This is a genomic window from Aquisalimonas lutea, from assembly GCF_030409225.1.
Taxonomy (GTDB): domain Bacteria; phylum Pseudomonadota; class Gammaproteobacteria; order Nitrococcales; family Aquisalimonadaceae; genus Aquisalimonas; species Aquisalimonas lutea.
Genome location: NZ_JAUFPK010000004.1, coordinates 284,562 through 325,766, shown reverse-complemented (window position 1 = coordinate 325,766; position 41,205 = coordinate 284,562). Strand labels below are relative to the sequence as shown.

Sequence of the window (41,205 nt, the reverse complement as noted above, 5' to 3'; positions counted from 1 at the left end):
CGGGGCGGGCGCTCGCTAGTCTTCCTCGGGGACGGTGGCGATGGAGACACTCTCGATGCCGGCCCGGCCGGCGGCATCCAGGGCCGTCACCACGGACTGGTGAGGCGTGCGGCCGTCCGCCCGGATCACCAGGGGCGTCCCGGGCGCGTTCGCCATGGCCTGCTCCAGCGCACGCTCCACCGTATTGGTCTGCTGATTGGCCAGCGCGGTACCGTCGACGTAGTAATCGCCCTCGGCGTTGATGACCAGCTCCACCGGCGTTCCCGGACGCTGGGCCGGCTCGCGGGAAGCCTCCGGCAGGCTCAGCTCCATGTCCGCCTCGTTGAGGAACGTGGCGCTGACCATGAAGAAGATCAGCATCAGGAATACCACGTCGATCAGCGGCGTCAGCGTGATCTCCGGCTCTTCCCGGCGCCGCGGGCGCAGGTTCACGACGACCCTCCCCCGGCACCTTCGATACTGCCGCGCTCGCGCTGCCCCTGGATGACCTCCACCAGCTTCATGGCTTCCTGTTCCATGCTGACCATGTGGTTGTCGACCAGGCCACGGAAATACCGGTAGGCCATCAGCGCCGGAATGGCCACGATCAGGCCGGCCGCCGTGGTCAGCAGCGCCTCGGAGATCCCGCCGGCCAGCGCCGCGGCATTGCCGACGCCCTCCTCGGTGATCGTGGTGAAGACCCGGATCATGCCGATGACCGTGCCCAGCAGTCCCAGCAAGGGCGTAATCGAGGCGATGGTCCCCAGGGTGTTGAGGAAGCGCTCCAGGCGGTGGGCCTCGTGGCGGCCGGCGTCCTCGATGGCTTCCATCATGATGTCGCGGCTGTTGCGCATGTTGGTCAGGCCCGCGGCCAGCACGCGGCCCAGGGACGAGCCCTCGCGCAACTGCCGCAGCTGCTGCGCGTCCAGCGTTCCGTTCTTGACCTGATGCCAGACGTGGGCCACCAGGTGCGGGGGCAGCACACGCCGGGGCTGCAGGGCCCAGACGCGTTCACCGATGATGGCCAGGGCCAGTACCGAGCAGAGAATGATGGGAACCATCACCCAGCCGCCCGCTGCGATCATTTCCAGCACGCTGATCCTCTCCCTCGTCTCTGTGCTCCACCGCACGGGCGTCCGGGCCGCCGCGCGAAGGCTGCATGATAAACGATTCGCCCCCGGGACCGAAGGGCCGGCCCGGCGGGCGGCGGTTCCACCAGCCGGCGCGATCGCGGGCCCGGACGACTTCCAGCTTGCTGCCGAGCACGGCGGTGACGGCCCCCGCCGTTCCCGTGACAGCCACCGCGGCGCCGTAGCCCCGCAGCCGCGCCAGGGTCTCCGGATGCGGCAACCCGTAGCGGTTGTCGGCGTCCACGGACACTACGGCGATGCGCGGCTGCAAGGCCGACAGCATGGCGCGGGTCACCGCCTCGCCGTGTCCGCCGGCGGGCAGCACGACCCCGTCCACCGCGGGGGCGTGGTGCCATGCCGGCCGGTCGTCGGGTTCCACGCCGGTGGCGAAGAGCCAGCGGTGCCGCTCCGTGGTCACCAGAAGGACACAGCCCGCGACACCGAGGTCCGGGTCGAGAAACCGGAAACGTACCCCGCCGGCGGCCCAGGCCGCCCCGCGGGCGCAGGTCCCCTGCGGATCCAGGGCGTCGTGCACCTGCGTCGGAGGCGGCCGCGGCAGGGCCGTGGCACCGCCACGATGCCCCGCGCGGTCCCGGGTCAGGACCAGGTGATCTTCCGCGCCGGGCCCGTCGGGAGCGAGGAGGCCCTCGACGGCCCGGCCGGTCGGCCCGGTATCCACCAGGACCCGCCCCGAGGCGGTTTCCACGACACTGGCGTGACCGTAGCCGACGTCCAGCACCGTGATCCGCGCCTGCCCGCGTGCCACGGGAGCGGACGGCGCCGCGAGCGCCGCTGCCAGCAAGGGCAGCGCCAGCAGTCGTCCCGGCAGCGCTCCGGGTGCGAGCACCAGCGCGACCGCGACCAGGACCAGCCCCCACGCCGCCGGCCCTGACGGAGCCGCGGGCAGCTCGACGGCACTCCCCAGTGAGGCGAGTCCGCGGACAGCCTCCAGGAACAGCCACAGGATCCACGCGCACCACCCCGCAAGGAACCCGACGACCCCGGGCGCGACGGCGCAGGCAGCCGTCGCCGCCAGGGCCAGCGGCACCGCGAAGAAGCCCACCAGTGGGATGGCGAACAGGTTGGCCAGGGGCGCCAGCGGGGCCATGTGGTTGAACAGCAGCAGCGTCATCGGCGCGATCACTGCCGCCAGCTGTACCTGCACCAGCGGCCAGCGCCACCAGGGCGAAGCACCCCCGCGACCGGTGACCAGCGCCCCGAGTACGGCTACCGCGGCGAAGGAAAGCCAGAATCCGGGATCCAGCGGGGCGAACGGGTCCAGAACCAGCACCCCCGCCGCGGCGAACACCAGTACGGCGACGGGGCGTACCGGCCGGCGCGCCATCATCGCCACCAGGGGCACGGCGAGCATGAGCAGGGCCCGCTGGGTGGGAATCGTGAATCCGGCGAGCGCTGCATAGGACGCCGCCGTCGCCAGCCCGGCGACCGCGCCTGCCACCGGGGCCGGCACCCGCTCGGCGCACGCGCCGATCCGGCGCCAGGCCGCGGTCGCCAACAGCAGGCCGAGGCCGCCGGCGAGGCCGACATGCAGGCCGGAAATGGCCACCAGGTGGTTGGTGCCGGTCGCCAGGAGCGCATCCCAGGTCCCGGCATCCAGGAAGCGTCGGTCGCCCACCGCAAGAGCGGCCAGCATGGCTCCGGGCTCGCGGGCATTGACCGCAGCCCGGAGGCGGGTGGAGATCGCGGAACGCAACGGATCCATCCCGTAGCCGGATGCGGCGAGCCGCTGCCCCCGGTGTACTGTCCCGGTGGCATCCACCCGCCGCGTTACCAGCCAGCGCTCCTCGTCGAACCCCCCGGGGTTGAGCCGCCCCCGGGGTGGCCGCAGGGTGACTGTGAGCCGCCAGCGCTCGCCCGTGCGCGGCCGTGCCGAGGCGCCGTACCAGCGCAGCTCGGCACGGCGTACGCCGGCGGCGCCGTTGCCCCCGCGGATGCGCACGGTGAACCGGGCATGGTTGCCGGCATCCTGCGGCAATCCCACCACGGAGGCGGTGATGCGCGCATCCGTCGCCTCGTCCAGCCGGTGCTGCAGGGCGTCGGTCGCGTGCCCGGCGGACCAGGCGAGGCCGAGGCACAGCGCGCCCGCGACGGCCCAACGGCGGCTGAGGATCAGCAGCGACCCGGCGAGGGCCAGGCTCCAGAAAGGCGCCGGGGGCGGTGCACCCCCCAGATGGAAAATCAGGCTGCCGACAGCGAACCCGGCGGCAACGCGAGCTGCATGGCTCATCCCTGAGCGCACTCCCTTCTACCGTCCGACCCCGGGGGTTTCCGTGCCCGGGCGGTGCATGCGTATCATTCTCCCGCATCGCCGGGACGCTGCACCGTTTCATTCCGGGGCGCGGCACTACTTCCTGAAAGGTTGGCAATGAAACGCTTCTTCCGGGGGTACCTCCCCGATGCGCACGCAATCCGCCACCATCACCGCATGCGCGTGTTCGGCCGGCGCCTGCAGGATCCCAACCTGTGGCACCTCAATCGCCGCTCCCTGGCCGGCGGTGTCGCCGTCGGCCTGTTCCTGGCGTTCATCCCCATCCCCTTGCAGATGCTCCTGGCGGCTGCCGCGGCGATCTTCCTGCGCGTGAACCTGCCGATCGCCGTCGTCGCGGTATGGATCTCCAATCCGCTGACCATGGCGCCCATGCTGTACTTCCAGTACCAGCTCGGCAGCCTGTTCCTCGGCGAGCGCATCCGGACCTGGGTCTTCGAGCCGACACTGGCATGGTTCTGGCGCGAGGTCGGCCACATCTGGCTGCCCGTGCTTCTCGGCGGCGTGGTATGCGGCCTGGTGTCCGCCGCCGCGGGATACGGGCTGATTCACCTGCTCTGGCGCATCAACGTCCGGCAGCGGCTGCGGGCCCGCCGGCAACGCCGCTCCCCTCAGCCATAGGCCGTCGGTAGACCCGAGTCCGAACCGCCGTTCAGCCGCCCGTCGTCGATGGTGAGGATGCGGTCCATCCGTCCCGCGAGATCCATGTCGTGGGTGACCATGATCAGGCTGGTCTTCAGGTCCCGGTTGAGCTCGCGCAGCAGGGCGAACACCTCGTCGGCGGTCTGCCGGTCCAGGTTGCCCGTGGGCTCGTCCGCCAGGACGCATGCCGGCTCCGTGACCAGGGCGCGGGCGATGGCGGTGCGCTGGCGCTCGCCGCCGGAGAGCTCGCCCGGCTTGTGCTCCGTGCGCGCGCCGAGGCCGACCCGCTCGAGCACCCGCGCCGCTGCCGCCCGGGCATCCGCCCGGCTCGCCTTGCGGATCAGCAGGGGCATGGCGACGTTCTCCAGCGCCGTGAACTCCGGCAGCAGGTGATGGAACTGATAGATGAACCCCACCGCGTGATTGCGTAGCCGGCCGCGCTCACGCGCTCCCAGCTCGTAGACCGGCTGCCCCTGGATGTGCACCTGGCCTTCCGTCGGTTGGTCGAGCCCCCCGAGGATCTGCAGCAGCGTGCTCTTGCCCGAGCCCGAACGGCCGACGATGGCGAGCTGCTCGCCGCGCCCCAGGGCAAGGCTCACGTCGTCGAGCACACGCAGATCCCGCGGGCCTTCGTGGAACACCTTGCCGACGCCGGCGCAGGTGATGACATCGTCGTGGTGAACCGGATCATTCATGCCGCAGTGCCTCCGCAGGTTCCGTGCGCGCGCCCCGCCACGCGGGGTAGATCGTCGCCAGCAGGGACAGGATCAGGGCCACCAGGGCGATGTGGACGACGTCCGTCGCCCGCAGCTGCGACGGCAGGTCGCTGAGCCAGTAGATATCCGGTGCCAGGAAGGCGATCCCGAGCAGGCTCTCGATGGCCGGGACAATGGTCTCGACGTTCAGGGCAAGGGCCACGCCGCCGGCGACGCCGAGCACGGTCCCGACCACCCCGATCACCGCGCCCTGCACCATGAATATGCCCATGATGGTCGCCGGGCTCGCGCCCAGCGTGCGCAGGATGGCGATGTCGCTGCGCTTGTCGTTGACCACCATGACCAGCGTCGAGACGATATTGAATGCGGCCACGGCGATGATCAGCGTCAGGATGACGAACATCACCGTCTTCTCGGTCTGCACGGCGCGGAAAAAGCTGGCGTGCTCCTGGGTCCAGTCGCTGACCCGGTAGCCCCCTGCACCCAGGCTCTGCCCCACTTCCCGGGCCAGCCAGGGGGCATCCATCAGCTCCTCGAACTGCAGGCGCACCCCCGATACGCTGTCGCCCAGGCGCATGATCGTGGCGGCATCCCGCATGTGGACCAGGGCGACGCCGCGGTCGTACTCGTACATGCCCACGTCGAACGTGCCGACCACCCGGAAGCGCTTGAGGCGCGGCACGATCCCCGCCACCGTCGCCCGGGCCTCGGGGGTGACCACCGTCACCCGGTCGCCGCGCCGGACACCGAGCTCCCGGGCCAGGGCCCAGCCGAGGATGATGTTGTACTCGCCCTCCTGCAGAGCGGCTGCGGCGTCGCCCTCGATGTGGTCCATCACCCGCGAGACGTCGCCTTCCTCACCGGGGAGCACGCCCCGCAGCATGGTGCCGCTCACCTGGCCGCCGCGGGTGATCATGACCTGCCCGCTGACGTACGGCGCTGCCCCCTGCACCTGGGGGTGCCGCCGGGCCTCCTCCACCACGCTCCGCCAGTCGTCCATGCCGCCGCTGCGGGCCTCGACGGTGGCATGGGCGACCATGCCCAGGATTTTCTCGCGCAGATCCCGCTCGAAGCCGTTCATGACCGACAGGACGGTGATCAGCGCGGTCACCCCCAGGGCGATGCCGAGGATGGAGCTCAGCGATATGAAGGAGACGAACTGGTTGCGCCGCTTGGCCCGGGTGTACCGGAGCCCGATGAACAATTCCAGAGGACGAAACATGCGAGCGTTATCCTTGCGTCAAAGACCGCCTTCATGGCGGCACCGTTGTATCTCAGGGGCAGACCACATCCAGGGTGCGCTCCAGGGCAATCTCCCGCTCGCCCACCCGGGCGCCGAGCGCGTGCACTTCCACGCCGGACGCCATGGCCGCACGCAGGGCCTGCCCGTACACCGGGTCGATGTCGTCCGCCGGGCGCACCTCGCGGGCGTCGTCGCGCTGCACGCAGAACACCAGGGCAGCCCGCTGCCCCTCGCCGACGAGCCGCCGGAGGTGCTCCAGATGCCGCGTACCGCGTGCGCTCACCGCATCGGGGAACAGCGCGATCCCCTGGTCCACGGCCGCCGTGACATTCTTGACTTCCACGTAGCAGTCCGGGGCCGCCGCGTGTCCGGACAGCAGGAAATCAATCCGCGTCCCCTCGCCCGGCAGATGCACCTCGGGCCGGATCTCCGGATACCCGGCCAGCTGCGGAATGCGCCCCGCTTCCAGGGCCTCCCGGACCAGTGCATTGGCGCGGCCGGTGTGAATACCGACCAGAACGGGGCCCGCGAGTTCGACCAGCTCCCAGGTGAGCGGATACTTGCGGCCCGGGTTTCCGGACCGGCTCAACCAGACACGCGACCCGGGCTCCTGGCAGCCCATCATCGAGCCGGTATTCGGGCAGTGGCAGGTGACGCGCTCGCCGTCGCCGAGCACGACGTCCGCCAGGAAGCGCTTGTAGCGCCGCTCCAGTACACCCGCCACCAGCGGTTGCGGTAGTTCCATGACCCCCGGGCCTGCACCGTTGCTCCGACACGAAGGCGGCAGTGTACTCACCCTGCCGTCGTCATTGCCAGAAGCGGGCGTGCCACCGCGCATCGGTTTGTTCGCCCTCACGGGGATGCTATTCTCCGGTTCAGGATTCCGACTGAGCCAAGGGAGAGAAGGATGTCCCGCTTTTGCGGCAGTGTGGTGCTTGCACTCGTCCTGGCAGGCGCCGGTACCGGTGTGGCGGGCGCGGATACGCTCCTCATCGACACCATGCGCCAGGACGACGCACGAAACGCCGACGTGCCCCGGCCGGGTGCAACCATGGAACGGGTGCGGAGCCGCTACGGCGACCCCGAGGAACGCCGCGAGCCGGTGGGCGAGCCGCCCATCACGCGCTGGGATTACGAAAACTACACGGTGTACTTCGAGCACGACCGCGTACTGCGTGCCGTCCGGCAGCGGTGAACCGCCCGGTCTCCAGGGAGCTGCGCTGGCCCGCGGAGTGGGAGCCCCAGTCCGCCACCATGCTCACGTGGCCGCGGGCGGACGGCGATTGGGGGGACGCGCTGCCTGCCGCCGAGACCGCGGTGGCCAAGCTGGCCGCCGTGATCACCCGCTACCAGCCGGTCGTCATCGCTGCACCTGATGACACCGGATCCAGCCCCATCCCCGCCGCCGTCGCGCATCACGGCGGGCAACCCGAGCGGGCATTCATCCATCCGGCGCCGGCGGACGACATCTGGGCACGGGATCATGGCCCCCTGACCGTCGTCGATGCCGGGGGGGCGTGCTGCCTGGACTTCCGCTTCAACGGCTGGGGCGGCAAGCACGCCTGCCGCCGGGATGACGCGCTCACTGCCCGGCTCCATCGCGCCGGCGCCTTCGGCGACGCCCGCCTGCGGGCCGTCGACGCCGTCCTGGAGGGCGGCGCCGTGGATACCGACGGCGACGGCACCATCCTGACCACCCGGCGCTGCCTCCTCCATCCCGGGCGCAACCCCGGTGCGGACACGGCCTGGTACGAGGACCTGTTCCGCCGCGAGCTGGGCGCGTCACGTACATTGTGGCTGGAGCACGGGGCCCTGGAAGGTGACGACACGGACGGACACGTGGACATGCTGGCCCGTTTCGTCGGCCCGGGTACCATCGCCTACACCGCCTGTGACGATCCCGCCGACAGCCACTATCCGGAGCTCGCCGCCCTGGCCCGCGAGCTCGCGGGGCTGCGCGACCGTGCAGGCGCTCCCTATCGGCTGATGCCCCTGCCCTGGCCGTCTCCCGTGCACGACGCGCAGGGACGCCGCCTGCCGGCGACGTACGCCAATTTCCTGGTCCTCAACGGTGCCGTCCTGGTGCCCGCCTATGGCGTTCCCGAGGACGACACCGCCCGGGACGTCATCGCGCGCGCGTTCCCGGACCGCGACGTGTTCTCCCTGGATGCGACGACGCTGATCACACAGGGCGGCGCGCTCCATTGCGCGGCCATGCAGCTGCCGGCCGCCTAATGTCCCGTCCCAGAAGTTCGTGCGATTGATGCGCCCCAAGGGGCCGGGATTGCACGAACTTCTGGGACGGGACACTAGCGGTAGCGATCTGGTCCTGCCGCCGGCATAGCGCGTACAATACGGGCCCTTCCCGCATCCGGAGAGCGCATGGTCACCGGCACCCAACGGACGGTCGCGCTGGTTCAGCACGCCTGCGGCGACAACCCGGACGACAACCTGGCACGCACCGAGTCCGGCATCCGCGAAGCCGGCAGCCGGGGTGCCGACCTGGTTCTGCTGCAGGAGCTGCATCGCACGCCCTATCCGTGCCAGCAGGAGGACCCGGCCGTGTTCGACTGGGCGGAGCCCGTGCCCGGCCCGACCACGGACCGCCTGGCCGCCCTGGCCCGGGAGCTGGAGACGGTGATCGTCGGCTCCGTGTTCGAGCGCCGCGCGGCCGGCCTCTATCACAACACGGCCGTGGTGCTGGATGCCGACGGCAGCCTGGCGGGCCGCTACCGCAAGATGCACATCCCGGACGATCCCGGCTACTACGAGAAGTTCTACTTCACGCCCGGCGATACCGGCTTCGAGCCGGTGGACACCGCCGCGGGGCGGCTGGGCGTGCTGGTGTGCTGGGATCAGTGGTTCCCGGAAGCCGCGCGCCTCATGGCCCTGGCCGGGGCCGACATGCTGCTCTACCCCACCGCCATCGGCTGGGCCGCCGAGGACGACGCCGACGAGCGGGCGCGCCAGCACGACGCCTGGGTAACGGTACAGCGAGCACACGCGGTGACCAACGGCCTGCCGGTGCTGGTCTGCAACCGCTGCGGGCACGAGCCGGATCCCGCGGGCCGCGGCACCGGAACGACATTCTGGGGGAGCAGCTTCGTCGCCGGCCCCCAGGGGGAGATACTGGCCCGGGCGGGTACCGATGCAGGCGAGATTGCGACGGTCACGGTGGATACCGGGCGCACCGACACTGTGCGCCGGATGTGGCCCTTCCTGCGCGATCGCCGCATTGACGCTTACGGCGATCTTCTGCGGCGGTTCCGTGACGAATGATCAGTGGGTTACATGAGTTTTATTACTGTTCACGTGAAAGTTTCGCGGCCGTGATGCTGCCGATGCCGGGCGCCGGCGGGAACGTCCGATCGTCACGGCCCCCGCAGTGCGGCAAGCAAGCAACAGGCTGTCGACGTACGCCATGAACGATCAGCGTCACAATCCCCTGCAGCCCGGCCTGCCCCGGGCCGGTCGCCAGGTGAGCTGGACCGGCCTTCCCGGGAGTGCCGGCGCGCTGGCGCTCAGCCGGCTGCTCGAGCGCCGCCCCGGTGTCATCCTGGCGGTGACGGCCACGTCCCAGGACGCCTATCGCCTGGAAACCGAGCTGCGCTTCTACACCAGCCGCGACACGCCGATTCTGCCGTTTCCGGACTGGGAGACGCTGCCCTACGACGTCTTCTCGCCCCACCAGGATATCGTCTCCCAGCGCCTGGCGACGCTCTACAACCTGCCGCAGACCGACCACGGCGTGCTCATCGTGCCGGTGCCCACGCTGATGCAGCGTCTGCCGCCCCGCAGCTTCCTGGACGCCGAGGGCCTCCTGGTCCGCCAGGGGGACCGGATGGACCTCGACGCCATGCGGCATCGCCTGGAACAGGCGGGCTACCACAACGTCCCGGAGGTCATGGAGCACGGCGAGTTCGCCGTCCGCGGGGCATTGCTCGACCTCTTCCCCATGGGCAGCTCGCAGCCCTACCGCATCGACCTGTTCGACAACGAGGTGGATACGGTGCGCACGTTCGACCCGGAGACCCAGCTCACGGTCGACCGGGTCAGCGAGGTACGCCTGCTCCCGGGCCGCGAGTTCCCGGTGGACGACGAGGCCGTCACGCGCTTCCGCAAGGCCTTCCGCGCGGCCTTCGCCGGCGACCCGACCCGCAGCCGGATCTACTGCGACGTCAGCGACGGGGTCATGCCCAACGGCATCGAGTACTACCTGCCGCTGTTCTTCCAGGAAACGGCAACGCTGTTCGACTATCTGCCCGCCTCGAGCCTGCTCTACATCGAGGCCGACGCCGACCGCGGCATGGACGACTACTGGCAGGAGATCACGACGCGTTTCGAGCAGCGCGGGCACGACCGGGACCGCCCCCTGCTGCCGCCGGAGCAGCTGTTCCTTGAGCCCGGAGGGCTGCGCACCCGGCTCCACGAGCTGACCGGGGTGCGGGTCGAGAGCGAGACGGACGAGGAGCTCGCCCGCGGCCCGGCGCCCGGCCGCATCCGCCACGCCGCGCGGCCCCTGCCGGGCCTGACCCTGCACGCGCGCAACGACGAGCCCGATCGTCAGCCCCTGGAGCAGTTCCTGGAAGCGTTCTCCGGGCGCTGCCTGTTCGTCGCCGAGACCGCCGGGCACCGGGAGGCGCTCATCGAGACGCTGCAGCGCCACGGCATCCGCCCGCAGCAGGTCGATCACTGGCAGGATTTCCTGGCCGGCGACGCGCCGCTGGCCATGACCGTGGCGGCACTGGAGCACGGGCTGGTCCTGGACGACCCGGCCATCGCGGTGGTGCCCGAAGCGGCCCTGCTCGGCGACCGCGCCCAGCAGCGCCGCCGTCGGCGTCAGCAGGACCGCGACCCGGCGTTGATCATCAAGGATCTCAACGACCTCCACATCGGCGCCCCCGTGGTCCACGAGGACCACGGCGTGGGCCGCTACCAGGGCCTGCAGCGCCTCGCCGTGGGCGAGTATCCCACCGAGTTCCTGACCCTGGAGTACGCCGGCGGCGACAAGCTCTACGTACCGGTGTCATCGCTGCACCTGATCAGCCGTTACACCGGCGCCGAGGAAGGCCAGGCACCGCTCCACCGCCTGGGCAGCGACCAGTGGGAGAAGGCGCGGCGCAAGGCCGCCGAGAAGGCGCGGGACGTGGCCGCGGAGCTCCTGGATGTCTATGCCCGCCGGGCATCCCGCACGGGGCAGGCCCTGCAGTGCGACGCGGACGAGTACGAGCGCTTCGCGGAGGCGTTCCCCTTCGAGGAGACGCCCGACCAGCAGGATGCCATCGACGCCGTCCTCGCCGACCTCGCCTCCGATCAGCCCATGGACCGCGTCGTCTGCGGCGACGTCGGCTTCGGCAAGACCGAGGTGGCCATGCGGGCCGCCTTCGTCGCCGTGCAGAGCGGCCAGCAGGTGGCGATGCTGGTGCCCACCACCCTGCTGGCCCAGCAGCACTACCAGACCTTCCGCGACCGCTTCGCCGACTGGCCCGTGCGCATCGGCGTGCTGTCGCGGTTCAACAGCGCCCGCGAGACCCGGGAGACCCAGGCGGCGCTAGCGGACGGCACGCTGGATATCATCATCGGCACGCACCGCATGCTGCAGGGCAAGATGGATGCCAAGCAGCTCGGCCTGGTGATCGTCGACGAGGAGCACCGCTTCGGCGTGCAGCAGAAGGAAAAGCTCAAGCAGCTGCGCGCCGAGGTGGATCTGCTCACCCTGACGGCCACGCCCATCCCGCGGACCCTGAACATGTCCCTGGCCGGGCTGCGGGACCTGTCCATCATCGCCACGCCGCCGGCACGGCGGCTCGCCGTGAAGACCTTCGTCAACGAGTGGAACGACACGCTCATCCAGGAGGCCTGCCTGCGCGAGATCAAGCGCGGCGGGCAGGTCTATTTCCTGCACAACGACGTCGACACCATTGCGCGCACCGCCGAGTACCTGGAGGACCTGGTGCCGCAGGCGCGCGTCGGGGTCGCCCACGGCCAGATGCCCGAGCGCGAGCTCGAGCACGTCATGCTGGATTTCTACCATCAGCGCTACAATGTGCTCGTGTGCACGACCATCATCGAGTCCGGCATCGACATTCCCAACGCCAACACCATCATCATGAACCGCGCGGACCGCTTCGGGCTGGCCCAGCTGCACCAGCTGCGGGGGCGTGTGGGCCGGTCGCACCACCGCGCCTACGCGTACCTGATCGCGCCGCCGCAGAAGGCCATGACCGCCGACGCGGTCAAGCGGCTCGACGCCATCGCCGCCCACGAGGATCTCGGCGTCGGCTTCACCCTGGCCAGCCACGACCTGGAGATCCGCGGCGCCGGCGAGCTGCTCGGCAGCGGCCAGAGCGGCCAGATGGCGGAAGTCGGCTTCAGCATGTACAACGAGCTGCTGGAGCGCGCCGTGAACGCGCTCAAGAGCGGGCGCGAGCCGGCCCTGGAGCAGCCCATGCACCACGGCGCGGAAGTGGACCTGCGCCTGCCGGCCATCATCCCCGAGGACTACCTGCCGGATGTCCATACGCGCCTGGTGCTCTACAAACGGATTGCCAGCGCCCGGTCCGAGGACGAGCTGAAGGATCTGCAGGTGGAGATGATCGACCGCTTCGGGCTGCTGCCGGAGCCGACCCGGAATCTCTTCCGGGTGACGGCGCTGAAGCTCCGGGCCGAGGCCTTCGGCATCGTCCGGGTGGAAGCGGGGGCGGACGGCGGCACGCTTGTCTTCGGCGACGAGGCCCTGGTGGATCCGGCCACGCTGGTCGAGCTGATTCAGAGCAACCCGCAGCACTACCGCCTGGAGGGGCAGCACCGGCTGCGCGTCCACCGCGAGATGCCGGAGCACGAGGACCGGTTCACGGTCATGGAGGACCTCCTCGACCGCTTGCGGGTTCGTGACGCCGCCTGAAGACAGCTGGCAAGCAGGCCGCGTCCGGGGCACACTGCGGCAAATCTTCTGGAGACCTGCCCATGAACAACCAGCGCACACCCCGGCTCGCCGGACTGGGCCTGGCCACGCTCCTGCTGGGGAGCCTGCTGCCGGCGCCCGCCCAGGCCCAGCAGGAGCTCTACCGGGTGGAGGTGGTCATATTCACCCAGTCCGGCATCGCCACGGACAATACGCCGGAGCAGTGGCCGCGCTATCCGGATCCCGCCGTGTTCGAGCGCTATGCCGTGCTCGACGGCGCCGTCGAGGAACCGGACAGCGAGCACTTCCGGCTCCTGCGCGGCGAGGAGCTCGTCCTCGGGGGGATTGCGCGGCGGCTGGACAATGCCGCCGGCTACCGGGTCCTGGAACACGTCGGCTGGGTCCAGCCCGCCAACGACCGCGGCGAAGCCGCCGCCGTTCCCATGCCTCCGGGGAGCGAGCCACCGGAACGTGACACCGCCGCCGGCGACGACAACGGCGACGCCGGCGCCCTGCCCGACCGCCTGACGCTCACGCCGCGCCCTCCCGAAGGCCTGTCCGGCTGGCTGCGGGTCTGGCGCGGGCGCTACCTGCACGTGGAAACGGATCTGCGCTGGCTGGACCCCGAAGGTGATTCGGCCTCCGGGGACCAGGGCGCCCGCGAGGCCTCGCTGGGCGGCGTCCAGCCGGTACCGGTCATGCGGCAGGAGCGGCGCATGCGCAGCGGCGAGCTGCACTACCTGGATCACCCGGAGATGGGGCTGCTGATCCGTGCCGCGCCTGCGGGCGAGTAGCAGCGGCTCGCGGAGCGCTTTGCGGATCCGCCTCAGAAGTGCCAGCGGAGACTGGCCGTGCCCTCGTGCAGGAGATCTTCGGGGAAGTCCCAGAACTGGGTCTGGGCCCGGGCGAGGACTTCCAGGCGCTCGGTCACCCGGGCACCGAGCCCGAGGCCGAACACCAGGCGACCGCTGACGTCGTCGCCGCCCGGCCCGCGCTGCTCCCGCAGCACGGCGCCGAAGCGCACGTGGTGGAAGACCCGGTCGCTCACGTAGGTGTTCAGCGCCAGATAGCCGCCGGCGTGCCGCATGTCCGCCCGCTGCCGCGCGCCGTCGCGACGGCGCGCGAGTGCATTGGTGGTATCCGCGAGTTCCGCCTCCAGGGCGACGGACGACCTCGGCCGGTCATCGTGGCGATACGGCAGCTTCCAGCCCACGGTCAAGGAGCGGCCGTAGCCTTCCTGCCAGCCTTCGAGCTTGACCACGCGCGCCCCCGGGGCGACATACCAGGTGCCCGTCTGCGCCGCGGCCGCCTCCGGCGGCAGCGCGACAGCGAGGAGGATCAGCACGGCGGTCAGGGAGCGTATCGGGCTCATGGCTCGGTCATTCCTCCTTGTTTCTGCGCTTGGCGCGGCCCCACGCCGCCTCCAGCACAGTCATGTCGGCATCGTGGAGATCGACGCCCTGCGCGGCCAGCTCGTTCTCCATGGACCGGAAGCGCGCCTCGAACTTTCTGTTGGCGGTGCGTAACGCGCGTTCCGGATCCAGGCCCAGGTGGCGGCCCAGGTTGGCGCAGGCGAACAGCAGGTCACCGTACTCTTCCTCCTGCTCCCGCTCGCCGCCGGTCGCCCGGGCCTCCTCCAGCTCCGCCAGCTCTTCGCGGATCTTGGCGAGCACCCCGTCCGCCGCCGGCCAGTCGAAGCCGAGCCGCGCCGCCCGGCGGGTGAGCTTCGTCGCCCGGGTCAGCCCCGGCAGGGTTACCGACACGCCGGCGAGCACGGACCGGTCGGCATCCGCCTGTCCATCCTGTCGCGCCCGGCGCTCTTCCGCCTTGATCGCCTCCCAGGCGGCCGGACCGTGGGTGCGCTCGCCCGCGTCCGAGAACACGTGGGGATGGCGGCGCACCATCTTGTCGTGGATCGTGCGGGCGACGTCGTCAAAGTCGAACCAGCCCGCCTCCCGCGCCATCTGCGCATGGAAGACCACCTGGAACAGGAGATCGCCGAGCTCATCGCGGAGGTCCTCCGCGCTCTCCCGCTGGATGGCGTCCGCCACCTCATAGGCCTCCTCCACCGTATACGGGGCGATGGAGGCGAAATCCTGGCGCAGATCCCACGGGCAGCCGCGCTCCGGATCACGCAGCGTCGCCATGAGGGTCAGCAGGTCCTGCATCGCATTCAAGGGCGGCCTCCTCGGGTACGGCGGCGATGATACCGCCGTACCCTACCACAGGCGACGGCCGCAGCCGCTCGTCACCATGCACGGCGTGCATCTGACCATTGAGTCATGTATCACACCTCTTTACCCTTTGACGCACGATTCACAGCAGGGGACGACCCAGTGGCAAGGACATCACGCAAACCCGTTACCGCCCGGGGCGAACAGACCCGCCAGAAGCTTCTCGCTGCCGCGGAATTCGAGTTCGGGGAGAAAGGGTTCCACACCGCCTCGGTCAGCAGCATCACGCGGCGGGCCGGCGTTGCCCAGGGGACGTTCTACATCTACTACGAATCCAAGGAGGAGATCCTCCGGGAGCTGGTGCGCTTCATGAACCGCAAGCTCCGCCACACCCTGACCCGGGCCACGCACGGCATCACTGACCGCGTCGAGATCGAGCGCGTGGGCCTGGAGGCGTTCCTGCGCTTCGCCATGGAGGACAAGAATCTCTATCGCGTCGTGCTGGAGTCGCAGTTCATCGACGAGTCCATCTATCGCGAGTACTACGAGCAGATGGCGCGGGTCTACACTGTCCGCCTGGAGAAGGCGCAGAAGGAGGGTCAGATCCGTACCGGCTCGGCGTACGGCCAGGCCTGGGCCCTCATGGGCATGGCCTCGTTCCTGGGCCTGCGCTACCCCGTCTGGGAGGGCACCATGCCGCCGGACGACGTCATGGACGCGGCTGTCGCCTTCATCCGCGGCGGGCTCGCCCCCGGGGAGGCCGCCGCCGCAACCCTGCAACCGGCCTCCGACTAGAGTGTGCGCTCACGGAAGCTCCGGGCACGGGATTTCCAGCTCCGGATGGCGCACCGTGCGGGCCAGCAGGCAGCTCAGGTAGACGTCCGTGGTCCGGGTCGAGGCGTCCTCCGGCATGCTGTCCCGCGCCTCGCGCAACAGGTCGGAGCCTAGTCGCATGTGCACGAGCCCGAGATTGTAGCGGGCCTTGTGGAACTGCGGATCGTACTCCAGCGCCCGCGCGAACGCCTCGCGCGCCTGCTGCAGGTCGCCCGCGGCGGCCGCCAGCTTGCCGAGCTCGAACCATGCCTGCGGGCGCTCGGGGTCGCGATCCAGAAGCTGCCGATAGGCGGCCCGCGCCGCGGCGTCATCGCCTCGTTCGCGGGCTTCCAGGGCCTGCTGGTTGAGCTCCAGCAGCTCCATCTCCGGCTCGCCGCCGGGTGCCGCGCAGCCCGTCGCAAGCGCGGCAAAGACGACCGCAGCCAGCGCGATGCGCGTGCATGTCATTGTCCTGTCCATGGCAAACCCCTCCTTCTGCTGTATCATTGCCGCCTGCAGCCCGTGCGGCTCCGGGTCGCGGGATCGCGACCGCTGCCACTGCGGCAGAATGCCCTGTCTCCCGCAGGCGGCACCCTACCACAGTCGGGACCGCGGACGCCCGGCGGCCCGTGCGTGAACCGGAGACACCCACAGCAGGACATTTGCGACCCATGCGTGCACAACAGCAAGCCCCGCGCCACCGGACCGTCCCCGTCCCGGTCGGCGATGTCACCGTCGGCGGCGACGCGCCGGTGATCGTCCAGTCCATGACCAATACGGATACGGCCGACGAGGTGGCCACCGCGGTGCAGGTGGCGGATCTCGCCCGCGCCGGTTCCGAGATCGTGCGGATTCCCGTGAACAACGAGGAAGCCGCCGCAACCGTACCCTATATCCGCGACCGCCTGGCTTCCATGGGCGTGGACGTTCCGCTGGTGGGTGACTTCCACTTCAACGGCCACAAGCTCCTGGAGCAGTACCCCGCCTGCGCCGAGGCCCTGGCGAAATACCGTATCAACCCCGGCAACGTGGGCCGCGGCGCGCGGCGGGATACGCAGTTCGCCCGCATGATCGAGACGGCCTGCCGGTTCGACAAGCCCGTGCGCATCGGCGTCAACTGGGGCAGCCTCGACCAGGATCTGCTGGCGCGGATGATGGACGAGAACGCGGCGTTGAGCGAGCCGCGGGACGCGCGCGATGTCATGAAGGAGGCCCTGATCGTCTCCGCCCTGGACAGCGCGAGCCGGGCCGAGGCACTGGGCCTGGGCCATGACCGGATTATTATTTCCTGCAAGCTCAGTGGCGTGCAGGATCTTATCGAAGTATACGGTGAGCTCAGTCGCCGCTGCGACTACCCCCTGCACCTGGGGCTGACCGAGGCCGGCATGGGCTCGAAGGGCATCGTGGCCTCGTCCGCGGCCCTGGCGGTGCTGCTGCAACAGGGCATCGGCGACACCATCCGCATCTCGCTCACTCCGGAGCCGGGCGGCGCGCGCACGCAGGAGGTCCAGGTCGCCCAGGAGCTCCTCCAGACCATGGGCATGCGCTCGTTCACGCCCCTGGTGGCCGCCTGCCCCGGGTGCGGGCGCACCACCAGCAGCTTCTTCCAGGAGCTTGCCGGAGACGTCCAGGCCTATGTACGCGAGCGCATGCCCGAGTGGCGCCGTCACTACCCCGGCGTGGAAGACATGACGCTGGCGGTGATGGGATGCGTGGTCAACGGTCCGGGCGAGAGCAAGCACGCCAACATCGGCATCAGCCTGCCGGGCACCGGCGAGCGGCCGGTGGCGCCCGTCTACGAGGACGGCGAGAAGACCGTGACCCTCAAGGGCGAGAACCTCGGCGAGGACTTCAAGGCCGTCATCGAGCGCTATGTCGCCCGCCGATACGGCACGGGCGACACACAGGTCCGGTCGGCGGAGTCGTAATCGCTGTCCCCGGCGATGGTGTACCGGATCAGCCCTGTGCCGGTTCCTGCACCGTGTGGCAGTGGTTGACGGGGCCGCCGCCGTGGCCGAACCCCGGCGCCGTGCGGATGGCCTCCAGCAGGTAGCGGCGGGCGACCTCCACGGCGGCGTGCATCGCCAGCCCGCGGGCCAGGCCCGCCGCGATGGCCGAGGCCAGGGTGCAGCCCGTGCCGTGCGTGTGCTTCGTCGCGATGCGCTGGTGCCGGAATGAGGCGAGCTGTCCGTCGGCGTCCACGAGGACATCGCGGATCGTTCCGCCGTCCAGGTGCCCGCCCTTGAGCAGCACGGCACTGCCGGTCATGGCGTGCAGCGCGGCGGCCGCTTCCGACATCGCGCCGTCGTCCTGGATGGTGCGCCCCAGGAGCACTTCCGCTTCCGGAAGATTGGGCGTGATCAGGGCCGCCCGCGGCAGCAGGTCGTCGACCATCCGGGCCACGGCGCTCTCGTCCAGCAGGCGATCGCCGCTCTGGGCCACCATCACCGGATCCACCACCAGCGGCAGCCCACGGCCGGCCCCATCCGCGAGCTCGACGACGCACTCGATGGTGGCCGCGTCGTGGAGCATGCCCGTCTTCAGCGCATCCGCCCCGAGGTCGTCCATGACCACACCGATCTGCTGGCGCAGGAACGCCGGCGGCACCGGGTGGACCCCGTGAACGCCCCGGGTATTCTGGGCGGTGAGCGCGGTGAGTGCCGTCATCGCGTACCCGCCCAGCGCGGTGATCGCCTTGATGTCGGCCTGGATGCCGGCCCCGCCGCCGGAGTCGGAACCGGCGACGACCAGGACGCGCCCGTGGATACGCGTTGTCATGTCTGCTCCTCGATGCGGTTGCGCAGTGCGTTGCGATCCAGCTTGCCGGCCCCGGTCACGGGAATGGTCTCCACGATCTCGAACCGGACCGGCACCTTGAACGAGGCCAGCTGATCCTTGCAATGCCTGCGCAGGTCATCGGCCAGCCCGCTTTCCGCACCGGCCACGGGGACGACCGCGGCCACGGGCACCTGGCCCCAGCGCGGGTCGGCCACGCCCACCACGCAGACCTGCGACACGCGGCCGGAGTCCATCAGGACGTTCTCGATCTCTTCCGGAGAGACATTCTCGCCGCCGCTGATGAACATGTTGTCCGCCCGCCCGACGATGCGCACGTTGCCTTGCTCGTCCTCGACGGCCAGGTCGCCGCTGTCCACCCAGCCATCGTCGAGGAGCACCCGCCGCGTGCGTTCCGGCTGGCCGAGGTAGCCGCCGAAGTTGTGCAGGCTGCGCATGTACAGCACGCCGACCTGGCCCCGCGGCACCGGCTCACGGCTGTCCTGGTCGACGATCAGGAAATCGCAGTGGATCATGCTGGTGCCGATACTGCGATTGTTGGCGCGGATGGTTTCCAGGTCCTGGTCGATGCCGTTGTACATGAAGTTCGACGGTCCCGCCTCGGTGAGGCCGTACGCCTGGGCCACGGGGATGCCGCGGCGGTAGAAAGGCTCCATGACCTCCGCCGAGCAGGGTGCCCCGGCGCTGGTGATGCCCTCGACGCTGGACAGGTCGGCCTCGGCAAACCGGGGATGCTCCGCGATGAAGCGCAGCATGGCCTCGACGCCGCCGAACGTCCGGATCCGCTCGCGCTCGATGACGTCCAGCACCTGGCCGGGGTCGAACTGGCGGGTCAGAACGGAGTAGCCGCCGGCGTGGAAAACGGGGGTCAGTGAGTTCCAGCCGCCGATGTGGAACATGGGAAAGGTGATCAGCTGCCGCTGGTCCATGAGGTTGCCGCTGGTGACGATCATGTCCAGGGCGTTCCAGAGCATCTGCCGGTGCGGAACGGTACAGACCTTGGGCGTGCCCGTGGTTCCGCCGGTGTGGATGTACAGGAACGTGTCGGCCTGGGCCAGCGGCCGGTTGACCTCCCGGTCCGGATGGTCCAGGAGCGCGGCGAAGCCGCTGTCGCCGCCGTCGCTGATGCGGACCTGCCGGGCCACGGAGGCCGGGAGGGTCAGCTCGGCGACCAGATCGTCGAAGACATCCTCGTGGACGAACGCCCGCGGCTGGATGCGCTCCAGGAGCTCGTTGAGCTCCCGGGGCCGCAGGCGGTAGCTGAGCGGCGCCAGAATGGTTCCCAGCTTGCCGCACGCGAGATAGAGATCCAGCGCCTCCAGGCGGTTGCGGCTGATCACGCAGATGGGGTCGCCCTTGTCGAGCCCGGCCTCGTCCTCCAGCCAGGCCCCGACCCGCCGGGCGCGCCGGTCGAGCTCGGCGAACGTCAGCCGCTGATCCGCATCCACCTCGTACACGGCCGGGCGGTGGGGCGTGAGCGCCGCCCGCCGGCCGGCCCAGTCGCCGATCCACCCCATGGGCAGGATGTCGTAGTTCGGTTCCTGCGGCATGCCGCCTCCTCTCGCATTCATTGGCTACATTGGCTCGCTGTTCCGGACCCCCGGGGCCCGATACGCTGACACATGCCCCTGCCCGGCCCCATAATACGCGGCTCCTGACGGGAGGTGACATGCAGCTTGTCGATATCGGGGTCAATCTTACCAGTGACAGGTTCCGCGACGACCGCGAGGCGGTGCTCCAGCGCGCCCGCGAACACGGGGTGACGACCCTCGTCGTTACCGGGACGAGTGTCAGCGAGAGTGAGCAGGCCTGCACCCTCGCACGGGCGCACCCGGATCAGCTCCGGGCGACCACCGGGGTCCACCCCCACGGGGCGCGGAGCTGCAGCGCCGAAACGGTGGCCGCCATCCGCGAGCTCGCGCGCGCGAACCCATCGGTGGTCGCCATCGGGGAAACGGGCCTGGATTTCAACCGCGACTTCTCCCCGCGCGCCGACCAGGAGGCGGCGTTCGCCCGTCACCTGGAGCTGGCGGCCGAGCTGCAGCTGCCCGTGTTCATTCACCAGCGCGACGCCCACGAGCGGCTGATCGGCATCCTGGCGGAACACCGCGACCAGTTGGTGGACGCCGTGGTGCACTGCTTTACCGACACGCGCCGCGCGCTCCACGACTACCTGGACATGGGGCTGCATATCGGCGTCACCGGGTGGATCTGCGACGAGCGCCGGGGCGCGGAGCTCCAGGAGCTGGTGCGGGACATCCCCGCCGAGCGGCTCATGATCGAGACCGATGCGCCCTGGCTGCTCCCGCGGGACCTGCGCCCGAAGCCTCGCGGCGGGCGCAACGAGCCGGCCTTCCTGCCGCACATCGCCGAGGCCGTTGCCCGCCATCGCGGAGAGACGCCGGAGCAGGTCGCCGCGAGCACCACCGCAGTCGCCGAGCGCTTCTTCCAGCTCACGCAGGGCTGAGGAAGTCAGGCGCCGATGCGCCCGGAATCCGCGGCCCGGTCCGGCACCGCAGCGGACGCCGGGGACCGGGGTTGCTCGTGCACATGTGCGGCCGCCTGCTCCAGGACTTCCGGCCCCGCGCCGCGCCTGTGCGCGTTCTCGCTGATATGCCGCCGCCATGCCCGCGCCCCCGGGCATCCCTGGAACAGCCCCAGCAGGTGCCGGCTCATGGCGCTCAGCGGCGCCCCGCGCCGGAGCTGCTCCTCGACGAAGGGGAGATACGCCGCCAGCACCTGGTGCCGGCTCGGCGCCGCGCTCTGCGCCCCGAAAACCCGGGCATCGGCCTGCGCCAGGACGTACGGATTGTGATAGGCCTCACGGCCCATCATGACGCCGTCCACCGCAGACAGCTCGCGGCACACGGTGTCGAGGCGGGTGACGCCGCCGTTGAGGACGAACCGCAGGTGGGGGAACGCCTGCTTGAGGTCCCGCACGCGCTGATGATCCAGGGGCGGCACCTCCCGGTTCTGCTTCGGGCTCAATCCGTGCAGCCATGCCTTGCGCGCGTGCACGATGAACGTCCGGCAGCCCGCCTGCGCCACCGTGCCGACGAAATCCGTCAGGAACTGCCAGGAGTCGTGCTCGTCGATGCCGATCCGGGTCTTGACCGTCACCGGCAGCGTCGTCGCATCGGCCATGGCCGCCACGCACGCCGCCACCCGGTCCGGCTCCGCCATCAGGCAGGCGCCGAAGCGGCCGGACTGGACCCGGTCGCTGGGGCAGCCGACGTTGAGGTTGATCTCGTCGTAGCCGTAGCGCTCGGCCCAGCGCGCGCAGGTCGCCAGCTCCTCCGGCTCGGAGCCGCCGAACTGGACCGCCACGGGATGCTCGGCCGGATCGAACTCCAGGAACAGCCCGACCCGCCCATGTACAATGGCCGCCGCCGGCACCATCTCCGTATACAGCAGCGTGCGCCGCGTAACGAGGCGCAGGAGGCGGCGGGCGTAGCGGTCCGTGCAATCCATCATCGGCGCCACGGACAGGCGATGATCGGCCCCGGGAGCCGGCTCGCGCCGTTCGGCGCCGGCGATGGCGGTAGACGAGGTATCGTTCATGGTGAACCCGGCAACGGGAATGATGTCATGCCCGTAACAGTTTGGACCGTAACAGGCCGCACATGGTAGACGAAGCCCTGCATCCGGGCCACCCGCCCTACGACTTCTACACCACGCTGGGGTGCCATCTCTGCGAGGAGGCAGCCCGGGTCCTGCACCAGATCCTTCCTGTGGACGGCGTCACGGTTCGTGAAGTCGATATTGCCCATGATGACGCGCTCATGGCCCAATACGGCCATTGTATACCGGTGCTGAGACGTCACGAGGACGGACACGAGCTCCACTGGCCCTTCGCCGTCGGCGACGTGCTGGCATTCCTTGCAACCCGTTCCGGAAACCATTGATGGCCCGACTGCTCACCCTGCTGCTCCTGCTCGTGCTTCCGGCCGCGCTGCCTGCCGCCGAATCCTGGGTCCTGGTGGACACGCATCGCCAGGAGATGCGCGTCTACGCCGACGGCGAGCAGGTGCTGCACTTCCCGCGCATCGCCATCGGCCGCGGGGGCGCATCCCGGCACCGCCGGCAGGGCGACCAGACCACGCCCATCGGCGAATTCCGCATCGCCTGGGTCAACCCCGACAGCCGGTTCCACAAGTTCTTCGGGCTGGATTTCCCCAATTTCCGCCATGTCCGTCACGCCTACAACAACGGCACCATGAGCCTGGACGAGTTCCTGTCGGTCACGGACGCGCTCAAGGCGCGGCGGCTGCCTCCGCAGGACACCTCCGTGGGCGGCCACATCGGCATCCACGGTCTCGGCGAGGGCGACCCGGACCTCCACCGGCGCGCCAACTGGACCGAGGGCTGCATCGCCATAACCGATGAGCAGATGGACCAGCTCGCGGAGTACGTCGAGGTGGGCACGCGCGTCGTGGTCGCCGGCGAGGGTGAACGGACGGCGCAGGCGTCATCGCGCTGAAACGCCCCTTTGCCATTCTGCCTGTCGTCTTTCCGCTACACGACGCATGAACCGACAATGGCTGTTACTCTCTACAGTGAGCGTTGCGGCTGTGCCGTCACGCTGGTTCAACCAAGCCACCGACGGAACCATTGCGACCGTGGAATCGACTGAGTTTGCTTCACGCTGCAATGGTTCTAGAATGTTCAACGATTGCCGTTCATCGCTGTTCGGCAAGACAACAAACCGTAAGGAGACCCAAAACATGTCGTACAGCCTGAAATCGCTGCTGAAGCTCTCCGCGCTGGGCCTTTCCATGGGCGTTCTGGTCGGCTGTGCCGCCCAGGGACAGCAGGAAGAAATGCAGCAGATGATCGAGGACGCCCAGGCTCAGTCCTCCGAGGCCCTGGACGTGGCCAACGAGGCGCGCGAGACGGCCCAGGAAGCCCAAGGCACGGCCAAGGCCGCGGAGTACAAGGCCAACCGCAACGAAGAGCGGATCCAGGAGCTGAACGAGAAGATCGACCGCATGTTCGAAGAGTCCATGCAGAAGTAACTCGTTCTCCGCGCAAAAAACCCCGCTGCGGCGGGGTTTTTTATGCTCCCGCCGCGGCGCTGGTGCCGCGGCGAGCACTCTCACCCCGTGACAGGCGCCGTCACCGGGATGCCTCTGCCTGCGCCACACCCGAGCGGATCACGTCGCGGGTAATGGCTTCCGGCCGTCCTTTTGCCTCGGCAACGACCCGCTTGAGGCGTTCGTAATCCACCCGTGCCGGCCGATCCGTGAGGACGTCCGCCACGGCCTTCACCGCCGCGGTCCTCCGTCCGTCCTCGGAGGCGTCCTCCTCGAGCCCCGGGTAGGCCTGCAGGTACAGCTCGCCATCCTCCGACCAGCCCGCCTTGAACGGCTCGTTGACGATGCGCACCGACATGCCCCGGTCCACCCGGTGAATCAGCCCCTCGATATCCTCCGGGTACATGCGAATACAGCCGCTGGAAGCCCGCATGCCCACGCCCGCCGGCTTGTTGGTCCCGTGGATGAAATACCCGGGCAGATCCAGGCCGATGGCATACTTGCCGAGAGGATTGTCCGGCCCGGGCTCGACCCGCCTCGGCAACGTGCGCCCATTGGCTTCGGCGCGCTCGCGGACGGACTCCGGCGGGAACCAGGCGGGATTCTCGAGGCGCACCGTCACTTCCGTCTCCCCGATGGGCGTGGACCAGTCCATGCGCCCGATGCTGATGGGATACGTCTCCACGACCTGCCGGCCGTCCGGGCCCGGCCGCGGGAAATGGTACAGCCGCATTTCCGGCAGGTTGATGACGATTCCCTCGCGCGGCCCGGGAGGCAGGATGAAGCGGGTCGGGACCGTCACCTCCGTGCCTTCACCCGGCATCCACACGTCGACCTCCGGGTTCGCCCGGCGGATCTCCCTGTAGCCGAGGCCGTGCCGGCGGGCGATATCCAGCAGCGTGTCCTCCTCCCGGGCGGTAACCGTCGTCACCTCGCCGACTACGTCGACATCGGGCCCGGAGAGAGTGAAAACGTTCTGCTCGGTGCCGTAGTCCCGGCTCTCGTCGGAATCCGCCTGTCCCTCTCCGTCCAGGGCCTGCCCGTCGAGCGATTCCTCCGCGAGCCCCGGCGCTGCGGCTCCCAGGCCCAGCGCAAGCAGCAGACACCATGCATGCCAATACCGGAGCATTCGGCCTCCCTTCTCCCGTGAACACTGGCCGTCACGTAGTATACTCGTGCCTCCGCCGCAGACACCATCGGAGTCGCAAGCAATGCAGTACACGACCATCGCCGACGGGCAGGCGAGCCGCTGGGGGGTCCTTCGTGACGAATTCGTCTACCTGGCACCCGCCGACCCGGACTGGCCGGCAAGCCTGCTGGCACTGATCACTGCGGGCGGCGACGCGGCGGCCGCGTACGGCCAGCGCCTGGTGGAGGGCGCCGGCGAGCGCCGCCGCCTGGGCGAGGTCACCCTGGCGGCGCCCCTGCCGCGCCCGCCCCGCAACATCATGTGCCTGGGCCTCAATTACGCCGAGCATGCCCGTGAATCGCAGCAGACCAAGGGGCAGGCCGTGGAGCTGCCGCAGCACCCGGTGGTATTTACCAAGGCGACATCCAGCGTCAACGGCCCGTTCGCGGATATCCCCCTGGATGCGACCGTTACCGACCAGCTTGACTGGGAGGTGGAGCTGGCGGCGGTCATCGGCCGCGGCGGTCGCCACATCCCGGCAGCGCGGGCGATGGAGCATGTCTTCGGCTACACCGTGATCAACGACATCTCCGCCCGGGACCTGCAGTTCCGGCACAAGCAGTTCTTCCTCGGCAAGAGCCTGGACGGCGGCTGTCCCATGGGCCCGGTGATCGTCTCCGCGGACAGCATCCCCGACCCCCACGATCTGGCGCTGTGGTGCGATGTCAACGGAGAGCGCCAGCAGAGCGGCCACACGTCCGACCAGATCTTCCGCATCCCGGAGACCATTGCTCGGCTGTCCGCCGTCATGACCCTGGAGCCGGGCGACATCATCGCCACGGGCACGCCCGCCGGCGTGGGCTTCGCCCAGGATCCCCCGCGGTTCCTGCAGCCCGGGGATGTGGTGGAATGCGGGGTGGACGGTATCGGCAGTCTGCGCAACCGGATCGTGTCATCCCCGGCTCTGCGGGGCTAGCGCTCGTCGCACGGCACCGATGCGGGCAACAGCTCGGGGGCGCCCGCGCGCAGCCGGTCGTAGAATGCCCGGAAGATCGCTGCCGTGGCGCCCCAGATGAAGTACTCGCCGTACGGCATGGAATCCACGTGGTACGTCCTGCCCTGGTGCTCCACCTGGTGAGGCCGATGGTTGGCGGGGTCGAGCAGGAATCCCAGCGGCACCTCGAAGATCTCCGCGACCTCTTCCGGCTGCGGTACCAGCAGCCCCGACTCGCGCACGAAGCCGACGTAGGGGTGGATCATGAACCCGGTAATCGTCGGGTACCGGGGAAGCCCGCCGAGCACCTGGATCTGGGGGGCCGCCAGCCCGATCTCTTCCTCGGTTTCGCGGAGCGCCGCGGCCAGCGGCGTGGCGTCCGACGGCTCGATACGTCCGCCCGGGAAGCTGATCTGGCCGGCGTGCTTGTTCAGGAACTCGCTGCGCCGCGTCAGAAGGACGTGCACGCCGTCGGGCCGGTCGATCAGCGGCACGAGTACGGCGGCGTTGCGCAACCGCGCGGGATCGAAGGGGAATCCCGGCCGCTGCACTGCCTCGGCATCATGGAGGCAGCGGGCAATCCGGTCACAGAAAGAGGTAGTATCGTCGGCCCCGGCGTTCAGCGTCAGCTCCTGCCATTGAATCCGGGGGACGCGGCGGGCATCCACCTGTTCCGCCCCGGAATTCCATTCATGAAACTAGATTACAACGGCCCGGCCGCCGGCACCAACCCATCCCTGCCCGGCATGATCACGACCCGGCATGGGCATCCAGCCCGAGGATCCGGCTCTCCTGCCGACGCCTCGCCCGGATGTCCCACCATACCGCGGCGCCCAGCAGCAGAAAGCCGCCGAGCTCGATCACGAACCAGTAGTGGACGAAAAGCGCGAAGGACACGACGGCCGCTCCGGTCGCGGCCGCCACGGCCGGCCACGGTCGCCCGTGAAAACGCGATCCCGGTGCCACGGCCGCCACCGTCAGCCATGCAAAGCCCGCGATCGCCCCCGACCAGAGGGTCCGGTCCAGGGTCAGCCCCATGCCCAGGGTTGCCAGCAGCGTCAACGCGACAACGGTGCCGTAGCACGTCAGCAGGGCCAGGCCGAGCCCGGCAACGCCCATGAACCCGCGCCGCCACAGCGAGGCGACCACGCGCCGGGGGTTCATGCGCTGCAGGAACTGCCGTGCCCGACTCGGCGCCACCGGGCCCCGCCGCATGGTTACCTCGATGGAGCGCGCGCCGAAGCTCGCGGCGATCTCCCGGGTCTGCGCGCTGGGACTGTGAGCGAAGTAGTCGATGCTGCGCACGATATGCACGTCCTCGAATCCGGCATCCCGGAACAGGGCCAGGAAGTCTTCTTCCACCGTCGCTCCGACCACGCACTCCACCCACAGCCGGGGGTCCGTGTGGCAGTCCACGCTCACCGGGCGGTCGATGACGACGTCGGCGATCTGCAGGCGCCCGTCCGGGCGCAGCACGCGGAACATCTCGGCGACTGCGCGGCGCTTGTCGGGAACCAGGTTGAGCACCCCGTTGCTGGTGATGCTGTCCACGGCGCCGTCGCGCAGGGGAAGCTGCTCCGCCGAGCCCAGCAGGACGTCGATGTTGCCGACACCGGCTTCGCGGACGGTTTCAGCAAGCTTGCGCGCCATCGCCGGCGTGATGTCCATGGCGATCACCCGCCCGCCGGGGCCGACCATGTCGCTGGCGATGAAGGAGTCGTTCCCGGCCCCGGCGCCGATATCAAGGGCCGTGTCGCCGACGCCGACGGCCTCGCCGTTGAACGGACAGCCCACGCCGGCGAACGACGCCACCAACTGCCACGGCACGGATTCGATGCGCTCGCGCGTGTACCCCAGTGTCTCGCACGCCGGACGTCCCACCGGGAAATGGAACGGCGACGACGGCGCCTCGGCCACGGTGGTGTACATCTCCTTGACCGCGGCGAAGATCTGCTCCCGTGAATAACCGAGGATAGCGACCATCCGAGCCTCCCCTTCCCCCTGGGGGGCATCCCCCGTTTCAGTACCGGTCGAGCATTGCCCGGATACGGCGCTGCAGTCGCTCCGGCGGCTCCTCCCGGGCCGTCTCGCGGACCTTCTGCCGCAACCGCCGCTCGAACTCCGCCCGGCTGAAGCACTCGCGGCATGTTTCCAGATGACGGTCGATCTCGGCGCTGACCTGGGTGTCCAGCTCCCGGTCCAGGTACGCGAAGAGCTGCCTGATGACCTCCTCGCAGGTGAGGGAATCGCTGCTCATGGGCGCTCTCCATCGGTGGAGGATCCGCCGTTGCGGGGATCCCGTGCGGCTGCGGGCCGGTTGCCGTACTCCCAGAGCCGCTTCTGCAGCAGCGCCCGGGCGCGGCTGAGCCGTGACCGCACGGTCCCGACCGGAATCTCCAGCAGGCCTGCTACCTCGTCATACGTATAGCCCTGGACCTCCACCAGCACAACGACGACCCGGAAAGGGTCGGGCAGCGAGTCCAGGGCGCGCTGCAGGTCATCGAGGACCAGGCGGTCGAGGAACTGGTCCTGGGGCGTTCCCCACCACAGCAGGAACGGCTGGTGCAGCTTGCGGTACAGGGAGAAATCCCGCTCGTCCGGAGACGCGGCGGAATCCGGGTCGTCGAATTCCGTCTCCCGGTCCTGGCGGCTGCGGCGGCGCCGCCACATGCTGATGAAGGTGTTGTTCAGGACGCGGAACAACCACCCTTCGAAGTGCTCCCAGCCACGGAGATCATCCAGCCGGGTCCATGCCCGCTCCACCGCCTCGGCAACCACATCCTCGGCATCATCCGGATTCCGGGTCAGTCGCAGCGCGGTGCCGTAGAGGCGGTCCATCAGGCGTATCACCTCCTGCTCGAAGAGGCGGCGGCGTTTCTCCCGGTCCGGGGACGTGCGCTCATTCGGCTCTGGTGGCTCCATCATTCCCCGCCCCCTGGTCGCGGGGCCATCACGCGACATCGCCGGACCCACCGGCCTTCGATGCCGTGGTCTCCCAAGGACGCATTGTGTGCCCGAAACGTTCCCGGACACAGCCCTGCGCGGCCACCGGGAACCATCCGCTGTTCCCCCGCGTCCCTGCGAGCACCCCGGGCAAGCGCCGGGCTGCCCGGCCAGATCACTGCACCCCGCCGGCCCCGAGGTGAAGCCATGCGCCCGGACACCGCTGATCATCGCTGCTCCGCCCGCGCCGGGCTCTGCCTGCGCACCGCCGCCGCGGCCCGGCGGCGGGTGCACGCCGCCCGCGTTGTCGCGCTGATCGCGGTCGTTGCCGCCACGGTGGCCCCGTTCAGCTCCGTGGCACCGCACTGGCTGGAAGCCGGGGCCGACAGTACCACCGTGCTCCTGCTTGCCTGCCTCGTCTACATGCTGCTGCTCACGGTGCCGTTCGTCCCGTCCGTGGAGCTCGGCGTGCTGATCATGGTTGTCTTCGGCGAAGCCGGCGCCCTGGGCGCCTACGCGGCGACATCCCTGGGGCTCAATCTCGCCTTCGGCATCGGCCGTCACCTGGACTGGCAGCCGTATGCAAGGCAGATACGGATTCCCGCCTCCCTCAAGGCCCGGATGGATCGCCTCGCCCGTTGCCTGCCGACCGGCCTCGTGCCGGCCGCCACGCTCGCCCTGCTCCTCAACCTGCCCGGCAACACCGCCGTGGGCGGCGGTGGCGGCATCGCCCTGGTGTACGGCGGCACGCGCCTGCTGACCTGGCCCCGGTTCGCGGTTACCGTCGCCTTGGCCACGGCGATCCTTCCGGGCCTGTTCGTGCTCGGCGCCATCGGCGTACAGCATCTGCCGGTGCCCGAGCCCATGGGACGCTGAGGCACCGGCACCTCCGGGCCCCTGTTCGGGACCGGGTGCATTGCCGCCCCGTTCCCTGTCGAACGGGAGCACGTCGCGCCTGCATACTACAGGGGCATTCTCGGCACCTCACCGGAGCAGACCATGACCCGAGACATCCACGTCGTCGAGCACCCCCTGGTCCAGCACAAGCTGACCCAGCTGCGCCAGAAGACCACCTCCACGGCCAAGTTCCGGAGCATCCTGCGGGAGACCGCGCTCCTGCTCTGCTATGAGGTCACGCGGGACCTGCCGCTGACCAACATCCCCATCGAGACGCCGCTGGAGCCCATGGAAGCACCGGCCCTCGACGGCAAGAAGCTGTGCTTCGTGTCCATTCTCCGGGCCGGCAGCGGCCTGCTCGACGGCGTCCTGGAGCTGGTGCCCTCCGCACGCGTCGGCCACATCGGCCTGTACCGGGATCCGGAGACCCTGGAGGCCGTCGAGTACTACTTCAAGGTGCCCTCCCGCCTGCACGAGCGGGAGGTGATCGTCGTCGACCCCATGCTGGCCACCGGTCACTCGGCGGCGGCCGCGGTGCACCGCCTCAAGCGCGAGGGTGCGTCGCGCATCCGCTTTCTCTGCCTGCTGGCCGCCCCCGAGGGGATCGAGGCGTTTCACCGGGAGCATCCCGACGTCGCCGTCTTTACGGCCGCTGTTGATCGCGGTCTCAATGACAAGGCGTACATCGTGCCGGGACTCGGCGATGCCGGCGACCGGATGTTCGGCACCAAATGACGGCCCGCCGCACGCGGGAATTGTTCAGCGTTAGGCCTGCGGGGCGCCGTGGTCGGCTTCGAACGTGCTCTGAATCGCGGTCTGGAGGTCCTCGAACTTTTTCAGCTGCGTCTCCAGGCGCTCGTTTTTCGCCTGCTCCTGGCGCAGCGACTGGTGCAGCTGATCCAGCTCCGCATCCTTGCGGGCCACCGCTTCCTCCGCTGACCCGGCTGTCTGCTCCTGCGCGGCCGGCATGAACGGCATGGTGTCGTCGCGGGTCAGCCGAATCAGGTTGCGCACGCGCTGGCGCAGACGGCGGTTCTCCTTCTCCAGGCTGCGGGCGTTGTTCTCGGTGTCCCGGTTGTTCTTCTTCAGCGCCTGGATCTCGCGGCTGTAGCTCTGCTTGATGACCTCGCGCGCCTGCTCCGCGCGCTCCAGCTTCGTCTCCAGGTCCGATATGGCCTTGCGCTGGTCGTCCATGAGGGCAGGAAACCGCTGGCTGGCCGCCTCCATCCGCGAAGAGGCGGAATCGACCACCTGGTGCATGCGGTTCATACGCTGCTGACGGCGCCGTGCATGGCGCACCTGCTGCGGGTTGGCCTCCTCGTAGCTGCTGGCGGTGGCCTGCAGATAGTCGTCGAGCACCTCCCGATCCCCCGCGTGGGCCTGCAGGGCCGCCTCGATCGCCTCGGTGGTGTCGGCATCGGCCCGGATGCCCCGCAATGTCTCGCGCAGCGTCGCGCTTGCGGCGCTCTCCCGCGCCGCGTGCCGATGCAGGCGCATCCACGCGTCACGGAACGGCGCCAGCTGCTGGATTTCGCGGCGCTGGCGCTCCACCGCCTGATCGCGCTCGAGAAGCTTGCGCCGCAGCGCATCAACGCCCATTTCCTGGCCATTGCCGGAACCCTGTGCGCTGTCGGCGCTCAGGCTCGGATGGAGGGTGCGGAACAGCTCGATGAGCGCCTTGGTCGACGCCATGCGCAGGTCCCAGATCTCCGCGTCCCGGTCCCGGGCCGCTTCCGTATGGGACTTCTCCTCCTGGAGGAACCGCCGCGCCAGCATCTGGGGCCCCGACTCCGTACCGGGCCCGCGTCTGGCCCGTGCATCGATGTCCGCCAGCCGCTGGCCCAGGAATCGCAGGTAGGCATCCCGCCTGCGTTCCAGGTGATGCTTCTCCGAGCGATATCCCTCGGCCTCCCGCGAGACCCGGCGGTACAGGCGCCAGACCACGGCGCCCAGAACCACCGCCACGATGGCGATCTCGGTAACCAGGATCAGGATCAGAATAAAGAGCGCGGATTCATCCATCAGAAGGCTCCCGCCGACGCGGCTTGCTGCTCGATCCGTTCCGCCGCTTCGGCGCCAGCACCTTCCACGGGAACGCCCCGCGTGCCCGGAAACGACAGGAGGAAGCCGAACCGGCGCGCCGCGGACACGCAACGCCCCGGAAGGTATCCCTGCCGGGCCGCGGAATGATTACACCATCCGTCCGGCCGGATGGTCAGTGACCAAGGTCACGGAATGGCCATTGACGAATGCAGCGCGTGGCCGGCACCAAGCCCTGTGTCGTGCCGCGTCGACGGGCACCGGTACCGGCAAATGGAGGGGTCGAACCAACGGGTTGATCCGAGGGTTCGAATCCCCCGGGTTCATGATCTTCCCTGAGCGGGGCCTGCGGCCCCGCTCAGGGAAGATGGCGGAGAGGGAGGGATTCGAACCCCCGGGCCCTTGCGGGCCAACGGTTTTCAAGACCGCCGCTTTCGACCGCTCAGCCACCTCTCCGCGGGGGAAGCGCCGCTTCCCGGCGGTATTGTCCTTGTTCGCCGCCGCCGGGGCAAACCTCTCACGGCACGGGGCCCGCCACCGGACCGTCGCTCTGCGGACCGTGCATGTGGCGCACGATCTCGCCCACCAGGCCGGGGCCCCGGTAGATCAGGCCGGTGTACAGCTGGACCAGGCTGGCGCCGGCATCAACCTTGCGCACCGCGTCCTGCCCCGAGGCGATGCCGCCGATGCCGATGATCGCCAGCCGTCCCTGGAGGTGCTCGCCAAGGGTGCGCACGATCTCCGTGGACCGCTCCATGAGCGGCCGGCCGCTGAGGCCGCCGGTTTCCTGCCCATGCACGCGGGCCGCCGTCGTCCCGGGCCGTTCCAGCGTCGTGTTGGTCGCCGCGACCCCGTCGACGCCGTGCCGGATCAGTGCATCCGCCGTGGCCAGGAGCTGCTCGTCCGACATGTCCGGGGCGATCTTGACCACCAGGGGCACGTAGCGCTCGTGGGCCGCGCTCAACCGCTGTTGCTCCGCCTTCAGGCCCGACAGCAGATCGTCCAGCAGGCTGCCGTGCTGGAGCTCGCGCAGGCCCGGGGTGTTGGGCGAGGAGACGTTGACCGTTATGTAGCTGGCATGGGGGTAGACCCGGCCCATGCAGGCGACGTAGTCATCCAGCGCCCGCTCCACCGGGGTATCGCGATTCTTGCCGATGTTGACCCCGACAACGCCGCGAAAGCGCGTCCTCTCCAGCTGCCGGGCCAGGTAGTCGACGCCCTTGTTGTTGAACCCGAGCCGGTTGATCAGGGCCTCGTCCTCGGGCAGGCGGAACAGGCGCGGCCGCGGGTTTCCCGATTGCGGGCGCGGCGTGACCGTGCCCACCTCGACGAACCCGAAGCCCAGGGAGGCCAGCGCCTCGACGGCGTCGCCGTTCTTGTCCAGCCCCGCGGCCAGGCCCACCGGGTTGGGGAAGCGCACGCCCATGACCCGGCGCTCCGTCCCCGGCGTATCACCGGCTACCAGCGCATTGGCGCCGATCAGACGGCCCGCGCGCAGGGCATGCAGGGCAACAGCGTGGGCGCGCTCGGCATCCAGCTTGAACAGGAGCCGGCGAAGCAATCGATAGGTCATGCGCACTCTCCGCTCAGGAACATCTCGACCGCTCGACCGGCGTTCTTTACACTGCATGCTGCAGTGCAACCAACGGATGCACGCCGGGGAGGCCGGTCGATATGCGGCGAGTGATTTTCAATCAGAAAGGTGGCGTGGGCAAATCCACGATTACGTGCAATCTCGCCGCGATCAGCGCCCACGAAGGCCTGCGGACGCTGGTGATCGACCTGGATTCCCAGGCCAACACGACCTACGACCTGCTCGGACGGGCCGAGGAGCCGGACTCCACCCTCGCCGACTTCTTCGATCAGGTACTGAGCTTCCGGCTGCACCAGCGGCCGCTGTCGGATTTCATCCACGCCTCCCCCTTCCCGCGCCTGCACGTCATGCCCGCCTCGCGGGCGCTGGAGGAGCTGCGCGGCAAGCTGGAATCCCGCTACAAGATCTACAAGCTTCGCGAGGCCCTGGATGAGCTGGCGGACGACTACGATGCCGTCTACATGGATACACCGCCGGCGCTGAACTTCTACACCCGCTCGGCCCTCATCGCCGCGGAACGCTGCCTGATCCCCTTCGACTGCGACGATTTCTCGCGCCATGCCCTCTACGACCTCCTCGACGCTCTCATGGAGATCCGCGAGGACCACAACCCGGAGCTCACCATCGAGGGGATCATCGTCAACCAGTACAACGCCCGCGCCAACGTGCTGCGCAAGGCCGTCGACGAGCTGGAGTCCGAGGGCCACTCGATTCTCCGCCCCTACATCACGGCCTCCGTCAAGGTGAAGGAGGCCCATGACCGCGCCACCCCGCTCATCCACCTCGCCCCGCGCCACAAGGTGACCGGTCAGTACCGGGAGCTTTTCTCGGCGCTGGACGGCTGATCGCCGGAATCACGGGACGTCCGCCCTCAAGACCCGTGAACTTCCGCCGATAGTGTGAACAGGAACACAGATGCGTCGTTTGCCCGTTCCCGTGGGGAGCGGACGGCCCTACGCTGTGAACGTTCGCCGCTCGCGTCTCCCGAGGTGGTCCGTGCGTCTTCTGCCAGCGCTCCTGATTCTCCTGATCGGTTCCGGAACGGCCGCCGCGCAATCCGGCGGCCCGGAAGTGCACATCCTTGTCGATGTATCGGGGAGCATGCAGCGCACGGACCCGGACAATCTGCGCCGGCCGGCCATCCGCCTGGCCGCCGACCTGCTCCCGGAGGCCGGTCGTGCGGGCATCTGGGCATTCGGCGGCGAAGTCCGCACCCTCACCGCCCCAGCGCCCGTGGACGATGACTGGCGCGCGGCAGCGCGGGCGAGCTCCGGCGACATCCATGCCTCGGATCAGTACACCGACATCGGCGCGGCCCTGGAAGCGGCCACCGCCGACTGGCTGGCGGACGATCACGGCAGCGAGCGCCCGCGGCACGTCATCCTGTTCACCGACGGCCGGGTCGACATCACCGGCGAGGGCGACGCCGAGGAAGACCGCCGCGAGCGCCGCCGGATCCTCGAGGAGCTGGCGCCGCAGCTGCGCGACCACGGGGTTCATGTCCACACCGTCGGCCTGTCCGAGGATATCGATCACGAGCTGATGCAGGCCCTGGCCCGGAACACCGGCGGCCACATGACGGCCACCCGCGACGCCGACGAGCTGGAGCGCGTCTTCCTGCGGCTGATCACCCAGGTCGCGCCGCGGGATTCCGTCCCGCTGGAGGGCAATCTCTTCCGGGTGGATGATTCCGTGTCCGAGCTGACGGTGGTCGCGTTCCGGGAAGCCGACGGCGAGCCCGTTCGCCTGCGCACCCCCGGCGGGACCATCCTGTCCCGGGAACGGGCGGAGGGCGGTGTCCGCTGGCGCAGTGAAGCGAACCACGACCTGATCACCGTGGACGCCCCCGCCTCCGGCGAGTGGGAGCTGCTGGGAGCGGAGGACCCCGACAACCGGGTCATGGTGGTGACCGACCTGCAGCTGGAGATGGACGCCCTTCCCGCCTACGCCATCGCCGGCGAGCCGATCGCGGTCCGGGCACGCCTGACAGAGAGCGGCGATCCCATTCGCCGGGACGAGTTCCTGGAGCTGACGCGGTTCACGCTGACCACCGACGACGGCGCCGAGCATTCGCTTCGGCGCGAACGCGGCGAGGCGAACTTCGCGACGTCCTTCACGCCCGCCGCGGGCGACCGCCAGCTGACGCTGCAGGTAACGGCCGACACCTTCGAGCGCATCACCCGGCACCGCATGGAGGTACTGGATACGCCGCTGGAGCTGGAGCGCTCCGCCCTGCCCGAGCAGCCGGAGCTCGACCGCCGCCTGCGATTCCGGCCCGCGTCCAGCGCAGTGGACCCCGGCGAGCTCGCCGTCGAGCTGACGGTGCAGACACAGGCGAGCGAACAGCTCCTGCGCTTTCCCGAGGCCGGCGCCGACGGCACCTGGGACGTCCTTCTGGACACTCTCGACCCGCACAAGGATTTCACGGTGCGCGCGACGGCCGTGGGGACCATGCCGGACGGGCGGGACTTCCGGGCCACCATCGCCCGATTCGAGCTCCCCGGGCTCGCCCGGGAGACGGCGTCCGGCGCGAGCCCCAGCTGGCTGCTCCTGGGGAGTATGCTGGTGGTGTTCAACCTGATCCTGTTCAGCGTCGTCGGCCTGGCCTTCTACCTGTTCCAGCAGCGCCGCACGACACCCCCGTCCCTCTCGAACGAAGAAGAAGAACAGCACACTGGCGACACGGAGACCCCATGAGCAACACCGAACTCCTCGTGGTCATTGTTCTCGTCGAGCTGGTGGTCATCATCGGCCTGGTGCTCCTCACCGTGCTGGTACTGGCCGGACGCCGCAAACGCCGGGAGAAGCGCGCCGCCCACAACGTCGCCGAGCGCGTGCGATCCGAGGAGTCCTCCCGCGACACGGAGTTGCGGGAGCTGCTGCACGAGCGCTTCGGCTACGAGGGCGACGAGCTCGAGCAGAAGGTGCACGAGCTGGTTCAGGCCGAGCGGCAATTCTATGCGCGTTTCCTGGATCTCTATCTCAACCGCGACCCGGAGGCGGCCGAGTGCGTCCAGGAGTACCTCCAGGACGTCATCCGCCCCTACACGGAGATCGAGGTTGCCACGCCCGCGCAGGACGCCGAGGGCGAAGGCGACGGCGATGCCGGTGCGACGCCGAGGGATGCGGTTCCGCCCACCGCGGAGGGGCGGGACATGTACGAGGAGATCCAGACCTACCGCCAGACCCTCAACCTGGTATTCGCCGAGTACACCGCCATGTTCGGGATCAACCAGGACCGCAACGAACAGCTGTCGGCACGCGAGATCCGCGAACGCATGGAGTCGGGCCAGCTGGCCGGGCCGGACAGCGACGGCGACTAGCGGCGCGGGGCGCGCACGGCCGGGTGCTCCGTGCATCACTCGCGGTCATGCACTATCATCGTCGGCCCCGGCGGACCACGCGAGGCGCCATGACCGAGCAAGCGCAAACAGCGCAGGCCATGCTGGAGCGCATCCTGCGTGACGAGCAGCCGCACAGCTACCTGGTGATCGGAGACCCCAGCCCGCTGGAAGCAACGCCGACCATCGACGGCGAAGGCCCGGTGGCACCGCGCCGGCTCGCCGTCACGGAGGCCGCCGGCGCCCTGCCCTCCCTGGGACGGCAGGATCTGGTGCTGCTCGCCGGCCTGGAGGAGCTGCCCCGGGCCGACGGCGAGGTCCTCCTGTCGCGCCTGCGGGACCTCTACGCGCGCCGGGTCGTTGCCCGCATCATCCCGGGGGATACCTGGCAGAACAACGACATGACCGCGTTCGGCTTCACCCGGCTGGCCGATCTCGGCGGCGACGACGGCCTGCTCTACGGCTTCGACGTGGGCACCTACAAGACCACGCCCGACTGGCTCAACCCCCGCTACTGGGCGAATCCCGAGCTCTGGGGCAAGTACCGCTGGTGAGGGCTAACTCAAGGGAAACGCTGAACCATTCCCGCGTGCCTCTGCGCTCCCCAGCGGCGTTGTGGCAAGGCGGCATTCGCCGTGAATGGCCGTCGCCCTTTACAAGAAGGCCAACGCAGACCACAACGCCGCTGGGGAGCGCCCTTCGGGGCCGAGCAGCACGGGCGAATGGTTCAGCGTTTCCCTTGGGAAATAACCGACCTGCCTTAATTTATACCGAATTATTCCTTCTCTGCATAAGCAATCCACTGATAGTGTCAGCGCCATTCGCTATGGTCCGCGACCCGCACGAGGCATAGATGTACAGGTACGACAGTTTCGACCAGACGCTCGTGGACGAGCGCGTTGCCCAGTTCCGCGACCAGACACGGCGCTACCTGGCCGGCGAGCTCACGGACGACGAATTCCGCCCGCTGCGGCTCATGAACGGGCTCTACATCCAGCGGCACGCGCCCATGCTCCGGGTGTCCATCCCCTACGGCCTGCTGAGCAGCGAGCAGATGCGCATGCTCGCGCACATCGCGCGCACCTACGACCGGGGCTACGGGCATTTCACCACGCGGCAGAATATCCAGTACAACTGGCCGGCGCTGGAGAGCGTCCCCGACATCCTGGCGGACCTGGCACGCGTCGAGATGCACGCCATCCAGACCAGCGGCAACTGCATCCGCAACATCACCTCGGACCACCTCGCGGGCGTGGCCGCGGACGAGCTCACGGATCCCCGCCCCTACTGCGAGCTGATCCGGCAGTGGGCGACGCTGCATCCGGAGTTCTCGTATCTGCCGCGCAAGTTCAAGATCGCCGTCAGCGCCTCGGAATCCGACCGCGCGGCCATCCGCGTCCACGACATCGGACTGCAGGTGGTCCATGACGATGACGGGCGCTTCGGCTTCCGCGTGTTCGTGGGCGGCGGCCTGGGGCGTACGCCCGTCGTCGGCGAGTGCATCCGCGAGTTCCTGCCGGAGGAGGACCTGCTGTCGTACCTGGAAGCCATCCTGCGCGTCTACAATCTCAACGGCCGGCGGGACAACATCCACAAGGCCCGGATCAAGATCCTGGTCCGCGCCATGGGCGCCGAGGCGTTCGGGCAGCGGGTCGAGGCGGAATGGCAGCATCTCCGGGGCGACCCCCGGCTGACGCTGGCCCCCGAGGACGTGGCCTACATGCAGGGCTTCTTCCAGGCGCCGCCGTACGACAGCACCGCCGACGGCCGCGCGCTGAAGGAGCACCTCGACGGCGACCCGGCGTTCACCCGCTGGTACCGGCACAACACGGTGGACCACCGGCAGCCGGGCTATCGGGCGGTGTTCCTTTCGCTGAAGGCACCCGCCGTGGCGCCGGGCGATCTCACGGACGCGCAGATGGACGCAGTGGCCGCTCTTGCCGAGCGCTACGGCTTCGGCGAGATCCGGGTGACCCATACGCAGAACCTGATCCTGCCGGATGTGCGCCAGGACGCGCTGCATGCGCTCTGGCAGGAGCTCCGGGAGCTGAACCTGGCGACCCCGAATGTCGGCACCATGACCGACATGATCTGCTGCCCGGGGCTGGATTTCTGCAGCCTGGCCAATGCCGGCTCCATCGACGTCGCCCGGGACATCAACGAGCGCTTCGACAACCTCGACGATCTCTATGATCTCGGCGACATCCGCCTGAACATGTCCGGCTGCATGAACGCCTGCGGCCATCATCACGTCGGCCACATCGGCATCCTGGGCGTGGACAAGAAGGGCGAGGAGTTCTACCAGATCACCGTGGGCGGCTCCTCGTCCAACGACGCCGGCATGGGCGAGCGCATCGGCCCGGCGGTGGCGAAGGACCGGGTCGCCGACACGCTGGAGTCGATTCTCCACACCTTCGTTGCGCACCGGGAGGGCGACGAGCCGCTCATCGACACCTACCGGCGCATCGGCGTGAAACCATTCAAGGAGGCGGCCTATGCGTAGGATGATTCGTCACGGCGGCATCATCGAGGATCACTGGCTGCACGTGGCCGATGACGATGCCCTGCCCGAGGGGGACGTGATCGTCACCGAGGCGCGCTGGCACGCCGAGCGGGAGACGCTGCTGGCCCGCGACGGGTGCATCGGCGTTCGGATCCACGGCGACACGGACCTGAGCGCACTGGCTCCGGATCTCGACTCCCTCGCGGTCATCGCACTGGAGTTCCCCGCATTCAAGGACGGGCGCTGCCTTTCCCAGGCACGCCTGCTGCGGGAGCGCTTCGGCTATTCAGGGGAGCTGCGCGCCGTCGGCGACGTGCTGCGGGACCAGCTCGCCTACATGGCCCGCGTCGGCATCGACGCCTTCGAGGTGCGCGCGGACCGCTCCCTGGAAGACGCGCTGCGGGCGTTCGAGGAATTCTCCGGCCATTACCAGCTCAATCCCGTCGGCCGGAGCCCGCGGGAGCTGCGCCGTGAGCGTGCCGCGCCGGCGCGGACCGCCGCGGCGTCCTGAGCGCGGCGGAGGCCTCCGCGTCCTGCCTCCGCCGGCAGCGGCGCTACAGGCCCTGATCGCCGAAGCGGTCGGAATGGGCGATGACCCAGTCGCGGATCTCCCGGGCCGGGAGTACCCAGCCCGTCTCAAGCATCATGGCATGCGCCATCTCGGGGTAGATCTGGTAGTCGGCGCGATAGGAGCGCGCCGTGCGCTTGGTCTCGCTGATGGAGAACAGCGCATCCCGCCCGGCCCCGAGGACCAGCATGGGCGGCAGGTGCATGCGCCAGCGGCGCGGCAGGTCCATGAAGGTCATGTCCATGAGCGCGCGCTGGGACTCGCTCTGCATGCGGGCGCCGTAGGCGTCCCGTATGTCCGCCGGCAGGTCGTCGGAGAAGATGGCGCGTCCGGCGTTCTCGGTATCCACCAGGTCCCGGGCGCCGCCCTGCACCATGGAGATCTGGGCGAACAGCAGCGGGTCCGCCGTCATCAGGCGCATGACGGAGCTGCTCAGCCCGCCCGGCGGCACCGAGGCCATGAGCACCGCGGCCGCCGCCGGGTACTGCTCCAGGTACTTCTGGACCACCATGCCGCCCATGGAGTGGCCCACCAGGATCGGCGGGCTCTCCAGCCCTTCCACGACCTGGCGAACGTCGGCCACGTAGTCGCGGATGCCGGACTGGTGGAGGCTTTCCTTGCCCTGGCTCCGGCCGTGCCCGCGCAGGCTCACGGCGTAGGCGTCGAAGCCCTGCTCCGCGAACCAGGGCAGGAAGTGCTCGTCCCAGCACCAGGCGCCCGCGTAGGCCCCGTGAATGAACAGCAGCGGAGGGACACGCCGTTCGCCGCCCGCGGCCGGCCTGCGGTGCACGACCTCGAGCTCCGGTTGGTCCACCGCAGCGAACGAGCCTAAGCCGAAAAACCCGAACATCATTTCCCTCCTTCCAGGGCCTGATCACACTCCCCGCGACCGCGGGCGCACACAGCCGCCTCCGGCCCGGCGAGGCTACACTTCACAGGAGCCTACCCGAAAGCTTGCGTGCATTCACGGACGTCGATCACAAACCTCCGCTTCCCGATGACCGACGGGCAATAGCGAGCCGCCCGCATCGCGACGCGACGATACCCCGGCGGCAAGCCGCGCCGCACCGCGGGTTCATCATCGACACAGGCAACCCGAACCGCGTACGCTTTCTCCTGGGTGTGTTCCGCCGATAGACCTGTCAATCCATCGGGCCGCCAGGGGAGATCGGCTGCACGGCGGCTGCCGGAGAGGCCGTTCAGCTTGACGGTCCGGGCCACGCCCGGACGGGGACGCCCCGCGGCTCATGGCACGCTGGGCCGGCCTGGCACCCTGCCCGGGCGGCGGCAATTGGAACGGATCGGAAACGCGCTTAAGCTGTCCAATAGACGTTACACGGGGTCAGGGCTTCGCGGACCGGGAATAACCACTGGATTTCGCAACGGGTGGAAAGCGCAATGCTGGAACAATGGTGCCGACGCATCGCCGTCATCATCCTGGGGGCGGCCCTGGTGGCGGGCATGTCCACGTCCCTGGCG

At 69.3% G+C, this 41,205-nt stretch carries 42 protein-coding genes and 1 tRNA gene (1 of these 43 cut by a window edge); 22 read left to right on the top strand and 21 right to left on the bottom strand.

The window, feature by feature from the left end; translation table 11 throughout:
* Nucleotides 1-15 precede the first annotated feature (15 nt).
* Genes QWY84_RS12650 through QWY84_RS12640 form a run of 3 tightly spaced genes read right to left on the bottom strand, consistent with a single transcriptional unit; the run spans nt 16 to nt 3,357 of the window.
* Entirely contained in the window at nt 16-432 is a 417-nt protein-coding gene (locus QWY84_RS12650) for an ExbD/TolR family protein (protein ID WP_290203071.1), read from the bottom strand.
* Complete coding sequence (locus QWY84_RS12645; RefSeq protein ID WP_290203070.1) at nt 429-1,073, bottom strand: MotA/TolQ/ExbB proton channel family protein; 645 nt, start codon at nt 1,071-1,073, stop codon at nt 429-431. Before QWY84_RS12645 ends, QWY84_RS12650 begins: the two co-directional genes overlap by 4 nt.
* Nucleotides 991-3,357, bottom strand: a complete 2,367-nt coding sequence (locus QWY84_RS12640; RefSeq protein ID WP_290203069.1) for a DNA internalization-related competence protein ComEC/Rec2 — start codon at nt 3,355-3,357, stop codon at nt 991-993. The genes QWY84_RS12645 and QWY84_RS12640 overlap by 83 nt, the downstream gene beginning before the upstream one ends.
* A gap of 138 nt (nt 3,358-3,495) precedes the next feature.
* Between QWY84_RS12640 and QWY84_RS12635 the strand changes: the two genes are divergently transcribed.
* The gene (locus QWY84_RS12635; RefSeq protein WP_290203068.1) at nt 3,496-4,017 is read left to right on the top strand and encodes a DUF2062 domain-containing protein; all 522 of its coding nucleotides are present in this window, start codon (nt 3,496-3,498) and stop codon (nt 4,015-4,017) included.
* Here QWY84_RS12635 and lolD read toward each other — a convergent pair.
* The 3 genes from lolD to sfsA are packed head-to-tail and all read right to left on the bottom strand — an operon-like array spanning nt 4,008 to nt 6,742.
* Entirely contained in the window at nt 4,008-4,733 is a 726-nt protein-coding gene (gene lolD / locus QWY84_RS12630; protein WP_290203067.1) for a lipoprotein-releasing ABC transporter ATP-binding protein LolD, read from the bottom strand. The two genes, QWY84_RS12635 and lolD, sit on opposite strands and share 10 nt — an antisense overlap.
* Nucleotides 4,726-5,976: a lipoprotein-releasing ABC transporter permease subunit gene (locus QWY84_RS12625; protein WP_290203066.1), complete on the bottom strand. Its 1,251-nt coding sequence runs from the start codon at nt 5,974-5,976 to the stop codon at nt 4,726-4,728. Before QWY84_RS12625 ends, lolD begins: the two co-directional genes overlap by 8 nt.
* A gap of 52 nt (nt 5,977-6,028) precedes the next feature.
* Nucleotides 6,029-6,742 carry a DNA/RNA nuclease SfsA gene (sfsA, locus tag QWY84_RS12620; RefSeq protein WP_290203065.1) on the bottom strand — a complete coding sequence of 238 codons (714 nt, stop codon included), beginning with the start codon at nt 6,740-6,742 and terminating at the stop codon, nt 6,029-6,031.
* 162 nt (nt 6,743-6,904) lie between these two features.
* Between sfsA and QWY84_RS12615 the strand changes: the two genes are divergently transcribed.
* The 5 genes from QWY84_RS12615 to QWY84_RS12595 all read left to right on the top strand — a co-directional run bounded on the left by QWY84_RS12615 (nt 6,905) and on the right by QWY84_RS12595 (nt 13,695).
* Nucleotides 6,905-7,192: a hypothetical protein gene (locus QWY84_RS12615; protein ID WP_290203064.1), complete on the top strand. Its 288-nt coding sequence runs from the start codon at nt 6,905-6,907 to the stop codon at nt 7,190-7,192.
* Nucleotides 7,189-8,232 carry an agmatine deiminase family protein gene (locus QWY84_RS12610; RefSeq protein ID WP_290203063.1) on the top strand — a complete coding sequence of 348 codons (1,044 nt, stop codon included), beginning with the start codon at nt 7,189-7,191 and terminating at the stop codon, nt 8,230-8,232. Before QWY84_RS12615 ends, QWY84_RS12610 begins: the two co-directional genes overlap by 4 nt.
* A 147-nt stretch (nt 8,233-8,379) precedes the next feature.
* Nucleotides 8,380-9,276, top strand: coding sequence for a carbon-nitrogen hydrolase (locus QWY84_RS12605; protein ID WP_290203062.1), 897 nt, complete (start codon nt 8,380-8,382; stop codon nt 9,274-9,276).
* Between the two features lie 142 nt (nt 9,277-9,418).
* Nucleotides 9,419-12,901 carry a transcription-repair coupling factor gene (gene mfd / locus QWY84_RS12600; RefSeq protein ID WP_290203061.1) on the top strand — a complete coding sequence of 1,161 codons (3,483 nt, stop codon included), beginning with the start codon at nt 9,419-9,421 and terminating at the stop codon, nt 12,899-12,901.
* Between the two features lie 62 nt (nt 12,902-12,963).
* A complete protein-coding gene (locus tag QWY84_RS12595; RefSeq protein WP_290203060.1) occupies nt 12,964-13,695 on the top strand; it encodes a CsiV family protein in 732 nt (243 codons plus the stop codon).
* Nucleotides 13,696-13,727: 32 nt separating this feature from the next.
* On the opposite strand, the gene QWY84_RS12590 is transcribed toward QWY84_RS12595, so the two are convergent.
* Together QWY84_RS12590 and mazG are read right to left on the bottom strand one after the other, a co-directional pair.
* The gene (locus QWY84_RS12590; protein ID WP_290203059.1) at nt 13,728-14,273 is read right to left on the bottom strand and encodes a putative outer membrane beta-barrel protein; all 546 of its coding nucleotides are present in this window, start codon (nt 14,271-14,273) and stop codon (nt 13,728-13,730) included.
* Between the two features lie 7 nt (nt 14,274-14,280).
* Nucleotides 14,281-15,069, bottom strand: a complete 789-nt coding sequence (mazG, locus tag QWY84_RS12585; protein ID WP_353959895.1) for a nucleoside triphosphate pyrophosphohydrolase — start codon at nt 15,067-15,069, stop codon at nt 14,281-14,283.
* Between the two features lie 168 nt (nt 15,070-15,237).
* On the opposite strand from mazG, the gene QWY84_RS12580 reads away from it, so the two are divergent.
* Nucleotides 15,238-15,870 (top strand): TetR/AcrR family transcriptional regulator, encoded by a 633-nt coding sequence (locus QWY84_RS12580; protein ID WP_290203057.1) that lies wholly within the window; start codon nt 15,238-15,240, stop codon nt 15,868-15,870.
* A gap of 9 nt (nt 15,871-15,879) precedes the next feature.
* On the opposite strand, the gene QWY84_RS12575 is transcribed toward QWY84_RS12580, so the two are convergent.
* Nucleotides 15,880-16,368 carry a tetratricopeptide repeat protein gene (locus QWY84_RS12575; protein WP_290203056.1) on the bottom strand — a complete coding sequence of 163 codons (489 nt, stop codon included), beginning with the start codon at nt 16,366-16,368 and terminating at the stop codon, nt 15,880-15,882.
* 62 nt (nt 16,369-16,430) lie between these two features.
* Between QWY84_RS12575 and ispG the strand changes: the two genes are divergently transcribed.
* A complete protein-coding gene (ispG, locus tag QWY84_RS12570) occupies nt 16,431-17,816 on the top strand; it encodes a flavodoxin-dependent (E)-4-hydroxy-3-methylbut-2-enyl-diphosphate synthase (protein ID WP_435372989.1) in 1,386 nt (461 codons plus the stop codon).
* 28 nt (nt 17,817-17,844) lie between these two features.
* Here the strand turns inward: ispG and thiD are convergent, their stop codons facing one another.
* Complete coding sequence (thiD, locus tag QWY84_RS12565) at nt 17,845-18,666, bottom strand: bifunctional hydroxymethylpyrimidine kinase/phosphomethylpyrimidine kinase (protein ID WP_290203054.1); 822 nt, start codon at nt 18,664-18,666, stop codon at nt 17,845-17,847.
* Nucleotides 18,663-20,234 carry a class I adenylate-forming enzyme family protein gene (locus QWY84_RS12560; RefSeq protein ID WP_290203053.1) on the bottom strand — a complete coding sequence of 524 codons (1,572 nt, stop codon included), beginning with the start codon at nt 20,232-20,234 and terminating at the stop codon, nt 18,663-18,665. The genes thiD and QWY84_RS12560 overlap by 4 nt, the downstream gene beginning before the upstream one ends.
* Before the next feature lie 119 nt (nt 20,235-20,353).
* Between QWY84_RS12560 and QWY84_RS12555 the strand changes: the two genes are divergently transcribed.
* The gene (locus tag QWY84_RS12555; RefSeq protein ID WP_290203052.1) at nt 20,354-21,151 is read left to right on the top strand and encodes a TatD family hydrolase; all 798 of its coding nucleotides are present in this window, start codon (nt 20,354-20,356) and stop codon (nt 21,149-21,151) included.
* A gap of 5 nt (nt 21,152-21,156) precedes the next feature.
* Here the strand turns inward: QWY84_RS12555 and dusA are convergent, their stop codons facing one another.
* Nucleotides 21,157-22,245, bottom strand: a complete 1,089-nt coding sequence (gene dusA / locus QWY84_RS12550; protein ID WP_290203051.1) for a tRNA dihydrouridine(20/20a) synthase DusA — start codon at nt 22,243-22,245, stop codon at nt 21,157-21,159.
* Between the two features lie 62 nt (nt 22,246-22,307).
* Here dusA and QWY84_RS12545 point away from each other — a divergent pair, with 62 nt between their 5' ends.
* From QWY84_RS12545 to QWY84_RS12535, 3 genes are all read left to right on the top strand, one after another.
* A complete protein-coding gene (locus QWY84_RS12545) occupies nt 22,308-22,589 on the top strand; it encodes a glutaredoxin family protein (protein WP_290203050.1) in 282 nt (93 codons plus the stop codon).
* Nucleotides 22,589-23,164 (top strand): L,D-transpeptidase family protein, encoded by a 576-nt coding sequence (locus QWY84_RS12540; RefSeq protein WP_290203049.1) that lies wholly within the window; start codon nt 22,589-22,591, stop codon nt 23,162-23,164. Before QWY84_RS12545 ends, QWY84_RS12540 begins: the two co-directional genes overlap by 1 nt.
* A 244-nt stretch (nt 23,165-23,408) precedes the next feature.
* Entirely contained in the window at nt 23,409-23,699 is a 291-nt protein-coding gene (locus QWY84_RS12535) for an Lpp/OprI family alanine-zipper lipoprotein (RefSeq protein ID WP_290203048.1), read from the top strand.
* A gap of 100 nt (nt 23,700-23,799) precedes the next feature.
* Here QWY84_RS12535 and QWY84_RS12530 read toward each other — a convergent pair whose 3' ends face one another.
* Nucleotides 23,800-24,846, bottom strand: a complete 1,047-nt coding sequence (locus QWY84_RS12530; protein WP_290203047.1) for a L,D-transpeptidase family protein — start codon at nt 24,844-24,846, stop codon at nt 23,800-23,802.
* Between the two features lie 82 nt (nt 24,847-24,928).
* On the opposite strand from QWY84_RS12530, the gene QWY84_RS12525 reads away from it, so the two are divergent.
* Complete coding sequence (locus QWY84_RS12525; protein ID WP_290203046.1) at nt 24,929-25,822, top strand: fumarylacetoacetate hydrolase family protein; 894 nt, start codon at nt 24,929-24,931, stop codon at nt 25,820-25,822.
* Here QWY84_RS12525 and QWY84_RS12520 read toward each other — a convergent pair.
* The 4 genes from QWY84_RS12520 to QWY84_RS12505 all read right to left on the bottom strand — a co-directional run bounded on the left by QWY84_RS12520 (nt 25,819) and on the right by QWY84_RS12505 (nt 28,765).
* Nucleotides 25,819-26,508, bottom strand: a complete 690-nt coding sequence (locus QWY84_RS12520) for a CoA pyrophosphatase (RefSeq protein WP_290203045.1) — start codon at nt 26,506-26,508, stop codon at nt 25,819-25,821. The two genes, QWY84_RS12525 and QWY84_RS12520, sit on opposite strands and share 4 nt — an antisense overlap.
* Before the next feature lie 82 nt (nt 26,509-26,590).
* Nucleotides 26,591-27,823, bottom strand: a complete 1,233-nt coding sequence (locus QWY84_RS12515; RefSeq protein ID WP_290203044.1) for a MerC family mercury resistance protein — start codon at nt 27,821-27,823, stop codon at nt 26,591-26,593.
* Between the two features lie 37 nt (nt 27,824-27,860).
* The gene (locus QWY84_RS12510) at nt 27,861-28,097 is read right to left on the bottom strand and encodes an anti-sigma factor family protein (RefSeq protein ID WP_290203043.1); all 237 of its coding nucleotides are present in this window, start codon (nt 28,095-28,097) and stop codon (nt 27,861-27,863) included.
* Nucleotides 28,094-28,765 carry an RNA polymerase sigma factor gene (locus QWY84_RS12505; RefSeq protein WP_290203042.1) on the bottom strand — a complete coding sequence of 224 codons (672 nt, stop codon included), beginning with the start codon at nt 28,763-28,765 and terminating at the stop codon, nt 28,094-28,096. Before QWY84_RS12505 ends, QWY84_RS12510 begins: the two co-directional genes overlap by 4 nt.
* 225 nt (nt 28,766-28,990) lie before the next feature.
* Between QWY84_RS12505 and QWY84_RS12500 the strand changes: the two genes are divergently transcribed.
* Together QWY84_RS12500 and upp are read left to right on the top strand one after the other, a co-directional pair.
* A complete protein-coding gene (locus QWY84_RS12500) occupies nt 28,991-29,659 on the top strand; it encodes a hypothetical protein (RefSeq protein ID WP_290203041.1) in 669 nt (222 codons plus the stop codon).
* 123 nt (nt 29,660-29,782) lie between these two features.
* Nucleotides 29,783-30,415, top strand: coding sequence for a uracil phosphoribosyltransferase (gene upp / locus QWY84_RS12495; RefSeq protein WP_290203040.1), 633 nt, complete (start codon nt 29,783-29,785; stop codon nt 30,413-30,415).
* Nucleotides 30,416-30,445: 30 nt separating this feature from the next.
* Here upp and QWY84_RS12490 read toward each other — a convergent pair whose 3' ends face one another.
* The 3 genes from QWY84_RS12490 to QWY84_RS12480 form a co-directional block, all read right to left on the bottom strand.
* Nucleotides 30,446-31,702 carry a coiled-coil domain-containing protein gene (locus QWY84_RS12490; RefSeq protein WP_290203039.1) on the bottom strand — a complete coding sequence of 419 codons (1,257 nt, stop codon included), beginning with the start codon at nt 31,700-31,702 and terminating at the stop codon, nt 30,446-30,448.
* A 386-nt stretch (nt 31,703-32,088) separates the two neighbouring features.
* Nucleotides 32,089-32,176 (bottom strand) — tRNA-Ser (locus tag QWY84_RS12485).
* 61 nt (nt 32,177-32,237) lie between these two features.
* Nucleotides 32,238-33,293 (bottom strand): quinone-dependent dihydroorotate dehydrogenase, encoded by a 1,056-nt coding sequence (locus QWY84_RS12480; RefSeq protein WP_290203038.1) that lies wholly within the window; start codon nt 33,291-33,293, stop codon nt 32,238-32,240.
* 101 nt (nt 33,294-33,394) lie between these two features.
* On the opposite strand from QWY84_RS12480, the gene QWY84_RS12475 reads away from it, so the two are divergent.
* From QWY84_RS12475 to QWY84_RS12450, 6 genes are all read left to right on the top strand, one after another.
* On the top strand, nt 33,395-34,159 hold the full coding sequence (locus tag QWY84_RS12475; RefSeq protein WP_290203037.1) for a ParA family protein: 765 nt from the start codon (nt 33,395-33,397) through the stop codon (nt 34,157-34,159).
* 151 nt (nt 34,160-34,310) lie between these two features.
* Nucleotides 34,311-36,011 carry a vWA domain-containing protein gene (locus tag QWY84_RS12470; RefSeq protein ID WP_290203036.1) on the top strand — a complete coding sequence of 567 codons (1,701 nt, stop codon included), beginning with the start codon at nt 34,311-34,313 and terminating at the stop codon, nt 36,009-36,011.
* A complete protein-coding gene (locus QWY84_RS12465) occupies nt 36,008-36,637 on the top strand; it encodes a hypothetical protein (protein ID WP_290203035.1) in 630 nt (209 codons plus the stop codon). The genes QWY84_RS12470 and QWY84_RS12465 overlap by 4 nt, the downstream gene beginning before the upstream one ends.
* Before the next feature lie 89 nt (nt 36,638-36,726).
* Nucleotides 36,727-37,209 (top strand): DUF6231 family protein, encoded by a 483-nt coding sequence (locus QWY84_RS12460; protein ID WP_290203034.1) that lies wholly within the window; start codon nt 36,727-36,729, stop codon nt 37,207-37,209.
* 299 nt (nt 37,210-37,508) lie between these two features.
* Complete coding sequence (locus QWY84_RS12455; RefSeq protein WP_290203033.1) at nt 37,509-39,158, top strand: nitrite/sulfite reductase; 1,650 nt, start codon at nt 37,509-37,511, stop codon at nt 39,156-39,158.
* Nucleotides 39,151-39,669, top strand: coding sequence for a DUF934 domain-containing protein (locus tag QWY84_RS12450; protein ID WP_290203032.1), 519 nt, complete (start codon nt 39,151-39,153; stop codon nt 39,667-39,669). Before QWY84_RS12455 ends, QWY84_RS12450 begins: the two co-directional genes overlap by 8 nt.
* A gap of 43 nt (nt 39,670-39,712) precedes the next feature.
* Here the strand turns inward: QWY84_RS12450 and QWY84_RS12445 are convergent, their stop codons facing one another.
* Nucleotides 39,713-40,579, bottom strand: a complete 867-nt coding sequence (locus QWY84_RS12445) for an alpha/beta hydrolase (RefSeq protein ID WP_290203031.1) — start codon at nt 40,577-40,579, stop codon at nt 39,713-39,715.
* 545 nt (nt 40,580-41,124) lie between these two features.
* Between QWY84_RS12445 and QWY84_RS12440 the strand changes: the two genes are divergently transcribed.
* Nucleotides 41,125-41,205 carry the beginning of a carboxy terminal-processing peptidase gene (locus QWY84_RS12440; protein ID WP_290203030.1) on the top strand. The gene runs 2,013 nt beyond the window's last position, so only the first 81 of its 2,094 coding nucleotides appear in the window; it begins with the start codon at nt 41,125-41,127; its stop codon lies beyond the right edge, outside the window.

Coding starts and splice junctions, on each gene's coding strand:
- QWY84_RS12640 (WP_290203069.1), bottom strand. CDS start 3,357: ATGAGCCATGCAGCTCGCGTTGCCGCCGGGTTCGCTGTCGGCAGCCTG.
- QWY84_RS12635 (WP_290203068.1), top strand. CDS start 3,496: ATGAAACGCTTCTTCCGGGGGTACCTCCCCGATGCGCACGCAATCCGC.
- lolD (WP_290203067.1), bottom strand. CDS start 4,733: ATGAATGATCCGGTTCACCACGACGATGTCATCACCTGCGCCGGCGTC.
- QWY84_RS12625 (WP_290203066.1), bottom strand. CDS start 5,976: ATGTTTCGTCCTCTGGAATTGTTCATCGGGCTCCGGTACACCCGGGCC.
- sfsA (WP_290203065.1), bottom strand. CDS start 6,742: ATGGAACTACCGCAACCGCTGGTGGCGGGTGTACTGGAGCGGCGCTAC.
- QWY84_RS12615 (WP_290203064.1), top strand. CDS start 6,905: ATGTCCCGCTTTTGCGGCAGTGTGGTGCTTGCACTCGTCCTGGCAGGC.
- QWY84_RS12605 (WP_290203062.1), top strand. CDS start 8,380: ATGGTCACCGGCACCCAACGGACGGTCGCGCTGGTTCAGCACGCCTGC.
- mfd (WP_290203061.1), top strand. CDS start 9,419: ATGAACGATCAGCGTCACAATCCCCTGCAGCCCGGCCTGCCCCGGGCC.
- QWY84_RS12595 (WP_290203060.1), top strand. CDS start 12,964: ATGAACAACCAGCGCACACCCCGGCTCGCCGGACTGGGCCTGGCCACG.
- QWY84_RS12590 (WP_290203059.1), bottom strand. CDS start 14,273: ATGAGCCCGATACGCTCCCTGACCGCCGTGCTGATCCTCCTCGCTGTC.
- mazG (WP_353959895.1), bottom strand. CDS start 15,069: ATGCAGGACCTGCTGACCCTCATGGCGACGCTGCGTGATCCGGAGCGC.
- QWY84_RS12575 (WP_290203056.1), bottom strand. CDS start 16,368: ATGGACAGGACAATGACATGCACGCGCATCGCGCTGGCTGCGGTCGTC.
- thiD (WP_290203054.1), bottom strand. CDS start 18,666: ATGACAACGCGTATCCACGGGCGCGTCCTGGTCGTCGCCGGTTCCGAC.
- QWY84_RS12560 (WP_290203053.1), bottom strand. CDS start 20,234: ATGCCGCAGGAACCGAACTACGACATCCTGCCCATGGGGTGGATCGGC.
- QWY84_RS12555 (WP_290203052.1), top strand. CDS start 20,354: ATGCAGCTTGTCGATATCGGGGTCAATCTTACCAGTGACAGGTTCCGC.
- dusA (WP_290203051.1), bottom strand. CDS start 22,245: ATGAACGATACCTCGTCTACCGCCATCGCCGGCGCCGAACGGCGCGAG.
- QWY84_RS12545 (WP_290203050.1), top strand. CDS start 22,308: ATGGTAGACGAAGCCCTGCATCCGGGCCACCCGCCCTACGACTTCTAC.
- QWY84_RS12540 (WP_290203049.1), top strand. CDS start 22,589: ATGGCCCGACTGCTCACCCTGCTGCTCCTGCTCGTGCTTCCGGCCGCG.
- QWY84_RS12535 (WP_290203048.1), top strand. CDS start 23,409: ATGTCGTACAGCCTGAAATCGCTGCTGAAGCTCTCCGCGCTGGGCCTT.
- QWY84_RS12530 (WP_290203047.1), bottom strand. CDS start 24,846: ATGCTCCGGTATTGGCATGCATGGTGTCTGCTGCTTGCGCTGGGCCTG.
- QWY84_RS12525 (WP_290203046.1), top strand. CDS start 24,929: ATGCAGTACACGACCATCGCCGACGGGCAGGCGAGCCGCTGGGGGGTC.
- QWY84_RS12515 (WP_290203044.1), bottom strand. CDS start 27,823: ATGGTCGCTATCCTCGGTTATTCACGGGAGCAGATCTTCGCCGCGGTC.
- QWY84_RS12510 (WP_290203043.1), bottom strand. CDS start 28,097: ATGAGCAGCGATTCCCTCACCTGCGAGGAGGTCATCAGGCAGCTCTTC.
- QWY84_RS12505 (WP_290203042.1), bottom strand. CDS start 28,765: ATGATGGAGCCACCAGAGCCGAATGAGCGCACGTCCCCGGACCGGGAG.
- QWY84_RS12500 (WP_290203041.1), top strand. CDS start 28,991: ATGCGCCCGGACACCGCTGATCATCGCTGCTCCGCCCGCGCCGGGCTC.
- upp (WP_290203040.1), top strand. CDS start 29,783: ATGACCCGAGACATCCACGTCGTCGAGCACCCCCTGGTCCAGCACAAG.
- QWY84_RS12490 (WP_290203039.1), bottom strand. CDS start 31,702: ATGGATGAATCCGCGCTCTTTATTCTGATCCTGATCCTGGTTACCGAG.
- QWY84_RS12480 (WP_290203038.1), bottom strand. CDS start 33,293: ATGACCTATCGATTGCTTCGCCGGCTCCTGTTCAAGCTGGATGCCGAG.
- QWY84_RS12475 (WP_290203037.1), top strand. CDS start 33,395: ATGCGGCGAGTGATTTTCAATCAGAAAGGTGGCGTGGGCAAATCCACG.
- QWY84_RS12465 (WP_290203035.1), top strand. CDS start 36,008: ATGAGCAACACCGAACTCCTCGTGGTCATTGTTCTCGTCGAGCTGGTG.
- QWY84_RS12460 (WP_290203034.1), top strand. CDS start 36,727: ATGACCGAGCAAGCGCAAACAGCGCAGGCCATGCTGGAGCGCATCCTG.
- QWY84_RS12455 (WP_290203033.1), top strand. CDS start 37,509: ATGTACAGGTACGACAGTTTCGACCAGACGCTCGTGGACGAGCGCGTT.
- QWY84_RS12450 (WP_290203032.1), top strand. CDS start 39,151: ATGCGTAGGATGATTCGTCACGGCGGCATCATCGAGGATCACTGGCTG.
- QWY84_RS12445 (WP_290203031.1), bottom strand. CDS start 40,579: ATGATGTTCGGGTTTTTCGGCTTAGGCTCGTTCGCTGCGGTGGACCAA.